Source organism: Neorhizobium sp. PAMB6630 (assembly GCF_058242775.1).
In genome coordinates this window covers 1,693,200-1,749,742 of sequence record NZ_CM177836.1, presented here as the reverse complement: position 1 = coordinate 1,749,742, position 56,543 = coordinate 1,693,200, and the positions used below count along the sequence as shown (strand labels likewise).

Annotated in this window: 54 protein-coding genes (2 of these 54 cut by a window edge); 18 read left to right on the top strand and 36 right to left on the bottom strand. The window is 61.1% G+C overall.

The window, feature by feature from the left end; all coding sequences use genetic code 11:
• The 7 genes from AC4CWF_RS08260 to AC4CWF_RS08230 form a co-directional block, all read right to left on the bottom strand.
• Window positions 1-497 carry the 5' portion of a carbohydrate ABC transporter permease gene (locus AC4CWF_RS08260; protein ID WP_491284788.1) on the bottom strand. It extends 424 nt beyond the left edge of the window, so only the first 497 of its 921 coding nucleotides appear in the window; it begins with the start codon at window positions 495-497; its stop codon lies beyond the left edge, outside the window.
• A gap of 72 nt (window positions 498-569) precedes the next feature.
• Window positions 570-1,811 carry an extracellular solute-binding protein gene (locus tag AC4CWF_RS08255; RefSeq protein WP_491284786.1) on the bottom strand — a complete coding sequence of 414 codons (1,242 nt, stop codon included), beginning with the start codon at window positions 1,809-1,811 and terminating at the stop codon, window positions 570-572.
• Between the two features lie 41 nt (window positions 1,812-1,852).
• Window positions 1,853-2,923 carry an ABC transporter ATP-binding protein gene (locus tag AC4CWF_RS08250; RefSeq protein ID WP_491284785.1) on the bottom strand — a complete coding sequence of 357 codons (1,071 nt, stop codon included), beginning with the start codon at window positions 2,921-2,923 and terminating at the stop codon, window positions 1,853-1,855.
• 47 nt (window positions 2,924-2,970) lie between these two features.
• Window positions 2,971-3,585, bottom strand: coding sequence for an HAD-IA family hydrolase (locus tag AC4CWF_RS08245; RefSeq protein WP_491284784.1), 615 nt, complete (start codon window positions 3,583-3,585; stop codon window positions 2,971-2,973).
• 453 nt (window positions 3,586-4,038) lie between these two features.
• On the bottom strand, window positions 4,039-7,110 hold the full coding sequence (locus tag AC4CWF_RS08240; RefSeq protein WP_491284783.1) for an efflux RND transporter permease subunit: 3,072 nt from the start codon (window positions 7,108-7,110) through the stop codon (window positions 4,039-4,041).
• Window positions 7,107-8,195: an efflux RND transporter periplasmic adaptor subunit gene (locus tag AC4CWF_RS08235; protein WP_491284781.1), complete on the bottom strand. Its 1,089-nt coding sequence runs from the start codon at window positions 8,193-8,195 to the stop codon at window positions 7,107-7,109. The genes AC4CWF_RS08240 and AC4CWF_RS08235 overlap by 4 nt, the downstream gene beginning before the upstream one ends.
• A complete protein-coding gene (locus tag AC4CWF_RS08230; protein WP_491284780.1) occupies window positions 8,192-9,265 on the bottom strand; it encodes an efflux RND transporter periplasmic adaptor subunit in 1,074 nt (357 codons plus the stop codon). The genes AC4CWF_RS08235 and AC4CWF_RS08230 overlap by 4 nt, the downstream gene beginning before the upstream one ends.
• A gap of 68 nt (window positions 9,266-9,333) precedes the next feature.
• On the opposite strand from AC4CWF_RS08230, the gene AC4CWF_RS08225 reads away from it, so the two are divergent.
• Window positions 9,334-9,984, top strand: a complete 651-nt coding sequence (locus AC4CWF_RS08225) for a TetR/AcrR family transcriptional regulator (protein ID WP_491284778.1) — start codon at window positions 9,334-9,336, stop codon at window positions 9,982-9,984.
• Window positions 9,985-10,020: 36 nt separating this feature from the next.
• On the opposite strand, the gene AC4CWF_RS08220 is transcribed toward AC4CWF_RS08225, so the two are convergent.
• Window positions 10,021-11,277 carry an arsenic transporter gene (locus AC4CWF_RS08220; protein WP_491284777.1) on the bottom strand — a complete coding sequence of 419 codons (1,257 nt, stop codon included), beginning with the start codon at window positions 11,275-11,277 and terminating at the stop codon, window positions 10,021-10,023.
• 12 nt (window positions 11,278-11,289) lie between these two features.
• On the bottom strand, window positions 11,290-12,567 hold the full coding sequence (locus tag AC4CWF_RS08215; RefSeq protein ID WP_491284775.1) for an MFS transporter: 1,278 nt from the start codon (window positions 12,565-12,567) through the stop codon (window positions 11,290-11,292).
• A gap of 353 nt (window positions 12,568-12,920) precedes the next feature.
• Here AC4CWF_RS08215 and AC4CWF_RS08210 point away from each other — a divergent pair, with 353 nt between their 5' ends.
• Together AC4CWF_RS08210 and AC4CWF_RS08205 are read left to right on the top strand one after the other, a co-directional pair.
• The gene (locus AC4CWF_RS08210) at window positions 12,921-14,123 is read left to right on the top strand and encodes a mandelate racemase/muconate lactonizing enzyme family protein (protein WP_491284772.1); all 1,203 of its coding nucleotides are present in this window, start codon (window positions 12,921-12,923) and stop codon (window positions 14,121-14,123) included.
• A gap of 37 nt (window positions 14,124-14,160) precedes the next feature.
• Entirely contained in the window at window positions 14,161-15,078 is a 918-nt protein-coding gene (locus AC4CWF_RS08205; RefSeq protein WP_491284770.1) for a DMT family transporter, read from the top strand.
• Window positions 15,079-15,169: 91 nt separating this feature from the next.
• On the opposite strand, the gene AC4CWF_RS08200 is transcribed toward AC4CWF_RS08205, so the two are convergent.
• From AC4CWF_RS08200 to AC4CWF_RS08175, 6 genes are all read right to left on the bottom strand, one after another.
• Entirely contained in the window at window positions 15,170-16,174 is a 1,005-nt protein-coding gene (locus tag AC4CWF_RS08200; RefSeq protein WP_491284767.1) for a TRAP transporter substrate-binding protein, read from the bottom strand.
• Window positions 16,175-16,222: 48 nt separating this feature from the next.
• Window positions 16,223-17,500, bottom strand: a complete 1,278-nt coding sequence (locus AC4CWF_RS08195) for a TRAP transporter large permease (RefSeq protein WP_491284765.1) — start codon at window positions 17,498-17,500, stop codon at window positions 16,223-16,225.
• The gene (locus tag AC4CWF_RS08190; RefSeq protein WP_491284763.1) at window positions 17,500-18,033 is read right to left on the bottom strand and encodes a TRAP transporter small permease; all 534 of its coding nucleotides are present in this window, start codon (window positions 18,031-18,033) and stop codon (window positions 17,500-17,502) included. Before AC4CWF_RS08190 ends, AC4CWF_RS08195 begins: the two co-directional genes overlap by 1 nt.
• A 7-nt stretch (window positions 18,034-18,040) precedes the next feature.
• Window positions 18,041-19,210, bottom strand: a complete 1,170-nt coding sequence (locus AC4CWF_RS08185; protein ID WP_491284761.1) for a fumarylacetoacetate hydrolase family protein — start codon at window positions 19,208-19,210, stop codon at window positions 18,041-18,043.
• Window positions 19,211-19,379: 169 nt separating this feature from the next.
• A complete protein-coding gene (locus AC4CWF_RS08180; protein WP_491285298.1) occupies window positions 19,380-20,084 on the bottom strand; it encodes a FadR/GntR family transcriptional regulator in 705 nt (234 codons plus the stop codon).
• Between the two features lie 73 nt (window positions 20,085-20,157).
• Window positions 20,158-21,624: an FAD-binding oxidoreductase gene (locus tag AC4CWF_RS08175; protein WP_491284759.1), complete on the bottom strand. Its 1,467-nt coding sequence runs from the start codon at window positions 21,622-21,624 to the stop codon at window positions 20,158-20,160.
• A gap of 166 nt (window positions 21,625-21,790) precedes the next feature.
• On the opposite strand from AC4CWF_RS08175, the gene denD reads away from it, so the two are divergent.
• Both denD and AC4CWF_RS08165 read left to right on the top strand, forming a co-directional pair.
• Window positions 21,791-22,774, top strand: a complete 984-nt coding sequence (denD, locus tag AC4CWF_RS08170) for a D-erythronate dehydrogenase (RefSeq protein ID WP_491284757.1) — start codon at window positions 21,791-21,793, stop codon at window positions 22,772-22,774.
• Between the two features lie 44 nt (window positions 22,775-22,818).
• Window positions 22,819-23,661 carry an NAD(P)-dependent oxidoreductase gene (locus AC4CWF_RS08165; RefSeq protein ID WP_491285295.1) on the top strand — a complete coding sequence of 281 codons (843 nt, stop codon included), beginning with the start codon at window positions 22,819-22,821 and terminating at the stop codon, window positions 23,659-23,661.
• Window positions 23,662-23,756: 95 nt separating this feature from the next.
• Here the strand turns inward: AC4CWF_RS08165 and AC4CWF_RS08160 are convergent, their stop codons facing one another.
• From AC4CWF_RS08160 to AC4CWF_RS08130, 7 genes are all read right to left on the bottom strand, one after another.
• Window positions 23,757-24,398, bottom strand: coding sequence for a ThuA domain-containing protein (locus tag AC4CWF_RS08160; protein ID WP_491284755.1), 642 nt, complete (start codon window positions 24,396-24,398; stop codon window positions 23,757-23,759).
• Between the two features lie 22 nt (window positions 24,399-24,420).
• Complete coding sequence (locus tag AC4CWF_RS08155; RefSeq protein WP_491284753.1) at window positions 24,421-25,521, bottom strand: Gfo/Idh/MocA family protein; 1,101 nt, start codon at window positions 25,519-25,521, stop codon at window positions 24,421-24,423.
• Window positions 25,522-25,724: 203 nt separating this feature from the next.
• Window positions 25,725-26,645: an SMP-30/gluconolactonase/LRE family protein gene (locus AC4CWF_RS08150; protein WP_491284752.1), complete on the bottom strand. Its 921-nt coding sequence runs from the start codon at window positions 26,643-26,645 to the stop codon at window positions 25,725-25,727.
• 35 nt (window positions 26,646-26,680) lie between these two features.
• On the bottom strand, window positions 26,681-27,631 hold the full coding sequence (locus AC4CWF_RS08145; protein ID WP_491284750.1) for an ABC transporter permease: 951 nt from the start codon (window positions 27,629-27,631) through the stop codon (window positions 26,681-26,683).
• Window positions 27,628-28,572, bottom strand: a complete 945-nt coding sequence (locus AC4CWF_RS08140) for an ABC transporter permease (protein ID WP_491284748.1) — start codon at window positions 28,570-28,572, stop codon at window positions 27,628-27,630. The genes AC4CWF_RS08145 and AC4CWF_RS08140 overlap by 4 nt, the downstream gene beginning before the upstream one ends.
• A complete protein-coding gene (locus tag AC4CWF_RS08135; RefSeq protein ID WP_491284746.1) occupies window positions 28,569-30,026 on the bottom strand; it encodes a sugar ABC transporter ATP-binding protein in 1,458 nt (485 codons plus the stop codon). The genes AC4CWF_RS08140 and AC4CWF_RS08135 overlap by 4 nt, the downstream gene beginning before the upstream one ends.
• 115 nt (window positions 30,027-30,141) lie before the next feature.
• Entirely contained in the window at window positions 30,142-31,152 is a 1,011-nt protein-coding gene (locus AC4CWF_RS08130) for an ABC transporter substrate-binding protein (protein ID WP_491285293.1), read from the bottom strand.
• A 277-nt stretch (window positions 31,153-31,429) separates the two neighbouring features.
• On the opposite strand from AC4CWF_RS08130, the gene AC4CWF_RS08125 reads away from it, so the two are divergent.
• From AC4CWF_RS08125 to AC4CWF_RS08095, 7 genes are all read left to right on the top strand, one after another.
• Window positions 31,430-32,653 carry a GAF domain-containing sensor histidine kinase gene (locus AC4CWF_RS08125; protein WP_491284744.1) on the top strand — a complete coding sequence of 408 codons (1,224 nt, stop codon included), beginning with the start codon at window positions 31,430-31,432 and terminating at the stop codon, window positions 32,651-32,653.
• Entirely contained in the window at window positions 32,650-33,396 is a 747-nt protein-coding gene (locus tag AC4CWF_RS08120; RefSeq protein ID WP_491284742.1) for a response regulator transcription factor, read from the top strand. Before AC4CWF_RS08125 ends, AC4CWF_RS08120 begins: the two co-directional genes overlap by 4 nt.
• Window positions 33,397-33,478: 82 nt before the next feature.
• Window positions 33,479-33,916 carry a pyridoxamine 5'-phosphate oxidase family protein gene (locus AC4CWF_RS08115; protein ID WP_491285291.1) on the top strand — a complete coding sequence of 146 codons (438 nt, stop codon included), beginning with the start codon at window positions 33,479-33,481 and terminating at the stop codon, window positions 33,914-33,916.
• A 14-nt stretch (window positions 33,917-33,930) separates the two neighbouring features.
• The gene (locus AC4CWF_RS08110) at window positions 33,931-34,443 is read left to right on the top strand and encodes a hydrolase (protein WP_491284740.1); all 513 of its coding nucleotides are present in this window, start codon (window positions 33,931-33,933) and stop codon (window positions 34,441-34,443) included.
• Window positions 34,444-34,607: 164 nt separating this feature from the next.
• Window positions 34,608-35,300, top strand: a complete 693-nt coding sequence (locus tag AC4CWF_RS08105; protein WP_491284738.1) for a fumarylacetoacetate hydrolase family protein — start codon at window positions 34,608-34,610, stop codon at window positions 35,298-35,300.
• A gap of 31 nt (window positions 35,301-35,331) precedes the next feature.
• Entirely contained in the window at window positions 35,332-35,859 is a 528-nt protein-coding gene (locus AC4CWF_RS08100; RefSeq protein ID WP_491284736.1) for a gamma carbonic anhydrase family protein, read from the top strand.
• A gap of 14 nt (window positions 35,860-35,873) precedes the next feature.
• On the top strand, window positions 35,874-37,100 hold the full coding sequence (locus tag AC4CWF_RS08095; RefSeq protein ID WP_491284734.1) for a GGDEF domain-containing protein: 1,227 nt from the start codon (window positions 35,874-35,876) through the stop codon (window positions 37,098-37,100).
• A gap of 17 nt (window positions 37,101-37,117) precedes the next feature.
• Here AC4CWF_RS08095 and AC4CWF_RS08090 read toward each other — a convergent pair whose 3' ends face one another.
• From AC4CWF_RS08090 to AC4CWF_RS08080, 3 genes are read right to left on the bottom strand one after another with little or no spacing between them, the layout of a single operon-like run.
• Entirely contained in the window at window positions 37,118-37,525 is a 408-nt protein-coding gene (locus AC4CWF_RS08090; RefSeq protein WP_491284732.1) for a Fur family transcriptional regulator, read from the bottom strand.
• A complete protein-coding gene (locus tag AC4CWF_RS08085) occupies window positions 37,522-38,412 on the bottom strand; it encodes an iron chelate uptake ABC transporter family permease subunit (protein ID WP_491285289.1) in 891 nt (296 codons plus the stop codon). Before AC4CWF_RS08085 ends, AC4CWF_RS08090 begins: the two co-directional genes overlap by 4 nt.
• Window positions 38,342-39,262, bottom strand: a complete 921-nt coding sequence (locus AC4CWF_RS08080) for an ATP-binding cassette domain-containing protein (protein WP_491284731.1) — start codon at window positions 39,260-39,262, stop codon at window positions 38,342-38,344. The genes AC4CWF_RS08085 and AC4CWF_RS08080 overlap by 71 nt, the downstream gene beginning before the upstream one ends.
• A gap of 98 nt (window positions 39,263-39,360) precedes the next feature.
• Between AC4CWF_RS08080 and AC4CWF_RS08075 the strand changes: the two genes are divergently transcribed.
• The 3 genes from AC4CWF_RS08075 (at window position 39,361) to AC4CWF_RS08065 (ending at window position 43,089) form a co-directional block, all read left to right on the top strand.
• A complete protein-coding gene (locus AC4CWF_RS08075; protein ID WP_491284730.1) occupies window positions 39,361-40,464 on the top strand; it encodes a zinc ABC transporter substrate-binding protein in 1,104 nt (367 codons plus the stop codon).
• 101 nt (window positions 40,465-40,565) lie between these two features.
• Window positions 40,566-41,768, top strand: a complete 1,203-nt coding sequence (locus AC4CWF_RS08070) for a GTP-binding protein (protein ID WP_491285287.1) — start codon at window positions 40,566-40,568, stop codon at window positions 41,766-41,768.
• A gap of 202 nt (window positions 41,769-41,970) precedes the next feature.
• The gene (locus AC4CWF_RS08065) at window positions 41,971-43,089 is read left to right on the top strand and encodes a metallophosphoesterase (protein WP_491284729.1); all 1,119 of its coding nucleotides are present in this window, start codon (window positions 41,971-41,973) and stop codon (window positions 43,087-43,089) included.
• Window positions 43,090-43,178: 89 nt separating this feature from the next.
• Here AC4CWF_RS08065 and AC4CWF_RS08060 read toward each other — a convergent pair whose 3' ends face one another.
• From AC4CWF_RS08060 to gnd, 3 genes are all read right to left on the bottom strand, one after another.
• Window positions 43,179-43,514, bottom strand: coding sequence for an RcnB family protein (locus tag AC4CWF_RS08060; RefSeq protein ID WP_491284727.1), 336 nt, complete (start codon window positions 43,512-43,514; stop codon window positions 43,179-43,181).
• A 207-nt stretch (window positions 43,515-43,721) separates the two neighbouring features.
• Entirely contained in the window at window positions 43,722-44,765 is a 1,044-nt protein-coding gene (gene mgrA / locus AC4CWF_RS08055; protein ID WP_491284726.1) for an L-glyceraldehyde 3-phosphate reductase, read from the bottom strand.
• A 110-nt stretch (window positions 44,766-44,875) separates the two neighbouring features.
• On the bottom strand, window positions 44,876-46,306 hold the full coding sequence (gene gnd, locus AC4CWF_RS08050; protein WP_491284725.1) for an NADP-dependent phosphogluconate dehydrogenase: 1,431 nt from the start codon (window positions 46,304-46,306) through the stop codon (window positions 44,876-44,878).
• A gap of 201 nt (window positions 46,307-46,507) precedes the next feature.
• Between gnd and AC4CWF_RS08045 the strand changes: the two genes are divergently transcribed.
• Window positions 46,508-46,930 carry an SRPBCC family protein gene (locus AC4CWF_RS08045; RefSeq protein ID WP_491284723.1) on the top strand — a complete coding sequence of 141 codons (423 nt, stop codon included), beginning with the start codon at window positions 46,508-46,510 and terminating at the stop codon, window positions 46,928-46,930.
• 3 nt (window positions 46,931-46,933) lie between these two features.
• Here AC4CWF_RS08045 and AC4CWF_RS08040 read toward each other — a convergent pair whose 3' ends face one another.
• The 7 genes from AC4CWF_RS08040 to AC4CWF_RS08010 form a co-directional block, all read right to left on the bottom strand.
• Complete coding sequence (locus tag AC4CWF_RS08040) at window positions 46,934-47,869, bottom strand: lipid A biosynthesis lauroyl acyltransferase (RefSeq protein WP_491284720.1); 936 nt, start codon at window positions 47,867-47,869, stop codon at window positions 46,934-46,936.
• Window positions 47,870-47,873: 4 nt separating this feature from the next.
• Complete coding sequence (locus tag AC4CWF_RS08035; RefSeq protein WP_491284719.1) at window positions 47,874-48,902, bottom strand: zinc-binding dehydrogenase; 1,029 nt, start codon at window positions 48,900-48,902, stop codon at window positions 47,874-47,876.
• An 83-nt stretch (window positions 48,903-48,985) separates the two neighbouring features.
• On the bottom strand, window positions 48,986-50,275 hold the full coding sequence (locus AC4CWF_RS08030; protein ID WP_491284717.1) for a beta-ketoacyl-ACP synthase: 1,290 nt from the start codon (window positions 50,273-50,275) through the stop codon (window positions 48,986-48,988).
• Window positions 50,276-50,285: 10 nt separating this feature from the next.
• Window positions 50,286-51,491 carry a beta-ketoacyl-ACP synthase gene (locus AC4CWF_RS08025; RefSeq protein WP_491284715.1) on the bottom strand — a complete coding sequence of 402 codons (1,206 nt, stop codon included), beginning with the start codon at window positions 51,489-51,491 and terminating at the stop codon, window positions 50,286-50,288.
• Between the two features lie 43 nt (window positions 51,492-51,534).
• Window positions 51,535-52,005, bottom strand: a complete 471-nt coding sequence (locus AC4CWF_RS08020) for a 3-hydroxyacyl-ACP dehydratase FabZ family protein (RefSeq protein ID WP_491284713.1) — start codon at window positions 52,003-52,005, stop codon at window positions 51,535-51,537.
• 22 nt (window positions 52,006-52,027) lie between these two features.
• Entirely contained in the window at window positions 52,028-52,312 is a 285-nt protein-coding gene (locus tag AC4CWF_RS08015; protein ID WP_210104799.1) for an acyl carrier protein, read from the bottom strand.
• A 158-nt stretch (window positions 52,313-52,470) separates the two neighbouring features.
• On the bottom strand, window positions 52,471-53,430 hold the full coding sequence (locus tag AC4CWF_RS08010; protein WP_491284712.1) for a nucleoside hydrolase: 960 nt from the start codon (window positions 53,428-53,430) through the stop codon (window positions 52,471-52,473).
• 208 nt (window positions 53,431-53,638) lie between these two features.
• Here AC4CWF_RS08010 and AC4CWF_RS08005 point away from each other — a divergent pair, with 208 nt between their 5' ends.
• Window positions 53,639-54,424, top strand: coding sequence for a TSUP family transporter (locus tag AC4CWF_RS08005; RefSeq protein WP_491284710.1), 786 nt, complete (start codon window positions 53,639-53,641; stop codon window positions 54,422-54,424).
• 7 nt (window positions 54,425-54,431) lie between these two features.
• Here the strand turns inward: AC4CWF_RS08005 and cobU are convergent, their stop codons facing one another.
• Window positions 54,432-54,956, bottom strand: a complete 525-nt coding sequence (cobU, locus tag AC4CWF_RS08000; protein ID WP_491284709.1) for a bifunctional adenosylcobinamide kinase/adenosylcobinamide-phosphate guanylyltransferase — start codon at window positions 54,954-54,956, stop codon at window positions 54,432-54,434.
• Between the two features lie 985 nt (window positions 54,957-55,941).
• On the opposite strand from cobU, the gene AC4CWF_RS07995 reads away from it, so the two are divergent.
• Window positions 55,942-56,543 carry the 5' portion of an ABC transporter substrate-binding protein gene (locus AC4CWF_RS07995; protein WP_491284708.1) on the top strand. Its footprint extends 397 nt past the window's final position, so only the first 602 of its 999 coding nucleotides appear in the window; its start codon is at window positions 55,942-55,944; its stop codon lies off the right edge, out of view.

Below are 56,543 nucleotides of genomic sequence, written 5' to 3'. Positions count from 1 at the left end.
ATCGCCATCAGGGCGGTCGAATCCTGCCCGAGCCAGGGTTGGGCCAGAAAACCGAGGCCCATTCCGCGCAGCGACACGTTCACCGCGCCGAACAGCGGGTGCAGGAAGAGTTTCCACAACAGGCCAACGATGACGGTGGAGAGAACAACCGGCAGAAAGACGGCCACGCGGTGGAAACGTGCGCCCCACAGTTCCCGCCAGAGACAATAGGCGAGCAGAAAGCCGACACCGTTCTGCAGCACCATCAGCGCAAAGAACACAAAAATGTTGTGGCTGAACGCATTGATGGTGCGCTCGGAAAACGGAAACTCGAAGAGAACGCGGTGAAAGTTTTCAAACCAGATGAACTCGCCGCGCGCCAGCCCCTTCCACTCATAGAAGGCATAGGCGAAAGCCGACAGGATGGGATAGACGAGGAACAGCGACATGAAGGCGATCGGCGGCACGACCAGCGCTGCAATCCATAAATTCCGTCCCGTCAGTTTGCTGGACAGCATCGGTTTTCCTTCAAGAACTTGACCATCGGCAGGCAGGCGGGGCCGGACGTAATCTCGCCCGGCCCCTCCCCGTCACTTCTTCTTGAACGGCGCGTACCAGGCGGAAAGACCATCCGTCATCGACTTGCCGACCTCGGCGGGCGTTGCCTGACCGTTGAGGAGTTTTTGCACGCCGGCCTGGATCAGGTTGGACCCGGTCGGCTCGCCATAGCGGAAATTCACCAGCGTCATGTAGGCAATCGAATGTTTGTTGAGGTCCGCGACCTTGGCGAGCAGCGGGCTGTCGAAGGTGACGCCCGGTACGGCCGAGATGTTGTTGAGGTTGTTGGCAAAGACTTGGCCAAATTCCTTGCTCGCGGCGTAGTTCAGGAACTTTACCGCCGCGTCCGGGTGCGCCGTCTTGGCATTTGCGGCAAAGCCCGAATCGTAGAAAAGGCCGACCAGTTTTTCGTCCTCGGCTTTCAGGCCGGGCGCTGCAAAAACGCCGAGCTTCAGGTCCTTGTTCTGCTTGGCAAAGTTGGCAATCTCGAAAGAGCCACCGGCAAACATGGCCGCCATGCCAGACGTGAAGAGTTGCTGGGCAGAGGCATAATCAAGCCCGATGAAACCTTCGGGGAAATAGGCCGAGATTTCCTTCAGCTTGCCAAGCGCTGCCACGAAACGCGGATCGTTGAAATCGGTCTTTCCAGCCATCAGGTCTTCGTAAAAACCCTTGCCCATGATGGAGGAGGTGAGCGCCGAGACGATCGTTTCGTTCTGCCAGGCGGTTGATGTGCCATTGGCAAACGGCATGAGGCCGGCGGCTTTCAGCTTTTCGCAGGCGGCAACAAACTCGGCCCAGTCCTTGGGCTCGGTGATGCCGTTCTTGTCAAAGATCTCCTTGTTGTAGACGACGAGCATGGTCTGGCTGGCGGCGGGCACGGCGTAGAGAACCTTGTCCGAGCGCATGGTTTCAGACGCAAGCGCTGCCGGCGAGAAACCGGCCACGGCCGGCACCTTCGTCTTGTCGAGCGGCATCAGGTAACCGGCGCCCGCCAGGCTCTCGATGCCGCCATAGGTGCGCGTCATCATCAGGTCCGGTCCCTTGCCACCGGCAAGGGCTGTCGAAAGCACCGTGTTATAGCTTGTCGCCTCGAAGGCTTCGAACTTAATCGAAATGCCAGGATTGGTCTTGGCGAAATCCTTGAAGAATTTCTCGTATTCCGCCTTGTCTTCCTGACGCCAGGTCCAGAAGGTCAAATCCGCGGCAAAGGACGCGGATTGGCCGAGCAGAGTGGCAAGGGTAAGGGTCGCTCCCAGTAGAATGTTTTTCATCGGTTCCTCTTTTCTTTTTTGACGACGGGTCTTCGTGGAGATCAGATGGCAAGCCGCTGTGCGGTGCTGCGGCTGAAATAATGCGCCTTTCCGGCAAGCACCTGAATACGCACAGGCGTATCCGGTGGAAGGTTCGTGTCCGGACCGCAGCGAATGGAAACAGGCGCGCCGCCGGCCATGCTGACATAAACGAAGGCGCTATCGCCGAGATATTCGGTGTAGACGACGGTTGCGGCAAAGCCCTCACCGTCGCTGCCCGGTGTCAGCGTCATGCCATCGGGGCGAACGCCAAGAAGAATGTCTTTCTCCGGGCTCTGCGGCAGAGGGCCCGGCGTCACATGGCCGATGCCCGGTGCCATCAACCGGTCGCTCTCGCGCTCCACCTCCAGCATGGCCATGCGGGGAGACCCGATGAAATTGGCAACGAACGTGTTGGCCGGCGTTTCGTAAAGCTCGCGCGGCGTGCCGAACTGCTCGATGCGCCCGGCATTGATGACGACGATGCGGTCGGCCAGCGTCATCGCCTCCACCTGGTCATGGGTGACATAGATCGTCGTACCGCCGATCTCGCGGTGCAGGCGGGCGATTTCCAGCCGCACGTCGGAGCGCAGCGCGGCATCGAGGTTGGAGAGCGGTTCATCGAGCAGCAGAAGCTGCGGCTTGCGCACCAGCGCCCGGCCGATCGCCACCCGCTGGCGCTGGCCGCCGGACAGTTCGCGCGGCTTGCGCTCCAGAAGCGGCTCCAGCCGCAGCATGCGCGCCGCCTCGGCAATCCGCGCCTCGACCTCCGCCTTGTCGAGCCCCATCAGCCGCGCGCCAAACGCCATGTTCTCATAGACATTCATATGGGGATAAAGCGCGTAGGACTGGAACACCATGGCAATGCCGCGACGCGACGGCGCAATCGGGTTCATCAGGCGGTCGTTCAACCAGAACTCGCCCTCAGTGATCGGATCAAGGCCCGCAATCAGCCGCAAAAGGGTGGATTTCCCGCAACCGGACGGGCCGACAAAAACGATCAGTTCGCGGTCGTTCACCTCCAGATCGATGCCATGCAGGACATCGACGGCCTTGAAGCTTTTTTTGATACCGCGCAGGGACAATCGGGCCAATGGTGTTCAACTCCGCTCTATGTCTGGTTGCCGGTCGATGCGCCGCATCAACAGTCGAGCAGCCCCTTGATGGTTGCAATGGTCTGGGAGGGTGAGACGTGATGAATGCTGTGGCGCCAGCCAAGGGCAAGCGCTGCCTCGACATTTTCTGCCGTATCATCAACGAACACGATCTCCTCCCCCGACACGGTCTCGTCCTGCGCCAGCTTTCGGTAGATGGCCGGGTCCGGCTTTTCCAGGCCCATGTCGTGCGAGAGATAACAGGCATCGAAGAAATCGGCGCCGAGCATGTGGTTGAGGATATGGCGCCAGTGAATGGCTTGGGTGTTGGAAAGGCAGACGACCCGATGGGTCGCCCGAAGCACCGGCACCAGATCAGCCATCGGCTGCAGCACGCCCTTCAGCAGGGAAGTTTCAGCCCGGTACACGTCATGATGCGAGATGCCGTATAATTGTGAGGCACTGGCAACATAAGCCTCGTCATCGATGCGGCCGAGGCGATAATCTCTGTTCAATTCGGCAAGTGCCACAGGTGCCGGTTCATCCGGAGCCCAAAGTCCATCGGATGCCAGGATGGCGCTGCGGGCCACCAGATCCAGATCGATAAAAACGCCGCCCACATCGAAAACCAGAAGTTTTGGTCGTGGTGACGTTGCGGTCAAACCCTCTTCATCCTGCACAATGACTTGCCCTTCTCCGCTTGCACGGCAACAGCATCCCCACACCCATCGTGAGATTGTCAAATTGTGAAGGAATTTACAATTCCTAATTTTTACAAATTATCGAATAATTTATTTATCGCAGGAATGACGATGACGCCGTTCGGAGTGGTTTTCGGCGGGGCCGGTGGCAGATCGTGTCCACCGCGCCTGGGCGCTGCCAGCAGAATGCCTACCGAGATACGCGGATCAGAAAATTCTTCGCTCTTCAGGCTTGTGTGGGGGGGACGCCAGGCGCCTTTGCGGCCAAACCTTCGGGAGCCAGCGTTTCCAGGGTGAGGAAGCTTTGCCCCTCGCGCCACGGCCAATTCAGACTGAAGGTGACGGAGGCCGGTGCCGTGGGCTTGGCTGCACAGGCAGAAGCAGCGGTGGCGCCCTTTCGGGCGCCTCCTGTTTTCAGGCATGCACATCGCGCGGGGTCTCGTCATCGACCTCGCGCTTGATGCCGAACCAGGCGACGTAGAGTGCCGGCAGGAAGAGCAGCGTCAGCACGGTGCCGACCACGATACCGCCCATCATGGCGTAGGCCATCGGTCCCCAGAACACTTCCCGGGAAATCGGGATGAGCGCCAGCGTGGCGGCTGCTGCGGTCAGCAGGATTGGCCGCATGCGATGCTCCGTCGCCTCGATCACGGCGCGCCAGGGCGCAACCCCCTCGCTGCGCAGATGCTCGATCTGCACGACAAGGATGACCGAGTTTCGAATCAGGATGCCGATCAGCGCCAGGATGCCGAGGATGGCGACAAATCCCATGGGGGCATTGCTCAGAAGAAGAGCTGCCACCACGCCGATCAGGGCCAGCGGCGCCACCGCAAACACCAGGAACAGGCGGCTGAAGCTCTGCAGCTGGAACATCAGGATGGTTGCCATGGCAAACAGCATCAGCGGTGCAACGGCTGCAATCGGCCCCTGCGCATCCGCACTGGATTCCACCGAACCACCCAGTTCGACATGATAACCGGGAGGAAGCGTGTCCATGAAGTTCTTCACGTTCGGCTCCAGTTGCGTGACGACCGTTGCCGGCTGGGTGGAGCCGATGACGGCAGCCTTGATGATGATCGTCGGGATACGGTCGCGCCGGCCGATCTTGGGCTGTTCAAGTTCGTAACGGAACTTGGCGACAGCCGAGAGCGGCACGGAGTTGCCGCTGCTGCTGGGCAGCTGCAGGTTCTTCAGCGTCTCGATCGAGCCGCGTTCGGTATCCTGCGCCCGGCCGATCACATTGATCAGGTAGATTGAATCGCGCACGTTGGTGGCGGTCGTGCCTTCGACGATGCCGCTGAGGCGGTTTGCGATATCCTGCGAGGAAATCCCCAGCTGGCGTGCCTTGTCCTGCAGCACGTCGACCTTCACGACCCGCGACGGTTCGTTCCAGTCATAGGTCATGTTGGACAGGAGCGGATGCTGGTTGACGATACTGCCCAGCTGCATGGCCAGCTGACGAACCGTCTGGATATCCGGGCCACTCACACGGTACTGGACCGGCTTGCCGACGGGCGGGCCGATGTCCAGGAGCTTGACGAAGGCATCCGTGCCCGGGAACGTCTTGCCCAGATAGGCCTGCAACTCGCCGCGAAGGCGGTTTCTCGCCTCCAGATCCTTGGCGACGATGACGGTCTGCCCGAACCAGACAGCCGAAGACTGTACGTCGTAGGACAGGATGAAGCGCGGCGCGCCTTCGCCGACATAGGTCGACCAGTGATCGATATCGGGGTTCCCGGCCAGCTTTTCCCGCTCGAACTGCGCCATCTGACGGTTTGTCTCGGTAATGGTGCTGTTGTTGGGCAGGTTCCAGTCAACGATCAGTTCGGGGCGGTCGGAGGCCGGGAAGAACTGCTGCTGCACGAGACCGAGACCGCTCAAAGAACCTGCAAAAGCCAGGATCGTCAGCAGGATGGTGATCCAGCGCCAGCGCATGGCAACCCGCAGAAGCCAGGCGAAACCGCGCGTCACGCGCCCCTTGTTCTCGTGATGCGATTTCATCGTCTTCGGCAGGATCGACACGCCAAGCAGCGGCGTGAAGAGCACGGCGACAATCCACGACACCACCAGCGAGACGGCAATGACGACAAAAAGTGTGAAGGTGAATTCACCCGCCGCACTGTTGTTGAGGCCAATCGGGATAAAACCGGCAACGGTCACCAGCGTGCCCGTCAGCATCGGGAAGGCGGTCGAGGTGTAGACGTGGGTCGCCGCCTTACGCAGCGTATCCCCCGCCTCAAGGCGAGACACCATCATCTCCACGGCAATCATGGCATCATCGACAAGCAGGCCGAGCGCGATGATCAGGGCGCCGAGCGAAATACGCTGCAGCGAGATGCCGGTATATTCCATGAAAACGAAGGTAATGGCCAGCACCAGCGGGATGGAGATGGCAACGACCATGCCCGCCCGCATGCCCAGGCTGATGAAGCTGATGGCGAGCACGATGACGATGGCTTCGAAGAGCGCGCGGGTGAAGCCGGAAACGGCCTCATCCACCACCTTGGGCTGGTCGGAGACACGGGCCACGTCGACACCGATCGGCAGATCGGAGACCACACGCTTCATCTGCGCATCCAGCTTTTCGCCGAATTCCAGAAGATTGGAGCCTGCCTTCATGCCGATGGCAAGGCCGATGGCGGGCTCGCCTTTGAACCGGAACAACGAGGACGGCGGATCGACATAACCGCGCTTGATGGTGGCGATGTCGGTGAGCGGGAAGAACCGGTTGTTGATCCGAAGATTGATGGACTTCAGGCTGTCTTCGGAGGTGAACTGGCCACTGACGCGCAGCGCGATCCGCTCCGGCCCCGCTTCCACAACGCCGGACTGCGTCACCGCATTCTGGGCCTGAAGCGTATCGATGACCGATTGTTGGTCGATGCCGAGCGCTGCAATCTTGCGGGTCGAAAACTCCAGATAGATCGCTTCGTCCTGGGCGCCGACGATGTCGATCTTGCCGACATTGGGAACGGTCAGGAGCTTGGCACGCGCGTCCTCGACGAGGTCACGCAGCTGGCGCTGCGTCAGCCCGTCGGACATGAAGGCGTAGATATTGCCGTAAACGTCGCCGAACGTGTCATTGTAGAAGGGACCGACGACACCGCTTGGGAAATCCCCCTGGATGTCGCTCACCATGTTGCGGATCTTCAGCCAGTTGGCCGTCACGTCCTTCGCCTTGGTGGTGGGAAGAAGCTCGACGAAGATCGTCGTCTGCCCCGCCGTCGTTTCACTGCGGGTATAATCGAGGGCGTCAAGCTCCTCGAGTTTCTTTTCGATCCGGTCGGTAACCTGGCGTGTCACTTCTTCGGCAGAGGCACCCGGCCACTGGGCGTTGATGACCATCGTCTTGATGGTAAAGGCCGGGTCTTCCTCGCGTCCGAGATTGATATAGGAGAAGGTTCCGGCCAGAACGAACACGATCATGAAGTACCAGACGAGCGAGCGGTGTTCGAGCGCCCAGTCGGAGAGGTTGAAGGATTTCACTTGGTCATCTCCTGATCGACGCGAATGGTCTGACCTTCTTGAAGTGTGTGGGCGCCGGCAACGGCGATGCGTTCGCCCGGGCGAATGCCGTCCGTGACGGTCACCATGCCTTCCGGCGGCGGCTCACCGGCCAGCGTCACCGGACGCGAAAAGACTTTCTTTTCCGCTTCGGAAACGACCCAGACTGTGGTCTTTCCCCCATCCACCTTGATGGCAGAGGACGGAATGCGGATCACCGCATCGTCCTTGTCGAGTGCGGTCGCCGTGATCACGGCGCCGAGCCTCAAGGCCTCGGGCGGATCGATCAGGCTAAGCTTGGTGCGACGGGTGCGGGTGGCATCGTCGGCTTCCGGCGCAATTTCACGCACGATGCCCTTGGCATGCAGGGTTGGATCCAGCTGCAGCGAAACATCGAAGGCCGTTCCGGGGCCAACCTTGTCGCCGGCGGCTTCCGGCACATCGATGACGGCATCCTTGACTTCCGGGCGCGCCACGGTGGCAACGCTCTGGCCCGCCGACACCACCTGTCCCACCTCCGCGGAGGTGGCTGTCACCACGCCATCGAATTCGACCAGGAGGCGCGCATAGCCGAGTTGCTCATTGGCCTTGTCAAGGTTGGCCTGGGCCTTGTCGACGGAAGCCTCGGCAGTCTTGCGATCGAGAACGGCGGTCTCGTAGGCCGATTTGGCGCCGGACTGTTTTTCGTACAGGGTCTTTTGGCGTTCTTCCGTCGTCAGCGCATTGGCAAGCTGCGCCTGGCTGTTGACCAGATCAGACTGCGAACTCTTGACGGCCAGCTCCAGCGCCAGCGGATCGATGGCGGCAAGGACATCGCCCTTCTTCACGAGATCACCGACCTGGACGTTGCGGGCCACGATGCGGCCGAGCACGCGGAAACTGAACTCGGTGGTGACACGCGCTTCCACCGTTCCGGGAAGCGAAAGCTGGGCAGCCGGTTCCGAACGGACAATGACCGACAGGATCGGGCGCGGCGGTTCGGCTTCGGCTGTTTCTTCCTTCTGGCAGGCAGTCAGAAACGTGGCGGCCAGAAGGAGCGCCGCGAGGCTGGGGGCGGTGGTCTTCATTGTGCAGTTCCTTCAAATGCCACGATTTCCCCCTGGCTCAGGAAATTGGCGCCCGTTGCCACCACGGTCTCGCCCGGCTTGACGCCGGAGCGGATGGAAAAGCGGCCGCTGTTATAGGTGATGACATCCACCGGCCGGATCGACACGGCTTTCGTTTCGGGATCGATGACCCAGACGGCCGGCTGGCCGGCAAGCGAGGTCATGGAGGACCACGGCAGCTCGATCACGCTCTGCGGCTTGTAATGGGCGATCGCAACGATCGGACTTCCAAGTTTTGCCCACGGCACATCCTCAAGCGCAAGCTTGATGCGCACCGTTGCCGAGCTTGAATCGATCGTCGGCGAGACCTCGCGGACCGTCGCCTTCATCGACGGACCGCCCGAAAGGAGGTGGACCTTGATATCGCCTGCCAGTTCACGGCCAAGGAGGAGCGATTCATCGATATTGACCACGGCGTCGCGCGGGCCATCATGGGCGAGCGTGAAGATCAGCTGGGCGGCCTGCGCCACCTGCCCCACTTCGGCGTTGCGCGCCGTAATGACGCCGTTCGCATCGGCGATCAGATCTGTCTGCGAGAGCGTGTCGCGCGCCGTATCGAGCTGGGCCTGCTCCGATTCCACCGTCGCCTTGGCCCGCAGCAGACTTTCGCGGGCCGAATCGAGATCCGCCCGTGTCGTCACGCCGGTTGTGAACAGGCTCTGCTGGCGATCGAACGCCTGCTGGGCCTGGGTCTGCTGGGCCACGGCCGAGGCGAGCGTTGCAACAGCCACCTGGAGGTCAGCCTGCTGCTCCTGCGCATCAATGCGGGCAAGGACCTGGCCCGCCTTCACCCGGTCACCCACGTCGACAAATCGATCCGTGATGCGGCCGCTGACGCGGAAGGAAAGATCCGACTGGACACGGGCGTCGATCTCGCCGGTGGTCGAAACTTCTTCGGACACTTCGGTCGCCTTGACGACCACAGCACCCACGTGTCGGGCCGCCTTCGGGGGCGTCTCCTCATGCGGCGCACAGGCCGCCAGGAACCCCAGTGAAAACGCCAGGAACGCGTTTGTAATTAACCGTTGCATGGTTGCCCCTTGAACAATTGCCAGACTACGTTAAATTTGAATGACCGGTTAGTCAATGAAATTTACAAATGAAGGGAACTTTGGCCGAAACGATGGTAAACGACAGGAAACTCAACAGGGCAGAGCAGAAGGCTCAGCGACCCATCCAGATTCTCGATGCCGCTTTCGAGGAATTCATCGCGAACGGCTTTGCCACGGCGCGGGTCGAAGATATCGCCGAGCGGATCGGCGTCACGAAAGGAACGATCTACGTTTATTTCCCCACCAAGGAAAACCTCTTCGCGGCCATGATTGCGCATGTGGCGACCCCGCTTGAGGAATTGCTGCACAATGCCGGAGACCTCAAGGGCAGTTGCGCAGACCGCCTGGAAGCTCTCCTTCTTCTCTTCTATGAGAAAATACTTAAAAATAGGCATACGCGAGAACTCATCCGCTTCGTCATTTCAGAGGGACCCCGTTTTCCGCACATCGTACAGAAACATCATGACGAGCTGATCGATCCGCTGTTCATGCGCGTGCAGGCATTACTTGACGAAGGCATAAAAGCTGGCGAATTCCGCAATGGGCCGGCAGCGCTCGCCCCGGTCATCTTCGCCCCGGTCATCGCGCGCATCATGGAGACGCTCATTCGCGGCGATTCACCTCATGTCGAGCTTGATCCCTACATCCGGGCGCATCTCGATCTTGTCATGAACGGGCTCGTGATAAAACGCGCCTGACCGGCCGCCGTCTTGTGCTGAGAGCCGGATCCCGCGTTACTGGAGGGCGAGGACGCCAAGCGACAGGACAAGCGCCGGGATCATCACCACGGCACCAAGCCGCAGGAAGGCGAAGGCCCCCATGTGAAGCCCCTCGCGACGAAGGGCAGACAGCCAGAGGATGGTGGCCAGCGACCCGGTCACCGAAAGGTTGGGCCCGAGATCCACGCCGATCAGCACGGCGGCGGCAATCTTGTCGGAGACATGGGCTGCCTGAACGGCGCTGCCGGCGACAAGCCCTGCCGGTAGATTGTTGACGAGATTGGAGACGAAGGCGACAACCGTGCCGGCAAGGGCTGCCGTCTGGGCCGGATGGCTTTCAGCCCCCATCGAGAGCCAGCGGGCCAGCGTATCGGCAAGGCCGGTGCCGTTCAGCGCCTCAACGACGACGAAGAGGCCGGCCACAAGCGGCAGAACGCTCCACGATACGCCCTTCAGCGTCGCAACCGGGCTCCTGCGGGTCACCGCCATGATGACGATAGTGGTGAGGCAACCGGCGACAAATGTCGGAAGGCCAAGATCAAGATCGAGCGCGGAGGCGCCGAGCAGCAGCAGTGCCGTGACGATGAGGCCGACACCCGCAAGACGCGCGCTGGAGGACAAGGCCATGGGTTCGACATGCGCGCTGACGGTATCCGTGGCAAGGGCTGCACGCTGGGTCCAGAAGAGGGCCACAAACGTCGCGGTGATCGCCACCAGCGACGGCAACGTGAAGGTTGACAGCCAGTGTCCGAGCGGCGGCATCTCGCCTCCCCCGAAAATCACCAGATTGGCGGGGTTTGAAATCGGCAGGACAAAACTTGCGGCATTGGCGATGAAGGCGCAGATCAGCAGATAGGGCATGGGATCGCGCACCCGTGCCGCCCGACACGCAGCATAGACGGCCGGCGTCAGCACCACAGCCGTTGCATCGTTCGACAGAAAGGCGGTGACGATTATGCCGACACCGAAGATCAGCGCAAACAGCCGCCGGGGAGAGCCCTTGGCATGGGCCGTGGCTATCGAGGCCAGCCAATCAAACAGCCCCTCCTGGCGGGCCAGTTCAGACAGAAGCATCATGCCGATGAGAAACAGATAGACGTCGAGCCCCTTGGAGACGCCAAGCCAGGCATCGGACAGACCGATCAGCCCGAGCGCCAGAAGCAACACTGCGCCGAGAACCGCCCAGGTCGCTTCCGGCCAGCCGAAAGGCCTTGTGATCACTCCAAGCGCGGTCAGCCCCGCGATCGCCCACGTCATCGTCAATGCCTGCATCGTCATCTGCTTTTAAGAGTTGGAAGAGCCACCCGGGCGGCTAGCTACTGCGGAATCGTCCCCGGCACCAGTGCCTTTGTCCTGCGGTGGTGCAATGGCGTGACGACCGGCGAGAAAGGCTGCAACCGCAAGTGCAGCCACCCCACCATGAACGAAATAGGCGAGCGAATAACCGCCGAGATCCGTCAGCCAGCCGGCCACGATATTGCTGAGCGACGCGCCGATCCCCTGCACCGTCATCACGGCGGCAAAGCCGACATTGAAACGTCCGGTGCCGGACAGTATCCGTTCGGCGGCAATCGGTGTCGCAATGCCGATCAGGCCGGCACCAATGCCGTCGAGGATCTGCACCGGGTAGATGACGCCGAAATCGGAGAAGGAGCCGGCGATGAGGCCCCGCAGCGGAAGCGACAGGAGGGCGATGACAAAGACAGTGGCCAAGCCGAAGCGGCGAAGCAGAAAGGGCGTCGCCAAGGCCATGGCAATCATCGACAGCTGCGAGACGCCTGTGGTGATCGCGGTTGTGCGGAAGGGCGTGCCGAGCTGGAGGGAAAAGTCCTGTGCGATCAGCCGGCTGATCGGCGCATTGCCGAAGTGGAAGATCATCAGGGTGATCGCAAGCAGGACAAGACCCTTGCTCCCCACCAGCACCGCATAACCCGAGGGCCCGGGCGTGCCATCATCATGCCCAAGCCCGCGCGCCACCTGATGGTCGATCTCGCGGGGATTGATCGCAAGCGTTGCCAGGATGGCCGCAAATGCCGTGACGATCATCAGACCGACAATGCCGCTGAGGCCGAAATACACGGTGGCACCATAGATGCCGGCGAGCGACACGACGTTGCCGGCATGGTTCCAGAATTCATTGCGGGAGACCTGGCGCGAGAAGGCACGCTCTCCAACAAGACCCAGCGTCAGGCCCATGAGTGCCGGACCAACCACCGCCCCAACGATTGCCGTCATCGATAAGCCCCCGAAGACCGCCGCATTGCCGGGGCTTGCAAGCGTCCAGAGCGCCGAAGCCGTGACCAGCACGACGGGAACGATGATGAGCGTGCGTTTGGCGCGCGAGGCATCCACGAGGGCGCCGAGCAGCGGGGTGGCGACCATGCCGAGCACGCCGCCGAGCGTTGCGACAATCCCGAGCGTCATCGGCGACCAGCCATGGGTTGCCAGAAAACCATCGAGAAACGGCCCCAGCCCATCACGCGCATCGGCCAGGAAGAAATTGAGGACGGCAAGGGCAAAAAGGGAACGGCCGGACAGGCGGGAGGTCGCAGACTTTGGCATGCCGGCCTCCTTGTTTCAGACGGATGATCCATCGGTGGCGGGCGAGAACGACGCGCCAGCGATTTTGTTCCAGACGATCTCAAGGTTATCAATCTCAAATGAAAACAAGCCGTTGTTGTGGCATTCCGGCAGGCTTTGAAGCATCCGGGCGCAAGAACTGTCTCGCGCTCCCGGATGTCTGCGGCCCGCCGTTGCTCTGCCTTTTCGGCTGCATCTTGGCGTTGCCATTTGTCTGACAACATGACAGGATTTGCATTCGCGACCGGGGATTCTTTTTCGCGGTTCTGGCGAAGGTGACGGACGGGGAGGACCGGAGTTTGGCCGGCCGTTCAGCACAGGCATGGGAGGATATCTTGAAAATTACGGCGATTGAAACCGTTCGCATCGGCGAGCGCCCCAACCTCTTGTGGGTTCTCGTTCACACGGACGAGGGTTTGACCGGTCTCGGCGAAACCTTTTTCGGGGCCGAGACGGTGGAGGCCTATCTGCATGAATATGTAGCACCTCGGGTCATCGGCCGCGATCCGCTGGAGATCGACAAGCTTGCCGCCGATCTCGTCGGTTATGTCGGCTTTCGCTCCTCGGGCGCTGAAATGCGCGGAAACTCCGCTTTCGACATCGCGCTCTGGGATATTTTCGGCAAGGCGACCGGCCAGCCGATTGCCCAGCTTCTCGGCGGTTTCACCCGCCGCGAGATCCGTACCTACAATACCTGTGCGGGCACCGAATACATCAAGAAGGCGACGGGCCAGGCGACGGCCAATTACGGGCTCTCCGGCGGGCGCGATTACGACGACCTCAACGGCTTCCTGGAGCGCGCCGACGAACTGGCCCATTCGCTTCTGGAAGACGGCATTACCGCCATGAAGATCTGGCCGTTCGATGCGGCCGCGGAAAAGACGCGCGGTTCCTATATCTCCATGCCGGACCTGAAGCAGGCGCTGGTGCCGTTTGAAAAGATCCGCTCCGCCGTTGGCGACCGCATGGATATTATGGTGGAATTCCATTCGATGTGGCAATTGCTGCCGGCCATGCAGATTGCAAAGGCGCTGACGCCCTTCCAGACCTTCTGGCACGAAGACCCGATCAAGATGGACAGTCTTTCGAGCCTGAAGCGTTATGCGGACGTTTCCCCTGCCCCGATTTCCGCCTCGGAAACGTTCGCCACCCGCTGGGGTTTTCGCGATTACCTGGAAACGGGCGTGGCGGGTGTCGTGATGCTCGACATTTCCTGGTGCGGCGGGCTGTCGGAGGCCCGCAAGATCGCCTCCATGGCCGAAGCCTGGCACCTGCCGGTTGCTCCGCATGATTGCACCGGGCCGGTGGTTCTGTGTGCCTCGACGCATCTGTCGCTCAATGCGCCGAATGCGCTCGTGCAGGAAAGTGTGCGCGCCTTCTACAACACCTGGTACAGGGATCTGGTCACAGCACTCCCAACAGTGCAGAACGGCATGATCACGGTGCCGCCAGGCCCGGGCCTCGGCATGGAGTTGAACCCGGACCTCGACCGCGCTTTTACCGTGAGCCGCCGCCTTTCCGATCACTCGCACCTCTGATCACGGCGCGATCGACCCCACCTTCTTCGGAGCATAAATGTTGAAATCTCCTTCCCGCCGCGCCGCTTCGGCTACAGCGTTTGCCGGCCCCGCCATCATGCTTCTGGGCATGCTGCTGTTTGCGCTGAACGACGCCATGGGCAAATGGCTGGTGGCGAGTTACGGGCTCGGGCAGGTCATCCTCATTCGAAGCGTGGCCGCCCTTGTCATCCTGTCGCCGTTCCTCTGGATGGCAGGCAAGAAGCCCGTACTGGAGGCCGAACGGCCGGGCCTGCAGGCGGCTCGTGTCGTCTTTTCGACGCTGGAACTGTTCTGCTTCTATTACGCCGTGATGTATCTGCCGTTGGCTGACGTCATGACCTATTGGCTGGCAGCGCCGATCTATGTCGCCGCCGCCTCTCCGTTCCTGCTCGGCGAACACGTTGGCTGGCGCCGGTGGACGGCCATCGGCGTCGGCTTTATCGGGGTCATCGTCACGCTCGAGCCGTCAAGCGCCATGTTTACGGCACCGGCGCTGATCTCGATCATCGGCACGGCAGCCTTTGCCTTCATGATGCTGTCTGGACGCAGCCTTCGCGGCACGCCGGACAAGACACTGGTGCTGTTCCAGACCGGAGGCGCTGCGCTCGCCGGCCTCGTCTTTGCACCGTTCGACTGGACACCATTGTCCTCCGTCACCGAAATCCTCGCGCTCAGCCTTCTCGGTGTCGTTGCCATGAGCGCGCATATGCTGGTCAACCGGGCGCTGAAAATCTCGGATGCGGCAACGGTTGCGCCGCTGCAATATACGCTTCTGCTCTGGGCAATCGTCTTCGGTTGGTGGTTTTTCGGAGAAGTGCCGCGCACCACCATGGTCATCGGCGCCGCCCTCATCGTTGGCTCTGGCCTGTTCATCTTTTTCCGGGAACAGCAGTTGAAAAAGCGCGATAAAGTTCTGCCTTCTGTTCCGGAATAGCGGCCTGCCGGAACGGCCCTGAAACGCCAAAGACCCGCAACGGAGAGAACCGCTGCGGGTCTTTCATTATGGGGTCAGGCTTCAGCCGTGATTACTTGCGAATGGCAGCAAGCTCGGCAACGATTCCGTCGACGACGTCGGCGCCGATTTCAGCCTTGTGCTTCTCGTAGACCACCATGGACTTTTCGCGGATGCGCTTCTGCTCGTCTTCCGAGAGCGTGTTGACCTTGAGGCCGGCTTCCTTGATCTTTTCCAGCGACTTCTTGTTGAGGTCGGCAATCACGCCACGCTCGACATCGCGCCCGACCACTGCGCACGCGCGAAGGGCGGCCTGCTCGTCAGGCGTATAGGTGTCGAAGATCGCCTTGGAGAAGAGGAAGAGGAACGGCGTATAGGCGTGGTTGGTCTCGGTGACGAATTTCTGCACTTCGAAGAATTTCGAGGTGTCGATCGTCACATAGGGATTTTCCTGCGCGTCGATGGTCTTGGTTTCAAGCGCGGAAAACACTTCGCCAAACGCCATCGGCGTGGCATTGGCGCCGAGGTTCTGGAAGGTGTCGAGGAAGATGTTGTTCTGCATGACGCGAACCTTCATCCCCTGGAAATCTTCCCACTTCTCAACCGGGCGAACGGAGTTCGACAGGTTGCGGAAGCCGTTTTCCCAATAGGCGAGGTTGACGAGACCGACGGCTGCCATCTTCTCGTTCATCATGTCGCCGAACTTGCCGTCGAGTACCTTGTAGGCTTCCTGGGCATTGGCAAACAGGAAGGGCAGATCGAACACGCCAAGCGCCGGCTCGATGCCAACGAGCGGCGAGGACGAGGTGACGACGGCTTCCTGCACGCCGGAGCGCAGCGCCTGCGTGGCCTGAAGGTCACCACCGAGCGCGCCGCCCCAGAAGGCCTGCAGCTTCAGCTTGCCACCGGACTTTTCATCGAGGCACGCCTGCATGGCCTTGATCCCGTTGCCGACGGGGTGATCGGCATTGATGCCGTTCGACACACGAATGGTGCGGCTGTTGAATTCGGCAAATGCCGGGGCTGCCGCCGAGGCGGCAAAGGCGAGTGCAGTGGTTGCGAGTAGTAGCTTTCTCATGGAATATCCTCCCTTGGATCCTATGATGAGACTATTGAACGTATCGCGTCACCTCAGCCACTGGGCCGGCACGGTGACGATCTGCGGAAACACGACGAGCAGCATGAGCACCAGAACCTGCGCGAACAGGAAAGGCAAAATGCCTGTTACGACCTTGCCGAGCGGCACGCGGCCGACGCCGCTCACCACGTTCAGCACGACGCCAACGGGCGGCGTGATCAGGCCGATGCAGCAGTTCATGATGAACATGACGCCGAAATAGACCGGATCGATGCCCGCCTGCTTGATGATCGGCATCAGCACCGGCGTCAGGATCAGGATGGTCGGCGTGAGGTCCAGCGCGGTTCCGACGAGCAGGACCAGCAGCATGATGACGAACATCAGCAGCATCGGCCGGTCGATCAACGGTTCGATATACTGGGTGATCTCACCGGGAATATTGGCCGCCGTGATCAACCAGGACGAGACGAGTGCCGCGCAGACCAGGAACATGATGATCGACGTCGTTTTGGCCGCCTGCAGCACCACATGCGGCAGATCCTTCGGCTTCAGCTCGCGGTAGATCACCATGCCGACGAACATGGCATAGGCAGCGGCAATCACGGCCGCTTCGGTTGGCGTGACGACGCCGGCTTTGATGCCGCCGAGAATGATGACAGGCATGCCAAGCGCCCAGGCGGCACGACCCGTGGAGCGGAGGCGTTCACGGGCGCTGGCCTTGGGAAGCGGCTGGACATCGTCCTTGCGCACCACGATCTGCCAGGCGACGACAAGCGCCAGACCCATCAGGATGCCGGGCACGATGCCCGCCATGAAGAGCTGCGTGATCGAGACATTGGCGGCAACGCCAAACACGATGAAGGCCATTGAGGGCGGAATGACCGGCGCGATGATGCCGCCGGATGCAATGAGGCCCGCCGAACGCGGCACGTTATAACCGGCCTTGGCCATCATCGGGATGAGGATAGCGGCAAGGGCTGCGGTATCGGCAGCGGCCGAGCCCGAGATCGACGCCATGATGACGGCCGCCATGATGGCGACAATGCCAAGACCGCCACGAATGTGCCCAACGCAGGCAATCGCAAACTCGATGATGCGGCGCGACAGACCGCCGGAATTCATCAGCTCGCCGGCGAGCACAAAGAAGGGAATGGCAAGAAGCGTAAATGTATCGGCGCCGGCGATCATGTTCTGGGCGATGATCTGGCTGTTGAACATCCCCATGTACCACATGAGGGTGACGCCGCAGAACATGAGGGAAAAGGCGACGGGAACCCCAATCGCCATAGCGCCGAGAAGCGAAACGATAAAGACGATCAGGGTCATCAGGCGCGCTCCGCCAGCTTTTCAATGCTCTGGTCTTCGCCGGCAAAGGCGGCGATTTCCGCATCGGTGGTGCGTCCGGTCACCGTGCGCACCAGCCGTTCGAGCGCGATCAGCGCACATCCGCCGCCGGTAAAGAAGCCGATGCCATAAACCCAGCCCATCGAAAGCCCCGTGACCGGTGCCTTCATGCTGGCGTTGATCGGCAACTGCTTCCAGGTGCCCCAGAAAAACAGCAGGGACACACCGAGGATGACGAGATTGCTCAACGCCATGCAGACGAGCCGTCCGCGCCGCCCGAGAAGGCCGACCACCGTTTCAACGCCCAGGTGGCCATATTCCCTAAAGCCGACGACCGCACCGATGAAGGTGAGCCAGACGAAGAAGTAACGCGCCATTTCATCCGAAACGGTGAGGCCCGAATTGAAGCCGTAGCGCAGTACGACATTAACGAACACCATCAGAGCCATGCCGCCAAGAAGCAGGATCAGCAGGAATTCGAGACACTTGTAGAAGAGATCGACAATCTTGGTCATGCGCCCCTCAAGCCTTGTCAGCCAAGCCGCGGCGGGCCAGGTTTTTAAAAAGCGCCCGCGTGCCAAACGTCCATTCGGGGCAGGCATCGGTGCGATCGACGATGTTGACGAGGCGGCCGAGCATCGGTGTCGCGATCTCGACGCGGTCTCCCACCTCGTGGGTAAAACCAAGGCCTGCTCCGCGGCGATCCTTGACCGGCGCAAACATCGTGCCGAGGAAAAGCACCGCGCCATCAGGATATTGATGGTTGCGGTTGCGCAATTGCGAGGCGAGGTTTTCCGGCGTGCGGCTGATCGCTTCCATCGGGCTCTCACCCGTCATTTCGAAACCGTCTTCGCCGCGCACCAGCAGGGAAACGCGCACCCTGCGCAGGTCCTCCATGGTGAACCCATCATCGAAGAGCCGGATGAACGGGCCGATGGCGCAGGAGGCGTTGTTGTCCTTCGCTTTGCCGAGCAGAAGCGCCGAGCGCCCCTCGACATCGCGCAGGTTCACATCGTTGCCGAGTGTGGCGCCGATGATCGTGCCATCGGAGCGCACGGCCAGAACCACTTCCGGCTCCGGATTGTTCCACTGCGAAATCGGGTGGATGCCGACGACATCGCCGCAGCCGACCGATGACATCGGCTGGGCCTTGGTGAAGATTTCCGCATCCGGGCCGATACCGACTTCGAGATATTGCGACCAGAGGCCCATGTCCTGCAGCAGCGTCTTGACCTTGGCCGCCTGCTCCGAGCCCGCAACGAGCCCGCGCAGGCTGTCGCCCAGCACCGGCGCAAGCTTTGCGCGGATATCCTGCGCACGCCCGGCATCGCCCTTGGCCTGTTCCTCGATCACCCGCTCCAGCATGCTGTCTGCGAAAGTAACCCCGGCGGCCTTGATCGCCTGAAGGTCGATAGGCGCCAGCAAGTGGCCAGCCGCACCGGTGAGGAAATCGTCAAGGGAGCCGAGATCGGGGAGATCCGTCGCCTGCGCAAGCTTTGACGCAATGCCATCGATTTCCAGGAGGCCGGACATGGTGGCGGACACGCCGCTCACATCCAGCACGCGGCCGTCACGCAGAACAACCGGGCAAGGGCCTTCAGCCGCATTGGACCAGACACGTCCGACCAGCAGTGCCTTTTCGGCATCCTGCGGCAGAATCTCCACGGATTTCAGGTTGCGTTGCAACGCCAAAGCGGACCCCTCCCATAACCTCCGGGCCGGGACACCTCCTGTCACCAAGCCCCATTGTCAGGATGTCTGACAACGACCTATCCGATTAATACGGACAGTTTTCGCGGCTGTCTACCCCGAAGGAAAGTCCATGTCGGTTTTTGCCATAGGCGGCGTTGAAGCGCTTGCCTCAGAACTGTTCGAGGCTGAGATCGATGCGACTTGCAGCGCCCAGCAGGTGGGCGCGCATGGCGTTTCGCGCCCGCTGCGCATCGCGGCTCGCCACGGCGTCGCGCAGCACCACATGCTCGGCAATCGTCACCTCGACGATTTCCTCGAGCACCGCACGCTCGCGCGCCGCATTGATCGCATGGCTGATCCGCTCGGCGATGAAGCCGATAAACATCGCGAAATATTCGTTATGCGTTGCCTCTGCAAGGGCGCGGTGAAAGGCAAGATCGGCCACGACGCCCTGCGCGGTCCATTTTTCCGCCCCGGTCATGGCCGAAAGCGCTTCATCGATCCGCGCCATATCCTCCGGCGTGTGATGGAGTGCTGCAAGCCCCGCCGATTCGATTTCCAGCGGCACACGCAACTGGAACAAGGCGCGAAAGCTTTGCGGCTCCGACAGTTCCCCGTCCTTGATGCGGATCAGCCAGGCGGAGCGTTCGCTGACGAAGGCGCCGACACCCTGGCGGGTTTCCACCAGCCCCTCGTTGCGCAACTGGGCAATGGCTTCGCGAATGACGGAACGGCTGACGCCGAGGCTTTTTGCCAGAACATGCTCGGTCGGCAGCTTTTCGGACGGCTTCAGGCGACCTTCGTTGATCTCGGCCGCCAGCCGTGACGCAATGCGGGTCGGCAGGTGCTCGTTGCGCCTGATCTGCCCGATCATGGTCTGACCGATATCACTCGACATGTCTGCCTGCCCCCTTCGTGCGCGCTTCGTGCGCAAATGCGGTTGTTCATCAATCGGTGCGATAATTCAATTGGCAACCGGGGTTCATGATCAGGTTCGGGTCCACGGCCCGCTTGATCGCGGCCAAAAGACGCGCCTGCGTGTCGGGCAGCCTCGCGAGAAATTCGGATTTCTTCAGCCGGCCAATGCCATGTTCGGCGCTGATCGATCCGTCGAAGCTATAAAGCACGGTGTTGATGGCGGTCTTGGCCATGTAGATCCGTGCCGCAATCTCTTCAGCCGAAAGGCCGGACGGCGGCAGGACGTTGAGATGGACATTGCCGTCGCCGACATGCCCATAGGAGACGCAAAGGCAATCCGGCAGCTTTTCCATCACCGCCGCTTCTGCCTGTTCCACGAAGGCCGGAAGCTTCGACAGGGGCACGGAGACATCGGTGCGCAGATGCGGGCCGCGCCTCGCCTGCCCCTCGTTCATGCCCTCCCGGAACAGCCAGAGGCTACGGGCCTGCGCTTTTGATGTCGCCACCACGCCATCCGCCACCAGCCCGTCTTCCATCACCCCTTCGAGGAACCGCTGCATCAGGTCCTCGATATCGACAAGGCCCGAGCCGGAAACCTCCATCAGAACATAGGCGGGATAATCCCCTCGGATCGGCATCACGAGATCCGGCATCGCTTCGCGCGCCAGCGTGAAGGCGACCGGCGGCATGAATTCGAAGACCGACATGAGATCGCAGCAATCACGCCGCGCGCGCCGGTAAAGCGTAATCGCATCCGAAAGCGCATTGAGGCCGACAAGCGCGGTTGCGACCTGATCCGGTGCCGGCATCAGCTTGACGGAGACAGCCGTGATGATGCCAAGTGTTCCCTCGGCACCGATGAACAATTGCTTGAGGTCGAGCCCGCGATTGTCCTTGCGCAGGGTCGAGAGGCCATTGAAGACCGAACCATCCGGCAGCACGACCTCAAGGCCGAGCACCAGATCGCGGGTCATGCCATAGCGCAGCACGTTGATGCCGCCGGCATTGGTCGAAACGTTTCCGCCGATACGGCAGGAACCCTGCGCGCCCAGCGAAAGCGGAAAATAAAGCCCGGCAGCCTCCACCTTGTCCTTGAAATCGGAGAGGATCGCGCCCGCCTCGACCACGGCGGAAAAATCGTCTGCATCCAGGCGACGGATCGCGGTCATCCGCTCCAGGCTGATGACCACTTGGGCCGCGGGATCATCAGGCGTTGCGCCAAGAACCAGCCCGGTATTGCCACCCTGCGGCACCAGCGACAGGCCAAGTTCGGCAACGGCGCGAACGGCGGCCGATACATCTTGCGTCGTGCGCGGCCGGATGACGGCAACCGCCCCGGTCGTGACGTCACCATGCCAGTCGCGGCAATAGCGCGTGACCTCCGGTCCGGCAAGCACAAGGTCCTGCCCCAACAGTCGCGACAGACGTTCTGCACGCCCGTCAGCAGATTGCAGGTTCACGTCTTCCGGCTGGTTTCTCGGCTGATCTCCCGACATGGCTTTCCCTCTCCCCAAACGACGACCGCTCTCGACGCGCGATGCATTTGCTCGATAAACTGGTTTTCAACGGCAGCATATAAGGTTATCTGACAACCTTACAATTGAATTTTGCCGTGCAGCCGTCGGCAACAGGATCTCGAAAAAAACCAAGGAGGAGAAACGCATGCACATTCTTATCATCGGCGCTGCCGGCATGGTTGGCCGCAAGCTTGCCGCGCGATTGACCCGCGATGGCACCCTCGGCGGCGAGCCCGTCGACGCGATGACGCTGGTCGATGTCGTTGAACCGGAGGCGCCGGGGGGATTTGGCGGCCGGGTGGCGCTGGAAACCGTGGACCTTTCCGTGCCAGGCACCGCAGAGACGCTCATTGCCGGGCGGCCAGATGTCATCTTCCACTTGGCCGCCATCGTCTCCGGCGAAGCCGAGCTTGATTTCGACAAGGGTTACAGCATCAATCTCGACGGAACACGCATGCTGTTTGACGCGATCCGCAAGGCCAATGGAGAGGATGGTTACCGCCCCCGCCTCGTCTTCACCTCCTCCATCGCCGTGGTCGGAGCGCCGCTCCCCTTCCCCATTCCCGACGATTTCCACACAACGCCGCTGACGAGTTACGGCACGCAGAAGGCGATCTGCGAGCTTCTTCTGTCGGATTATTCCCGCAAGGGCTTTTTCGATGGCATCGGCATCCGCCTTCCCACCGTCTGCATCCGTCCGGGCAAGCCGAACAAGGCGGCCTCCGGCTTTTTCTCCAATATCTTGCGCGAGCCTCTGGTGGGTGAGGAAGCGGTGCTTCCGGTTTCAGAGGATGTTCGCCACTGGCACGCCTCGCCGCGCTCAGCCGTCGGCTTCCTGCTCCACGGCGCAACGATTGACCTTGAAAGCGTCGGCGCTCGTCGCAACCTCTCGATGCCGGGCCTCAGCGCCACGGTGGGTGAACAGATCGAGGCCCTGCGCCGGGTGGCCGGCGAAAAGGCCGTGCGCCTCATTCGCCGCGAGCCGGACGAAATGATCATGCGCATCTGCGCCGGCTGGGCTCCGGGCTTTGAGGCAAAGAGAGCCCGCGCGCTGGGCTTTGTCGCGGAAAGCTCGTTCGACGAGATCATCCGCATTCATATCGAGGACGAACTGGGAGGCAGCCTGTGAGCGACGCAGAGACACGTCGGATCGCATTTCTGGGCACCGGACTGATGGGCGCACCGATGGCGCAGCGCCTGCTATCGGCAGGGTTTCCGGTCACCGTCTGGAACCGCGACAGCCGCAAGGCAGAAGCGCTGGTGGCCGACGGCGCCATCTGCGCGGCTGATGCGGCAGAAGCCGTCGCGGATGCGGACATCGTCTTCACCATGCTGTCGGATGGTTCGGCCGTCGGCGCCGTGCTTTTTGACGGCGGCGTTGCCGACGCGCTGAAGGCGGGCGCCATCGTCATCGACAGCTCTTCCATCGCCCCTGATATTGCTCGGGATCATGCGCTTCGGCTGGAAAAACGGGGCATTGCCCATATCGATGCCCCCGTTTCCGGCGGTGTCGTTGGCGCGGAAGCCGGCACGCTTGCGATCATGGCCGGCGGCGATGCAGCCGTCCTCGCAACGCTCGCCGATGTCTTTGCACCGCTCGGGCGTCTCACCCATGTCGGTCCCTCGGGTGCCGGCCAGATCTGCAAGCTGGCCAACCAGCAGATCGTTGCCATCACCATCGGCGCCGTCGCGGAAGCCATGATGCTGGTCGAGGCGGGCGGTGCCTCGCGGGAAAAGTTTCGCGAGGCGATCCGCGGCGGCTTTGCCGAAAGCCGAATCCTCGAACTGCACGGAAAACGCATGGTGGACCGCCAGTTCCAGCCGGGCGGCCCCTCGCGCCTCCAACTGAAAGACCTCAATGCGGTGGCTGCCACCGCCGAAAGTCTGTCCCTGGAGCTTCCGCTGTCCATGGAGGTCCGCCGGGAATTTAAGGCTTTCGTGGAGGATGGTCACGGCGAGACGGACCATAGCGGCCTCATTCTCCACCTGGAGAAGATCAACCACCGGGAGAAATGACGCCCGGCGAGAGGATCAGGCGGGGCCACTGATGGCCCCGCTGCTTACGCTTTCGAAGTCGCCCGCCCGCCTCCGGTGAGCGCGAAAACGTCGGCTCAGCGCGCCGCCCAGCTTGCGCCGCGCCGAAAGATCGTGCGCATCTGCGGCACGTCGAATTCCTTGGCGACGTGGCCGAGCGAGGAATAGAAGACGCGACCCTTGCCATAATGGCGCTTCCACACGACGGGCATCACCACCCCATCGATCCAATAAGCGTGATCGCCGCGAAATGTCGTCGTTGCCAACACCTCGTTGGAAGGGTCGACATGCATGTAATACTGCTCGGACGTGTAAGGGAAATCCTCGATCCCCTCCATCAGCGCATCCTCGGGGCGGGTAATGTTGACGGTGTAATCGATGATGTTGCCGGGATGGGCAACCCATTGCCCGCCGATGATGAACTGGTACTCGACGCATTCGCGAAACGCATCGCCGGCCCCGCCGTGATAGCCCGCAATGCCCACGCCGTTTTCCACCGCAGCCGCCAGGTTCTTTGCCTCCTCCTTCTCGATCTTCGACATGGTCATGATCGGCACGATCAGCGACAGGTCGTGGATCGACGGATCGGCAAAGGCTTCCGTGGTGTTTTCCAGATAGACCTTGAACCCATCCTCCTGGAGAATATCCCGTATGATATGGGCGCATTCCTGCGGCTCGTGGCCGCTCCAGCCACCCCAAACGATCAAAGCTTCACGCATTCTGGTCTCCTCCACTATGGTCTCAGCGGGCAATCCGCCCATCGATCAACGATTGCGAGAGCGGCGCCGGCCGCTCGGGCCTGGTGGTGATGGTCACGATCTCACCGGTCTCTGCCGCCGTGCCGAAGGCCTCCATCACTTCCAGAACATGCAGCGCAAGATCACCGTTTGCCCGGTGCGGACGACCGGTGAGAATGGCATGCGCCATGTCGGCAACGCCGAGAGAGCGGTAATTGCCATCCGCAAAGGGTTGCGTGGTCGGCTGCGGCTCAAAACTTCCGCCCTTCTTCAACAGCTCGATATCGCCACCAAAGTGGTTCGGATCGGGAACGATGAGGGTGCCTTCCGTGCCGTAGATTTCGAGCGGCACATGTCTGTGGCCGGCGACATCAAAGCTCATGCCGATCTGCACCACCGCGCCGCATTCGAACGCCATCACACCAGAGACATGGGTGGGGATATGAACCGGAATTTTTTCGCCATTGCGCGGCTGGCTGGTGATGATGCGCTCCTTGCGCGGCGCAATGGCAAAACCCGCCACCTTCACCACCGGCCCGAGCAGGTTGACGAGATCGGTGATATAGTACGGCCCCATGTCCAGCATGGGCCCGCCGCCGGCCTCGTAATAGAAGTCGGGATTGGGGTGCCAGCGCTCATGCCCCGGGCACATGAAGGTGGCGGTGCCGCCGACGGGAACGCCGAGCACGCCCGTATCCATGATGGCCCGCGCCGTCTGGTGCGCGCCGCCGAGAAAGGTATCGGGGGCGGCGCCGATGCGAAGCCCGCTTGCCTTTGCTGTCTCCGCAAGTGTACGTCCCTCCGTAAAGGTCACGCCGAGCGGCTTTTCGCTATAGGTATGCTTGCCCTGCGCCAGCGCCTGCAGGCCGACTGCCACATGGGCCTTGGGCACCGTGAGGTTGACGATCAGCTTGATGTCCGGGTCCGCCAGCAGTTCATCGATGCCGCGCGCCACCAGATTGAACTCACCGGCCCGCTGTTCGGCAAGGCCGCGATTGAGATCGGCGATCCCCCTGATGTCGAGAACGGGAAACGACGCCATGGCCTTCAGATAGGCCGATGATATATTGCCGCATCCGATGATGCCGATGCCGAGCTTATCCATGTTTCTCCTCCAGAATGGATATGACGGGGCCCTCCGCGCCGCTAAAGGCTTTATGGCCCTGCCCTGCTGGCGGTTGTAAGCCAGAGGCCTTCACCGACATAGCGGCAGCCGATAAAATCTGTTCGTTCAAAGCCCTCAGTGCGCCGACATGCGGCATCCGAGCCGCTAGTCCCGTTACTCAACTGCACAGCCGAGCAAAAGGTTCACGGCCACTGGGCGCCCGTCGTCGTCAGGTAGATGGCATAGAGCGATTGCGTTGCGGTGATATAGAGCCTGTTGCGCCTCGGCCCTCCGAAAGTGAGGTTGGCGACCGTCTGGGGCACGAGGATCTTGCCAAGCAGCGTGCCGTCGGGTGCAAAACAATGCACGCCGTCGCCCGCGCTGGTCCACAGGTTGCCGGAAATATCGAGGCGAAATCCGTCCGGCAGGCCCTTGTCGATCACGGCAAAGACCCGGCTGTTTTCGAGCTTTCCATTCTCCAGCACGTCGAAGACGCGGATATGGCTTGGCCAGTTCTCGTCATGGCTTGAGGCGGAATCGGCGACGTAGAGCTGTTTTTCATCCGGCGAAAACGCAAGGCCGTTCGGCTGGCCGAAATCATCGACGACGATGGCGAGTTCTCCCGTTTCCGGATCGAGGCGAAAGACATTGCGTGTCGCAAGCTCGGGCTCTGCCTTGTAGCCTTCATAGTCCGACAGGATGCCGTAGGTGGGATCGGTAAACCAGATGCTGCCATCGGATTTGACCACCACGTCGTTCGGCGCGTTGAGGCGCTTACCTTCGAAGCGATCCGCCAGCACGGTGAGGCGGCCGTCGATTTCGGTGCGCGTCACCCGGCGTCCGCCATGCTCGCAGGTGATCAGCCTGCCCTGACGGTCACGCGTGTTGCCGTTTGCGAAATTGGAGGGACTGCGCAGCACCGACACGCCGCTTTCAGGCACATAACGCAGCAGCCGCTGGTTCGGGATGTCGCTGAACACGAGGCAATCGAGATCACCAAACCAGACGGGGCCTTCGGCCCAGCGGCAGCCGCTGTACAATTCTTCGAGTGCGGCACTCGAGACAATCAGATTGCGGAAGCGGGGATCGTGGATCTCGTAGATCCCGGTGCGGGCGTGCGACATGGGCTATCCGGTTGGCTGGTGTGAGTGTCTGAAGGTCAGCGCGTCGAGCCGGCCGGCCGGCTGGCTGCCACGATGACGCAGATGATGATGAGGCCGGTCATGATCAGGCGCACGCCGGCGCCGAACCCGTAGGTGTTGAGCATGGAGACGACGAGGAACATGAACAGCGAAGCGCCCCATATGCCGGGCACGTTGGAATTGCCGCCGGCAACTGCCGAGCCGCCGATGACGACAACGGCAATCGACATCAGGAGATATTCGGCACCCATGTTGAGCGCGGCACCGCCCGAAAAGCTTGCCAGCAGATAACCGCAGAGGGAGGCGAGCACCGCGCAGATCACATAGGTCGCAAGGCGACATCCATCGACTGCAATGCCGGCCATGCGGGCGGCAAAAGCGTTCTGGCCGATGGCGGAAATCCAGCGTCCGAACATCGAGCGATCCAGCAGCCACCAGACGGCAAGCGACAGCAAAAGCGCGATGATGGCCGTGTTCGGCACGCCAAGCGTCGAGGATGTGCTGAAGGCGGCCAGCGCTTCCGGCGGTTTTACCCGAAGGCCGCGATTGTACCAGATGGCCGAGGACTGCACGAGAAAGCTCATCGACAGGGTCGCGATGATCGGGGGAATACGCAGGAACTTGATCAGCGCGTAGTTGAGGACGCCGATGACAAGACCGATGGCAATGGAGGCAGCAAGACCGAGAAGGATCATGTTGTCCTGCCCGTCCATCAGCTTCAGCGCCACCGTTCCAGACAGCGTGATCGTGGCGGGAACCGACAGATCGACATTACCAGGCCCCAGCGTGATGACCAGCATCTGGCCAAGGCCGACAATCACCGAGAAGGCGGCAAAGGTCAGCGTTGCCTGCGACAGGCTTGCGGTGCTGGCACCACCGGTAAACAGGATCGTCACGATCCAGGTGGCAAAAGCTGCAACGAAGGACCAGGTCCAGGGCTTGCGGGCAAGGAGGCGGAAGCTGTTCATGATGTCTTCTCCTGCCGGCTGCCGCGGTTGATGACAAGCCGCAGGGCCAGCACGATGATGAGGATGCCGCCCTGCGCACCGATCTGCCAGTCAGGCGAGATGCGCAGGAACGAGAGGAAGGAACCGGCAAGCGTCAACGTCAGGGCGCCGATCACGGCACCGATGGGGGAAACGCGGCCACCGACGAACTCTCCGCCGCCGAGGATGACGCCGGCAATCGACAAAAGCGTGTAGCGCAGCGCGATATTGGCATCCGCCGAGGTGGCAAGCCCGACCAGCGCCATGCCGGCCAGAACGGCAAACACCGCAGCCGTTGCATAGGCTGCCCCTTTGAGCGCCAGCACCGACCAGCCGGCACGCCCGACGGAGCGGCTATTGCCGCCAACGCCGCGCAAGAGAACACCGAAGGTGGAGCGCATAATCAGCAGATGGGCGATGACGGCGATCACCACGCTGGCGACAATGGCCATCGGCACCAGCGTCGGCTTGGACACCATCAGCGCACGCAGCCAGACCGGCGCCTGCCCGCCGGGTGCCGGCAGGATCAGCACCGCAAGGCCACCCCAGACAAAACTCATGCCGAGCGTGACGACGATGGATGGCAGGTCACGCAGGGTGATGATGACGCCAAGCAGCGCATAAATACCGACGGCACCGGCCAGAATCAGGATGGCAACGAGCGGCTGCTGCGGCATGTAGACGGCGGTGACGCAAGCCGCAAAGCTGACGAAGGTGCCCATGGAAAGATCAAGGTCGTTCACGGCCATGATGATCATCTGCGCGATGGTGGCAAGTGCGATCGGAACGGCGAGATTAAACAGCAGGTTGAGGCCGTTATAGCTCATGGCGCGCGGCTGCATGTAGAAGACGGCGGCCAGAAGCACGGCAAGCGACACGGCCGGAATGAGGATCGGCAGAAGGTCGGACAGGGTTTTCCTCATGCGGCTTCTCCCGAAAACGAGGCGGCGAGGATGTTGTCCTCGGTTACGGCGTCGCCCTCCAGCTCGGCAACGATGGCACCGTCCCTGAATACATAGACCCGGTCACAGAGCCGCATTTCGTCCATCTCCGTGGAATACCAGATGAAGGTGCGCCCCGCCTGGGCTTCACGCCTAAGCGTGGCATAAACCTCCTGCTTGGTGCCGATATCGACGCCGCGCATCGGATCATCCATCAGCACGATGGCGGCACTGCCAGCAAGTGCGCGGGCAAACAGAACCTTCTGCTGGTTGCCGCCTGACAGAGACAGGATGGGATTTGTCATATCAGGCGTGCGGATGCCCATGCGGGATTTCCAGTCTTCGCCATGCGTTGCCTCGCGGCCGGTATCGACGGCTGCAAGCTTCGACATCGACGGCAGGTTGCCGATCGAGAGATTGCGCAGGATGCTCCACAAGGGAAACGTGCCGTTCAGCGCGCGGTCGCCGGCCACAAATGCCATGGGCTTTTGCGCTGAAGGAAACCACTTGCTGCTGCTTTCGGCAAAGAGATCGAGCAGCATCGTCGTCTGGCCATGGCCGCCAAGGCCCGCAAGGCCGATAATCTCGCCCTTGCGGGCAAAAAACGGCGTGGACGATCCCTTGGCCGCGGCAACATCAATGACTTTTTCGCCTGATGTGCCAGAGGTTGCGGCATTGCGGGCGGTTTCCTTCACCACGCTGCCCATCGCCTCCACCAAGCTTTTGACGGTGAATTCGCCGGCTGCGCGCGAGGCAACGACACGTCCATCCTTCATGACAACGATGCGGCTGGAGGTGGAGAGGATTTCGCCCAGGATATGCGAGATGAGCAGCACGGACCCGCCTGCCCTCACGAACCGGCGCACATAGGCCATCAGCTGTTCGGCAAGGCCAGCATCCAGCGACGATGTCGGTTCATCGAGAATGACGAGCTTCGGGTCTTCGGTCACGTTGAGGAAGTTGATGGCGATTTCCACCATCTGCCTCTCGGCGATGGAGAGCGAACCGACCGTTGCCAGACAATCGACGCCGTGGCCGGGAAAGATCTCGTCCATGCGGGCACGGATCAGGGAATGTGCGCGCTTGCGCCAGCCAAGGCCTTTCAGCCCGGCATGCATCAGGCGGGTGTTTTCCACCACCGTGAGGTTCGGGCAGAGCGACAGTTCCTGGAAAACGCAGCGAACGCCATGGGCGCGTGCCGTCGAGATGCCACCGCCGGGCTCACCTTCGTAGATGATTTCACCCTTGTGCGGCGAGAGCCCGCCATTGATGACGTTGACGATGGTGGACTTGCCGGCACCGTTGTGGCCAACGAGACCCACCGCCTCGCCGGGGCGGATTTCGAAATCGACGCCATCCAGTGCCTTCACCGCACCGAACTCGACACGAACCTGGCGGATGGACACCACCGGTCCGGTTGCTGACACATCAGTCATTCCACGCTGCCGTCTTTTCTTTTGAGAATAGGACACGAAGCTGCTCCACCCGGCGCAGAACCGCCGGATGAAGCTGCGGGAGGAACGCCCTTGGGCGATCACGTCATCGATGCATTTACTTCGCCGCTGCGATCACGGCCTTGGCGTCTGCGAGCGAATATTCGACATTGGCAACGCCACCCTTCTGGGTCGTCTCGAGGTTCTTTTCGAGATTGGCCTGATCGATGCGCAGGAACGGCACGGTGAGATCCTTCTTGACCTGCTGGCCGTCAAGGATCTGCTGTGCCACCCAGAAGGCAAGCGTCGAAACACCCGGCGCAATCGAGACCGACATGGTCTCATAACCGCTGGCATCCTTCTGCTTCTTCCACCATTGCAGTTCGTCTTCGCGGTTGCCCATGACGATGACAGGCGTCGGGCGCTTGGCAGCCTCGAAAGCCTGTGCCGCGCCGTAACCGTCACCACCCTGCGTTACCACGGCAGCAATTTCGGGAAGGCTCGGCAACAGGCCTGCGACGGCGCGCTGCGCAACATCCTGCGCCCAGTCGCCGTGCACGGAACCGACGATCTTGAACTGCGGGAACTTGGCGACACCTTCGTGGATACCGGCGGAAATCTCGTCATCAACGAAGACGCCGGCCAGACCGCGGATTTCGAGAAGATTGCCGCCCTTCGGCAGCTTGCCGGCCAGATATTCCACCTGGCTGCGGCCCATTTCCTTGAAGTTGACGGCAATGCGCCATGCGCAAGGCTCGGTCACGATGCCATCGAAGGACACGACCGTGATGCCGGCATCACAGGCTTCCTTCACCGCGCCATTGAGGGCCGTGGGCGAAGCGGCATTGATGACGATTGCGTCATAACCCTGCAGGATCATGTTCTGGATCTGGGCGGCCTGTTCGGTCGCCTGGTTTTCTGCCGTGGTGAACGGATCGGCAGCAGCCACGATGCCGGATTTCACGGCGTCTTTCGTCACCTTGTCCCAGCTGGTCAGCATGGCCTGGCGCCAGGAATTGCCGGCGTAGTTGTTGGACAGGGCGATCTTCTTGGCCGAGGTTTCGGCATGGGCCGAAAATGCAACGGTGCTCAGCATCGCGGCAGCGGTTGCCGCAAGAACGAATTTCATGGTCATGTCTCTCTCCCTCGATTCCGGTCTTGCCGGCAGCTTGCGGCGCCGCTCCTCAACGACGTACTCCCGAAAGCTCTTTTCCCTGGAGCAGTTCTCCAGTGCCAGCAATGATGCGCGAATTGCGAAATGCTGTACAGGCGGATTACAGCAATCCACCTGCGGGTTACCGCAGATCAGATGCGGTTTCCCGCAGGACAGAGACCTGCCATAAGGACTTAATGAAGATCAGCGATGCGCCGTCCGGGAGGGGATTTCGTGCATCAAGGAGGAAGACATGCTCGAGGATGCGTCGGCCTCGTCGTTCAGGCAATACCTGACGATTGCACGGCTGCTGGCGGGACAGCTGGATTTCCAGTCGGCCATCCGCGCGGTCGCCAAGGAAATCGCGCTGATCATTCCGCACGATCACATGGACGTCTGCATCATCACGCCCGGCAGCACATTTCATACAGCCTATGAAAGCGGCCTTGAAACAGACTGGAGCAAGCGGCCGACGGCCCTCATAGACCAGAGCCCGATCCGTGCGCTGCTGGTTGGCGAGGTCGACCGGTACATCACGCCGGATGCTTCGCGCGACCCACGTTTTCACTTCGAGGGCTCGTTTTCAGACCCGATCCGCGAACATGGCCTGAAAAGCCGTCTGCATGTGGCCCTGAAGGTGCGGGGCGAAACCATCGGTGCGCTCTCCTTTTCCAGCCTGACCGAGGATGATTACACCACGCGCGATCTTGCCCACGCGCAATCCATCGGCGACCTGCTGGCACCGTATTTCTTCGCGATCCGCGCCGCCGAACAGGCCAAGCAATCGGCCATCGTCGAGGCGGCCGCGCGCGTGCGCGAAGAAGCGCTGCGCCAGGGAGCAGCGCGGCTGACCGAGTTGCTGGAGGCCGAGCGCCAGCGCATCGGCATGGACCTGCACGACCAGACGTTGGGCGACCTGACCCGGTTTGCCAAGCGGCTGGAGCGGCTGAGCCTCATGGAGAGCGTGCCGGGGGAAAAGCTCGAGCCGCTGTTTCGCAGCCTGCAGCAATCCATGCAGGATCTTCGCCAGATCATCGAACAGGCGCGGCCTTCCGTGCTGCAACTCTTCGGTCTTGTGGATGCCATCGAAAATCATCTCGACCGATCGATCCGCGACAGCGGGCTTGCCATGACGTGGGGCCTTTATGACGAGAGCAAGGGCGAAAGCGGTAGGCTGTCCGCCAATGTCGCCATCACCCTCTTTCGCATTGCGCAGGAGGCCATCAACAATGCCGTGCGCCATTCGCAGGCGAGCCGCATCACGGTAGCCTTTTCGCTCGAAGACGACGTGCTGGCGCTCGAGATTTCAGACAATGGCATCGGCATCAGCAAGGCGGGAAGCGCAGGCGGCAGCGGGCTCGACAATATGCGGGTGCGCGCCCGCCTGATCGGCGCCCGGTTTTCCTGCGGCAGCGAGGCCGCAAAAACCTTCGTGCGGGTGAAACTGCCTGTTATGGCCGAGGAGGAAACGTCATGAATGTTCTGATCGTCGAGGACGACCCGCTGCACCGCTCGTACCTTAACGAAGCCGTCCGGCTGGCCCTGCCGGAATGCGATCAGGTGCTGGAGGCCGAGGACGGCAGCATGGGCGAGCGGCTTGCGCGGGAACATCGGCTCGAGCGGATCGTGATGGACCTGCAGATGAGCCCGCGCAACGGCATCGAGGCTGCCCGCACGATCTGGCGGGAGCGGCCGGAAACGCGCATTCTGTTCTGGTCCAACTATGCCGACGAGGCCAATGTGCGCGGCATTTCACGCATCGTGCCGGATGGTGCCGCTTATGGTTATGTGCTGAAATCGGCCTCGGATGAAAGGCTCCGGCTGGCGCTTCGCTCCATCTTCATCGAGGCACAATGCGTGATCGACCGCGAAGTGCGCGGCATGCAGCAAAAAAGCCTCGGACGCCTGCAGGGCTTCACCGAGACGGAATATGAGGTGCTGGTCGATATTGCGCTTGGCCTGACCGACCGCGTGATCGCAAACCGGCGCAACCTGTCGCTGCGCAGCGTGCAGAACCGCCTGCAGCAGATCTATGAGAAACTCGGCGTCTATGAGCGCGCGGATGCAGGTGCAGAAGCCCGTTACAATTTTCGCTCTCGCGCCGTGACCGAAGCCTTTTTGCGCAAGTTGCTCAACCAGACCACGCTGGAGCGCGCAGAACAGGACCTGCAGGACTGGTTGCGCCGCCATGCCCGCCTGCTGGATGATCAAAAGGGGTAACAAGCGCAAGGCCTCTGCTGCGGCGCGCGGAACATCGCCCGCAGAGCCTCGTTAGCTCAGTCAGCATCCAAAGGAGACGATGATGGCCGAGATAATGTTGACGGATATTGCTGCGAAACTGAAGAAAATCGATTTCTGCATGATGTCGACAAAGGGACAGGACCAAGAAATTTCCAGCCGCCCGATGAGCAATAACGGCGACGTGGAGTATGACGGCGACAATTGGTTCTTCTCCTACAGAGACACCCGCAAGGTCTCCGATATCCAGCGCGACCCCGGCATCTCGCTGTCCTTCACCGAAGCGCCAAGCATGCTCGGCAAGCCCGGCATGTTCATCTCCATCGAGGGCAAGGCGTCGTTGATCGAGGACAAGGCTCAGTTTGGCGAGCACTGGACGAGTGAACTCGACCGCTGGTTCCCTGACGGAGTGGATACGCAAGGTCTCACGCTCATCAAGGTTCATGCGGACCGCATCCACTACTGGGATGGCGAGGATAACGGGATGATCAGGGTGGGTTAATCGCGCTGTAATCGATGATCTATTTCACCAGCGACACGCATTTCGGCGATCCACGCGTCCTTCGCATCGACCGGCGTCCGTTTTCCAACATGGCTGATCATGATGAGGCGCTGATCGGGAACTGGAATGCCGTCGTTGGGGAGGACGACGAGATCTGGCATCTGGGGGATGTCATGTCCATTCGCGCCGGGGATTGCGACGCGCTGCTGCAGCGCCTGAACGGGCGCAAGCATCTCATCATCGGCAACAATGATCCGCTGACGACAACTGGGGCCAAGGGCTGGGCGAGCGTTTCCCATTATGCGGAACTCAAGCCTGACGGGGAGCACCACCTTATCCTCTGCCACTACGCCTTCCGGACCTGGAACCAGATGGGCAAGAAATCCATCAATCTTCACGGCCACTCGCATGGCAGGCTGAAGCCCTTGCCTCGCCAGTTCGATGTGGGTGTCGATGCGCAGAACCTGCGGCCCGTCACCCTTGCGGAACTACTCGCCAGCAGGCGGAAGCGAGGAAAGGCCGCGTGAGCGGAGGTTCTGCTTTTTTCCGATCAGGCAACGAAGGTCTCCGGTTGGGCGCGAGAAGCCTTTGCGCCTGCTCGTTCACGTCACAACCGACCATGAAAAGCCAAGACAAATCGCGCGCGCTGTTTTAGGGAAGGAAACGGATTTTTTGAGCAAGGACCATGCGCATGCCAGATACGTCCCTCGTCATTCCCCTGCCCGCGCCGGTTCTTTTGCCGGTCAAGGGATCGCAAGCGGCATTTCCGGTGCGCCGGGTTTATTGCGTCGGGCGCAATTATGCCGATCATGCCATCGAGATGGGCCACGACCCGTCACGTGAACCGCCGTTCTTCTTCCAGAAGAACCCGCAGAACCTCGTTACCGACGGCCAGTTTCCCTATCCGCCGCTGTCATCCAATGTGCATTTCGAGGTGGAACTGGTGATGGCGCTGAAGGCCGGCGGACGCGACATTGCGCTTGAGGATGCGCTCGATTGCGTCTGGGGTTATGGCGTCGGCGTCGATTTCACCCGCCGCGACCTGCAGGATCTCGCAAAGAAGGCCGGTCGCCCCTGGGAAGCGGCAAAGGCTTTTGAAGCCTCTGCTCCCGTCTCGTCGCTTGTTCCGGCAGAAACGATCGGCCATCCGCAGCACGGCGCAATCCAGCTCTCGGTCAACGGCGACGTCAGGCAATCGGGGGACCTCGCGCAGATGATCTGGAAGCTGCCGGAAATCATCTGCGAGCTTTCAAAACTCTTTACGCTTGCCCCCGGCGATATCATCATGACGGGAACACCGGCAGGCGTCGGCCCGGTCGTTCGAGGCGACCGCGTCACCTGCAGCGTCGATGGCGTGGCCGATCTAGCGCTCGACGTGATCTGACCGGCCGGGAATAAAAGAGGGAGGAGAACAGATGCCGCTTTACGCTCTGGGCGAACACACGCCCAAAACGCCGGACGCCGATCGCTTCTGGGTGGCGCCGGGCGCTCATGTGATGGGCAAGGTAGAGATCGGCGAGGATGTCGGCATCTGGTTCGGCGCGATCCTGCGCGGCGACAACGAGTGGATCACGCTGGGTGCCGGCACCAATGTGCAGGAAAACACCGTCATCCACACCGACTGGGGGTTTCCCGCCACCATTGGCAAGGACTGTACCATCGGTCACGGCGCCATTATCCACGGCTGTACGATCGGCGATAACAGCCTGATCGGCATGGGGGCAACCGTGCTCAACGGCGCACGGATCGGTAAAAATTGCCTCGTCGGTGCCAATGCGCTGGTGACCGAGGGCAAGGAGTTTCCCGACAATTCCCTGATCGTCGGATCACCTGCCAAGGCCATCCGCACGCTGGATGAGGCGGCGGTCGAAAAGCTCAAGCTTTCCGCGCAAAATTACGCGGCCAACTGGAAACGCTTCGCAGCCGATCTTCGCCCTCTATGACAATACAGCCGTCCATGCTCGACGACACCGATGACGGACCGCAAGAACGCTCCGAGCTTGGTCCGTTGATCGAAAAGGGCATGGTGCAACCGTGGTGGAAACTGCGCTTCGACGAGCCGCTGGAAACCGTCTACCAGAGGCATATCGCGCGGCAGAAATGGCGCCAGACCAATATTGGCGGCGGGCTCTGCCTGTTGATCTTCAACAGCGGCACTATACTCGATTACATCATCCTGCCGGATAACCTCTGGATTTCGCTGTTCCTGCGCATCTGTGTCGGCACCCTCCCATGTGCGCTGCTGTTCTGGTGTACGCGTTACGTCCGGAGCCACCGGGTGCGTGATGGCATGGTGGCCACCGGCCTGCTGATCATCGCCGCCGTCATCCATGTACTGCTGACGCTTCGCGGCGCGACGCCAGGTCGGCAGGCGTTCAGCATGGGGCTGCTCGTTGTCGTTATGAACATCGTCATCCAGTTGCCTTTGATGTTTGCCCTTGCCTGCAATTTCGGGGTCTTCCTGCTGAATGCCGTCTTTCTGCTGACGGCGACCGTCCCGCTCGGCGGCGACCGTCATCTGGCCTTCCTGTTCGTGACGATTGCGAGCGTCATTACGCTCCTGGCGAATTCCCGACTGGATACGGCCTTGCGCCAGCTCTATCTGGTGCTTCTCAGGGAGCGTCTCAGCAATGTGCAGGTGCGCCGTGAAAACCGGGCTCTCAACGCATTTTCCTACACAGATACGTTGACCGGTATCGCCAACAGGCGTCGCCTCGATGAGGCAATGCACAATGCCTGGCAGACCGCGTACGAGACGGAGACGCCGCTTGCGCTTCTGATCGTCGATATCGATCATTTCAAGCGTTACAATGACCGGTTCGGCCATCCGGCGGGCGACGGCTGCCTGAAGCGGGTCGCGCAGGCCGTGGCGAGCGCCACCCGCACCGGCATGGATCTGGCTGCCCGTATGGGGGGCGAGGAGTTTGCCGTGCTGCTGGTCGATTGCGACAGCGCCGGCGCCGTCATTATTGCCGAACGCATACACCGGACATTGGCGATGGATCTTTCAGGGCCGGAGGTGATTCTTGCGCTGGAACCGGTGACGGTCAGCATCGGCGTTGCCGCCCGCATTCCCGCCAACGGCAGCTCCATCGAGGCCTTTATCCAGGCGGCCGACGATGCGCTTTATCAGGCCAAGAAGAACGGCCGCAACCAGACCTATGGGGATACCGTGGCGGCCTGAACGTTTCGCTTAACGGTTCAGCCGGCGGCACAGGCGGCGCAGAGGCCGCGCAATTCGATCGTGGTCTTTTCCGCCTTGAAACCCTTTTGGCGCGCCCAATCACCCAGCCGCTCATCGATGGCGTGATCGTGGAACTCGCTCACCTGGCCGCAGCTTTCGCAGATGGCAAAGGCCACTGTCCCATGGTTGTGGCAGCAGGATTGTTCCTTGTGGGAGCAGGCAACAAACGAGTTCAGGCTTTCCAGCCGGTGAACCAGACCCATTTCCAACAGCTTGTCGAGGGCCCGGTACACCTGCAGCGGCGCCCGAAAGCCGTTGTCGCGCAGCTTGTCGAGAATGGTATAGGCGCTCATCGGGCCATCGGCGCGGGTCAGAGCATCGAAAACCAGGGTCTGGTTCTTGGTAAGGTTCAGCGCAGTATTCATCGGCGATCTCCCGTCATGGGCGTGGATGAGGCCATGCCTTTGCCAAGCACCGGCAACAGGCTGAGGATGAAAAGGACAAGGGCTGCGACCACGATCGAGGGGCCCGATGGCGTATCGCCATAAAGCGAGCCGAACAGGCCGCCGATCACCGCAATGGCACCCAGCACAGAGGAAATGACCGCCATCGCTTCAGGGCTTGCGGAAAAGCGCCGCGCGGTGGCCGCCGGTATGATCAGAAGCGCGGTGATCAGCATGATGCCGACAATCTTCATGGCAATGGCAATGACCAGCGCCATCAGCAGCATGAACAGCAGGCGCGCCCGCTCCGGCCTCAAACCTTCGGCTTCGGCCAGATCATGGCTGACCGTGGAAGCAATCAGCGGCCGCCACAGGAAAACGAGGCAGGCGAGCACGAAGGCGCCGCCGAGCCAGATCAACAGGATATCCGACGTGGTGACCGCAAGGATATCGCCAAACAGGAAGGCGATGAGATCGATGCGCACCGAACTCATGAAGGCCACCAGCACAAGACCGATGGCGAGCGTCGAATGCGAGAGGATGCCGAGCAGCGAATCCGCCGACAGGCCCTGCCGACGCTGGAGAAGCAGCAGCAGAAGCGAGACACCCACCGCAACCGCAAACACGCTGAGCAGCAGGTTCACCTCGAAAAACAGCGACAGCGCCACGCCGAGCAGCGCCGAATGGGCCATCGTATCGCCGAAATAAGCCATGCGCCGCCACACCACGAGGCAGCCGAGCGGACCGGTTGTCAACGCAAGGCCAACACCGGCCAGAAGCGCACGCACGAAAAAATCGTCAAGCATGGCGATGCGGCTCCCCTTGATGGTGCCCGTGCCCGTGCGCGTGATGTCCGTGATCATGCGCATGCGAGTGGCCGTCATCGTGCGAATGGGCATCGTGCGAATGGGCATCGTGATGATGACCGTCGCCGGGGTGGCAATGATCGGTGATGCTGCCATCACCATGCTGCACGCGGCCATCCGGAAGATGGGTGTGGTCATGGTTGTGGTTATAGACGGCAAGCCCGCGGCCGAGATTGCCGAAGAGGCGCCGGTAATCGTCGCTCTGGCTGACAACGGCAGGCGTTCCCCGGCAGCAGACATGGCCGTTGAGGCACACCACGGTATCGGTGCCGGCCATCACCATATGCAGATCATGCGAGATCATCAAAATACCGCAGCCGGTCTTTTGCCGGATGGTGCCGATCAGTTCGTAAAGCGCCGTCTCGCCGGCGAAATCAACACCCTGCACCGGCTCATCGAGCACCAAAAGATCCGGATCGCGGGCAATGGCGCGCGCCAGCAGCGCACGCTGGAATTCGCCGCCGGAGAGATGCTGCACTTCCGCCTTCAACAGGTGGGGTATTCCGACCGCCTCCAGCGATGCCATGATCTTGTCGGCCTTCAGCTTGCCCGTCAGCTGCATCAGCCGCTCGACATTGAGCGGCATCGTCCAGTCGATCGACAATTTTTGCGGAACGTAGCCAACGGAAAGGCCGGGCGAGCGCGCAACCGCGCCTTCATCGGGTTTCAGCACGCCGATCGCCAGTTTTGCCGTCGTCGATTTGCCCGCCCCATTCGGGCCGATCAGGGTGACGATCTCGCCGCGGGCAATCGTCAGATCGACACCGCGCACGAGCCAACGCCCCTGCCGGTTAATGCCGCCATTGGCAATCGAAACAAGCTGCCCCTCGCGGGCTTCCGGTTGCATCAACATCAAATTTCCTGCGGTGGTGTTGCCCTCTGCTATTACACACGTTATAGCGTAACACAATCGATGTAATAACATAACAGTCCGCATTCAAGGAGTGACCCATGAAGCCCCTATCCGCAGCCCTGATGGCCTCTGCCGCCCTGTTTATCGCCGCAGATGCCATGGCCGCGCCTGATGTGGTGGTGTCGATCAAGCCGATCCATTCGCTCGTCGCCGCCGTGATGGAAGGGGTCGCGGAACCGAAGCTTATCGTGGAAGGCGCCGCCTCGCCGCACACCTATACGATGAAGCCCTCCAACGCCCGCGCCATCCAGAATGCCGACGTGGTGTTCTGGATCGGACCCAATATGGAAGCCTTTCTCGACAAGCCGCTGGATGCCTTGAGTAAATCGGCAACGGTGGTCGCGCTCGGCAATGCGCCGGGCCTTGAAAAGCTGCCCTTCCGCGAAGGCGGCGCCTTCGAAGCGCATGACGATGGCGACGAGCATGAGGGGCATGATCATGGCGCAGAAGGCGCCGAAAAGCATGAGGACCACGCAGCCGAGGGCCACGACCATGCCGGCGAGGAGCATCACGATCACGCCGCCGGCGAGGCGCATGCCGACCATGACACAACTGAGGCGCATGCCGATCACGACGCAAAGGAAGCGCATGCCGACCATGGCCATGAGCATTCTCACGAGGGCTTCGACACCCATCTGTGGCTCGACCCCATGAATGCCAAGGCGATGGCAAAGGAGATCGAGGCAAAGCTGATCGCCGCCGACCCAGCAAACATTGCCGTCTACAACAAGAATACGCTTGCGCTGATGAAGAAGCTCGACGCCCTCGATGCCGAGCTGAAGGCAACCGTCGAGCCGGTGAAAAACAAGCCCTTCGTGGTGTTCCACGACGCCTACCAGTATTTCGAACACCGCTACGACATTCGCGTTGCCGGCTCGATCACCGTCAGCCCGGAAACCGCGCCGGGCGCCGAACGTTTGAGCGAGATCCACCGTAAGCTCGTCGATCTCGGGGCAACCTGCGTGTTTGCCGAACCGCAGTTCACGCCGAAACTGATCAACGTGGTCACCGAAGGCACCAAGGCTCGCGCCGGCGTTCTCGATCCGGAAGGCGCCTCGCTGACGCAAGGCCCCAACCTCTATTTCGAGCTGATGCGCAACCTTGGAAACTCGCTCACCGACTGCCTGTCCCGCGACAGCTGAGCCGGAACCGCCAAGACTGGACAAAGGCGGACATCCGCCTTTTTTCAGCAAATGTGATGTTATGTTATAACAATTGGAGCATTCAGATGGATCATCTTTCGATGGACAAGCGACTGCCGGTGACGGTGCTTTCGGGCTTTCTGGGGGCGGGAAAGACCACGCTGCTCAACCACATCCTCGCCAACCGCGATGGCCTGAGGGTGGCCGTTATCGTCAACGACATGAGCGAGGTCAATATCGATGCGGCGCTGGTGCGCGATGGCGGCGCGGACCTTTCGCGCACGCAGGAACAGCTGGTGGAAATGACCAATGGCTGCATCTGTTGCACCCTGCGCGACGACCTTTTGAAGGAAGTGCGCCAGCTCGCCGAGCAAAACCGCTTCGATTACCTGCTGATTGAATCGACCGGCATTGCCGAGCCGCTACCGGTCGCTGCTACCTTCGAGTTTCGCGATGAGAACGGCTGCAGCCTGTCGGACGTTGCGCGGCTCGACACGATGGTGACGGTGGTGGATGCCGCCAACCTGCTGAAGGACTACGGCTCTGCCGATTTCCTCTCTGACCGCGGCGAAACGGCAGGCGAAGGTGACACCCGCACGCTGGTCGATCTTCTCGTCGAACAGATCGAGTTTGCCGATGTGGTGGTGCTGAACAAGGTGTCAGTCGCCTCTCCCGAAGCACTCTCTGCCGCCCGCGCCATCATTGCCGGCCTCAATCCGGATGCCCGCATCGTGGAGGCGGATTTCGGCCATGTGCCCGCCCGCGCGGTGCTTGGCACCGGTCTCTTCGATTTCGGCAAGGCAGAAACCCATCCCTTGTGGTTTAAGGAATTGCACGGCTTTTCCGATCACGTGCCGGAAACGGAGGAATATGGCATCCGCTCCTTCGTCTACCGCGCCCGCCGGCCCTTCGATCCGGTAAAACTGCACGGCTTCATCAACCGGTCGTGGCCGGGCGTTATTCGCGCCAAGGGGTTTTTCTGGTTGGCCACGCGGCCTTATCATGTCGGAGAGATCTCCCAGGCCGGCGCGCTGATCCGCACGCAAAAACTCGGCCTCTGGTGGGATGCGGTGCCGCGCGAACAGTGGCCTGATGATGCCGGCTTCCGTAACGGGCTTGCCCGTTATCTCGATCCGGTCTGGGGCGACCGAAGGCAGGAAATCGTCTTTATCGGCGCCGATCCGATGGAGGAAAGCTGGATCCGCAACCATCTGGATATCTGCCTTCTGCCCGACAGCGACTTCAAGCCGGACCGCTGGCGCGATCTGCCGGACCCGTTTGCCAGCTGGAACCGCGCCGCCTGAGACGGTGTTTCCCGCGCGTTCTCCGGCACTCACCACTGCCTTGATCGGTTGAGACCGAAACAAACGGTTGGCCATTATTTGACACGAAGGCTTGCCATGACCACATGCCTCCAGCCGCAGCGCTGGAGGCCGGATCGATATGACGTTTGATCCGATTGCTGTTCCTTGCCGTAACGGAAACAGTTGGTCATAGGCTTAATTCATGTTTCATCTTATATTCGGACTGCCCTGGCTGGTCATCGTCGTGCGGTTCATCCAGCCCCTCCCCTGGCATCTGTCCATCAAGATCGCGCTGGCAGCCCTGCTGCTCATCGCGTCGCAATATCACTACTTCAGCAAGCTCTCGTCCGGATCGGTGTTTTCACCGGAATTTCCAAGGCCGTTGGTCATCGCCTTTAATGTGCTGCTCGGCGCGATGCTGCTGCTCGCCGTGTTGCAGATTGCGCTCGATGTCATCTCCCTGCTTTTGGTGCCGTTCAAGGGCCATTTCCCTTCCGCTGACCCAGCGGTTCGTTATGGGATGGGACTTGCAGCCCTTGCGCTCGCGGGTGTCGGCGTCGCGCAAGCCATCCGGGTTCCGCCAGTCAAAAATGTCGAGATCGCGATAACCGGCCTCCCCCCGGAATTCGATGGTTACCGGCTGTTGCAGCTGACCGACCTGCATATCAGCCGCCTGTTTCCGGCGTCCTGGGCGCAGGAACTCGTCACACGCTCGAATGCTCTGAACACCGACCTGATCGTCATCACGGGAGACTTCATCGACGGCAGCCTTGAAAACCGCAGCGCGGATGTGGCACCGCTTGCCGCTCTCAGCGCCCGCGACGGCGTCTATTCGATCCCCGGCAACCACGAATATTTCTTCGAGCCGGAGCGCTGGATGGCACATCTGTCGGGGCTCGGGCTGCACATGCTCGAAAACGCCCATACGGTGATTGCGCGCGGCGACGCCAGGCTGGTGATTGCCGGCCTCAACGATCTCTCGGCCGAACGGCGCGGGCTTGGCGTGCGCGATCTTGCTGCCGCGCTGCAAAATGCTCCCGCAGGAGCGCCGGTCATACTTCTCGATCACCAGCCGATGATGGCGCGAGAAAATGCCAAGGCGGGCGTGGCCCTGCAGCTTTCCGGCCATACCCATGGCGGCATGGTGAAAGGGCTCGACCGTCTGGTGGCCCGCGCCAACAACGGCTTTGTCTCCGGCCTCTATGACGTCGGCGGCATGCAACTCTACGTCAACAACGGTACGGCGCTGTGGCCGGGCTTTGCCCTGCGGCTTGGCATCCCCTCGGAACTGACAGTGATTACGCTGCGACGGAAAGCTTAAGCTTCGCCGCCGATGGATGGATCAGAACGGAAAAAACCCGGCGCATGGCCGGGTTTTTCAATATTGGTGCCGCTCTATATCAGACGCAATCAGCGACTGGTGACGATGCTGGAAATGATGCCACTCGTTGCGCCGATCAGCAGGAACTGGTTGTCCACCCGCACCCACTGGTAACCACGCGGCGGTGCCGACAGGCGGTACTGGCGGTAGTCGCGGATGTTGGCCAGACGGGCGCGTTCGGCGCGTGTCAGCTTGTGGCCCTTGGACCAGCGATGCTTCTGGACGACGACCTTCTTCTTTTCGATGACGACGGTGCGTTCGCTCGGACGATGGCGGTCGTTGCCATGGCCGCGGTAATCCTGCGCCTGGGCAATCGGGGCGGCAAGAATGGTGGCTGCGGTCAGAACGGAAATCAGAATTTTCATCGGGTGTCTCCTCGTTTTCTGTATTAGACAACCGGAAGTTAGCGCCACACCCATGAACGACAGATGAACCGCCACATTACAATTCCGCAATGATTAAAACAACTTGCTGCGAAATTCTGAGATTTATAGTGACGGACGAGTTGTCATTCCCAAACGAAAAAACCCGGCACCAGGGCCGGGTTTTCCCACTAAAACGGCAGACTTCGATCAGCGCGACGGGCCTTCCCGTTCAGCCGACTGAGCCCAGAGGTTGATGTCGGCGTCCTTGGCAAAAACTTCGATTTCCGCCAGTTCTTCGGCCGTGAAATCCGGACGCTCAAGCGCTGCGACGCAGTCCGCCACTTGTTCCGCACGGCTTGCACCGATGAGAGCGGAGGTGACGCGACCGCCGCGCAGAACCCAGGCGATCGCCATCTGCGCCAGCGTCTGGCCACGCTTTTCGGCAATGGCGTTGAGGCCACGCAGGTTGCCGATATTGCGCTCGTTGAGGAAGGCGGGGCGCAGCGACTTGCCCTGGGCCGCACGGCTGTCATCGGGAATACCGCCGAGATATTTTGACGTCAGCATGCCCTGGGCGAGCGGCGAAAAGACGATGGAGCCCATGCCGACCTCATCCAGCGTGTCGAGCAGGCCGTCCTCCTCCACCCAGCGATTGATGATCGAATAGCTCGGCTGGTGGATGATGCAGGGCGTGCCGAGATCCTTGAGGATTGCGGCGGCCTCGCGGGTGCGCTTGGAATTATAGGAGGAGATGCCGACGTAGAGCGCACGGCCCGAACGCACGATATGATCGAGCGCGCCGCAGGTTTCTTCCAGCGGCGTCTCCGGATCGAAACGGTGCGAATAGAAGATGTCGACGTAATCGAGGCCCATGCGCTTCAGGCTCTGGTCGCAGGATGCGATCAGATATTTGCGGCTGCCCCATTCGCCATAAGGGCCCGGCCACATGTTGTAGCCAGCCTTGGAGGAGATGATCATCTCGTCGCGGTAACCGGCAAAATCGGTCTTCAGAATTTCGCCGAAGGCAGTTTCGGCGCTGCCGGGTGGCGGGCCGTAATTGTTGGCAAGATCGAAATGGGTGATGCCAAGATCGAACGCCGTGCGGCAGATGTCGCGCTTGCGCTGATGTTCGGTGTCTTCGCCGAAATTGTGCCAGAAGCCGAGCGAAATCGCCGGGAGTTTGAGTCCCGTGCGGCCGCAGCGGTTGTACTTCATCTTGGAATAACGGTCTTCAGAAGGCTGCCAGGCCATGTTCGGTCTCCTCCGGATTGATGGCAGGTCCGCCCGTGCTCAAGGCTTGGACGGAAAAAGCCGTGCGCGAGGTTTTCGTCGCGCACGGCGGATGTTTTGGCTTCAGAGGCTCAGGCGTTGAGGCCGCTGCCCCAGGGGCCATGCGGCTTGTCGACGCCGTCGACGCGCTCGAAACCATGGGCGCCGAAGAAATCGCGCTGCGCCTGGATAAGGTTTGCCGTGCCGCGGCTGCGACGGTAGCTGTCGAAATAAGACAGAGCCGACGACAGCGCCGGAACCGGAAGGCCCGACATGACAGCGGTCGAGACGACGCGACGCAGCGCGCTGTCGGTTTCCTTCACAAGCGCTGCGAAGGCCGGCGTCACGATGAGGTTGGCGATGTCAGGATCCTTGGTGAAGGCAGAGGTGATCTCATCCAGGAATTCCGAACGGATGATGCAGCCGGCGCGCCAGATCTTTGCGATCGTCGGCATCGGCAGGTTCCAGCCGTATTCCTTGGATGCTGCCGCCATCACCGCAAAGCCCTGAGCATAGGCGCCGATCTTGGCGGCCAGCAGTGCGTTTTCGAGATCGTCGAGGAAGGCCATGCCATCGATGCCGGGCATGGCAACCGTTTGCGGCAGGCCAAGCACCTGTTCCGCAGCTTCGCGCTCGACCTTCTGCGAGGACAGGATACGTCCGGCAACCGCCGCTTCGATCGCAGTTGCGGCAACGCCCAGATTCTGCGCCTCGATGACCGACCACTTGCCGGTGCCCTTCTGGCCGGCGCGATCGAGGATGACGTCGACCATCGGCTTGCCGGAAATCGGGTCGGTGGCAGACAGAACCTTTTCGGTGATCTCGATCAGGTAGGAGTCGAGACGGCCCTTGTTCCAACGGCCAAACACCTGCGAGATTTCCTCGGCCGAAAGCTTCAGGCCGTCGCGCAGGATGCCGTAGATTTCGGCGATCATCTGCATGTCGGCATATTCGATGCCGTTGTGGATGGTTTTTACAAAATGGCCGGCGCCATCATTGCCGAGCCAGGCAACGCAGGGCTCGCCATTGTATTTGGCGGAAATGGAGGTGAGCACGCTTTCGACGCGCTTCCAGCTTTCTTCCGTGCCGCCGACCATGATGGACGGGCCGTGGCGGGCACCTTCTTCACCACCGGATACACCCATGCCGATAAAGGTCAGCGGGCTGTCCTTCAGGCTTTCAAAGCGGCGCATGGTGTCGCGGAAATTGGCATTGCCGGCATCGATCATGATGTCGCCGGAAGACAGATAAGGCTCAAGCAGCGCCATCTGCTGGTCGACGGGATCGCCAGCCTTGATCATGATGATGATCGGGCGCGGCGGGCGGATCGCGGCGACGAACTCTTCCATCGTTTCGCACGGAATGATCTGACTCTGAAGGCTGCCGGCTTCGGCGTAGAATTTGCGGGTTGCCTCAGCGGTGCGGTTGAAAACAGCAATCTTGTTGCCCTTTTCCGCAATGTTCAATGCGAGGTTGGACCCCATGACGCCAAGACCGATAAGGCCGATTTCTGCCTGTTCCACGGATATATCTCCATTGCGATTGGGTGTTTGTTTTGGCACCGCAGGTGACAAACGGCAAGGCCGAGCCGAAGCAAAACGATTAAATTCATTGCGACCTTCGTCCTTCAGCCGCTAAATTGGGCAATGTTCTTGCAGGCATCCCGGCAAGGTTTTCAGCCTGCAAATGTGCAAACGCCGATCACACGACGGAGGATCCACACAATGACGCCAATGGAAGCAAAAGCGGTGCATGTCAGCATCCGCAGGGACTGGCGCGCCGTTTATGCCTTCGCCGCCCGCCCGGAAAATATGGCCCGCTGGGCCTCAGGCCTCGGTGCCGGTCTCACGCGGGACGGTCCGGACTGGCTGGCTGATGGCGGGCCACTGGGACAGGTGCGTGTGACATTTGTCCCGGAAAATGATCTCGGCGTCATCGACCATGTCGTCAACATGCCCTCGGGAATCCGGGTTCACAACGCCTTTCGCATCGTGCCGAACGGCGATGGAGCCGAAGCGATTTTCCTGGTGACCCGCCTGCCCGGCATGTCGCCGGAACAATTTTCGGAAGATGCCCGCCATGTGGCCGCCGATCTGGCGACGCTGAAGCAGATCATGGAAGAGGATAGACTGGAAGACGAGGCCTAAGGCTCAGTCCTTCAGCGTGTGCTTGATGTTCCAGCGGTCGTGATACCAGAGCCATTGCTCGGGATGTTCGCGCACCCAGCTTTCCACCTTGTCGTTCAGCAGCTGGCCGGTGGCCTGCACATCGACCGCGCCCTTTTCATTGCGCGGCACCTCGATCTTCGGCTCGATTTCCAACCGGTAGCGATTGTTCGGCAGTCGGATGCAGCGGGCCGGATAGACCTCGCAATCAAACTGGCGCACGAGCTTGGCCAGGAGCGGATTGGTTTGTACCGGCTGGCCGAAGAAGTTGGTCGAAAGGCCCTTCTGAAATTTCTGGTCAACCAGCACGCCGACGGCCTTTCCGGCCTCCAGCTGGCGGGCCAGCGCAAAGGAGGAACCGGCATGCGAAGGCACCAGCTTTCCCATCCTTGAGGCGCGAAAGGAAAACACCTTTTCGGCAATGTAAGGGTTGTTCGGCGGGCGAAACATCACCGTGACATTGAGGCCAAAGGCATTGCCGGCAACCGGCAGCAGCTCGAAATTGCCGGTATGGGCGGTAAATACCATGAACGGGCGCGGATTGTTGCGCAGGTCGAGAAAGATCGACGTGCCCGAGACTTCGATGCGGCCGGGTGTGTCGCTTTCCGGGTCGAAATCGAACAGCCGGTCGAGAAAGACATATTCGGCCGCAAGCCGACCCATATGGCCCCAGCTGGCGAGCGCAATCTCGTGGCGCTCGCTTTCCGATTTTTCCGGATAGGCATTGGCGAGATTGGTGAGCATCAGCTTGTGACGGCTGGTGCGCGGACCGATGCGGCGCACCAGCCAGTCGGCAAAACGAATGGCCGGATCAGCCGGCAGCAGCTTCAACAGGTTGAGGAAGGAGAAGGCCAGCTGCGCCACCAGCCATTGCTGGAAGTGGCGCGCCTTCAGAACGATCCTCGTCAAAAGCATTTTCAAAGGATCAATCCATCCTCAGGATGATCTTGCCAAAGATCTGGCGGCTTTCCATACGCTCCAGCGCCTTGTGGATATCACCGAAGGTCACTTCCGTATCGATGACCGGATGGACAATACCGCGCGCCATCTTCTGCATGACATTGGCCATGTTTTCCATACGGCAGCCGAAGGAGCCGAGGAGCTTCAGCTGCTGCTGGAACAACATCATCAGGTTGATGTCTGTCGAAACACCCGAGGTGGAGCCGCAGGTGACGAGACGGCCGCCGCGCTTCAGGCAGAACATAGAGGCGGCAAACGTGTCCTTGCCGACATGTTCGAACACCACATCGACGCCCTTTTTCTTCGTCAGCTTGCGCACGACGCCTTCAAACCGGTCCGTGCGGTAATTGATGACGTGATCGGCACCGAGTGCCTTGGCCCGCTCGATCTTGTCATCCGAGCCGACGGTGGTGATGACGGTGCAGCCGATCTTCTTCGCCAGCTGGATGGCGGCCGAGCCGATGCCGGAGCCGCCGGCATGGATCAGAATGGTCTCGCCGGGCTCAAGCTTGGCATTATCGAACAGCATGTGTTCAACTGTGCCGAAGGTCACCGGCGCAAGCGCTGCCGCCACCGCATCGACGCCGGGGGGCGCCGGCACGAGCTGGCGGGCGGGAATGTTGATCTTTTCCTGGGCAAAACCATCGAGATGGAAGCCGTGAACGCCGGCGACGTTTTCGCACACATTGTCGCGACCTTCGCGGCAGGGCTTGCAGAGGCCACAGGTGCGCGCGCCATAGATGGAGACGAGCTGGCCGGGCAGCACGCTCGACACGCCGGGGCCGATGGCTTCCACGACGCCGGAGGCTTCCGCGCCGATGGTGAGCGGCATCTTGCGCTTGGCGAACGCCATGCCGCGCCAGCCCCAGACATCGATGTGGTTCAGCGCCACAGCCTTCACCCGCAAGGTCACCTCGCCCGGTGCCGGAGCGTCCGGCTCGGGAATGTCGGTCGCTTCAAGCCGGCGGTCGTCAATCAGTTGCAAAGCGCGCATGCGTTTTTATCCTTCACCCGGGGGCGTGCAAAATGAGGTCTTCTTCTTGGGCGCCGGAAACGGAGCCGGATCAGAACCGGTGTTTAGGCCGGCTCCACCGTCATGACAAGGCTGGCGTTCTGCCCGCCAAAACCGAACGAGTTGGAGAGCACCGCCGTCACCTGCTGATCGCGCTTCACGTTCGGCACGACATCGAGAACGATGGTCGGGTCCGGATTGGTGTAGTTGATCGTCGGCGGCAGCGTTCCCGTCAGCATCGTCTGGATGGAAAACACCGCTTCGACAGCCCCTGCTGCCGTCAGCGTGTGGCCGATCATTGACTTGTTGGAGGAGGACGGAATGCCATCCTTCAGCCGCTCGCCGAAGACCGACAGCATTGCGCCATATTCCATCTTGTCGTTTTCCGGCGTCGAGGTGCCGTGGGCATTGATGTAACCGATCCGGCTTTCATCGATGCCGGCATCGTCAAGCGCGGCGCGAATGGTGGCAATCGCCGGTCCGCCATCGGGAGACGAGCGGGTGCGGTGGAAATGATCGGCCTTTTCGCCGCAACCCTTCAGGATACCGAGCACCTTGGCGCCACGGGCAACGGCCGCTTCCAGCGATTCCAGCACGAGCGTTGCGGCGCCTTCGGCGATGACAAAACCGTCGCGATCCTTGCTGAAGGGCTTTGACGCCTTTTCCGGTGGATCGTTCTGGGTGGAGAGCGCCGAGAGCAGCGAGAAGCGGATGAGCGCTTCGGCAGACACGGAGCCATCGGTTGCAACCGTCAGCGCACGCTCGGTGCGGCCCTGCCGAATGGCTTCCACACCAAGCTGAATGGCGGTCGCGCCAGAGGCACACGCCGTCGACAACGTTACGGGAAGACCCCGCGTGCCAAAAAGGTCGGAGAGGCGCTCGGAGATCGAGCCGAACTGGGCCGCTTCCAGAAACACCGGATCGGGACGTTCGCGCATGGCGGCAAGGAACCGCTCATAGGCATCGCCTTCCTTTTCGGCCGGCGGCGCGCGGTCGGCAAGCTCGAAACGGGCGCTCCATTCCGGCTCGACCGGCGGGGCAGCCAAAAACAGCGGGCCGGCGAAATCACCCGACAGGCCCGCCTGCGCCAAGGCTTCGCGCGTGGTTTCGCGGGCAAAGGCAAAGGACCGTTCGACGGAATTGGGATGTGGGACCTCGATAAAATCCACGGTGCCGCAGATGCGGGTGGAAAGACCATCGGTCGGGAAGCGGGTGATCTTGTGGATGCCCGACGTGCCAGACGTGAGCGCTGCCCAATTGTCGGCAAGCCCCTGCCCGAGCGACGTGATGACGCCCATGCCGGTGACCGCGACAATCGGCCGGCCAAGATGATCCTTGAAAGCGGTACTGCTCATGATGAAATCCTCAGCCGTTCGTCGACAGGACAGCAAGGCCCTCGCCGCGCAGGTAACCGACGGTGGTGACCACCGCGTGGCTTGCGCCACCGCTCATCGGGCGTTCATGGTCCGTGTCGAAGGCCGGCACGTGTGCATTGGTATCGAGGGCCAGCGCTGCAAGCGCAAGGCCGAGCGGAAACTGCGCTTCCATGGCATGGCCGGTGACCCCGCCATAACCGCGGATCGCAGCACCCGGAAATTCAACCTCCAGCGCTGCCCGCTCGCGGGCTGCCAGATCCACAACGCCGCTCGAGCCGGAAAAAACCACGAGATCGCCGGGTGTCACCTCCGAGGCAAGCGTTGCCATGCGGCCGAGCCGTGTTTCGAGCCCACGGTCATCGCGGCTGCCGCGATCGCCTTCGATGGCATCAACGACCGCATAGATGTGAGCGCCGCGCGATTCGGCGTGGGTGCGCGATTCCATCACGAGGAAAGCGCCGACCGAGCCCATCATCATGCCACCACCGTTTTCGATGGCGCGCGACCAGAGAGGATGCCAGTCCCCCGTCGCATGGGCCCGGATGCCCTCGACCAGAAGAATGATATCGGCGCGTTCGGCCACAAAGGCGCCGCCAACGAGCGAATGCGTCGACTGGCCGGCCTTGATGCGGTGATAGGCGGTCTCGACAGCGGAAATGCCGGCTGCTTCCTCGCCCATAAAAGTGCGCGACGAGCCGGTAACCTTGTGAACGATGGAGATATTGCCGGCCATGAGGTTCGACAGCTGGGCTAGAAACAGCGTCGGGCGCAGTTCCGTCGTCAGTTTCTCGTTGAGCAGCTGTTCGCGGTCGTTGCGCTTCAGCGCCTCGTCAACGATCAGCGAATCGACCTTGATGTCGCGTTCTCCACCGCCAGCCGCCACGATCATGTCCATCGTGCCGCAGGCCTCGACATTGTCCTTCAGGCCCGCATCATCAAGCGCAAGGCCGGCTGCGAAAACGCCGAGGCGCTGCCAGTTTTCCATCTGGCGCTGGTCGCCGCGCTTGGCGATCTGAGCGGACCAGTCGATCTCCGGCATCGGATGCACCGGATAGGGCTTGAAGCGTTCGGTCTCGATGCGCGGGCGCGCCACGTCGGAACCGGTCAGCAGCGCCACATGCGGCGCCTTGCCGACACCCTGACAGGTGACGATCCCGACACCGGTGATGACGACATCCTTGTCTGAACTGCTCATCTTGAAGTCGATCCTTCTTACAGCCGGTCCTGGCAGCCGGTCTCTAACGGGGGCCAAGCGCATCCATGAGGCCGACTTCGACGGCACGCTTGCGCACGATATCAGCCAGCGGCACCTCCGCGAACGGCATGGTGCGCAGCTTCAACTGCGCGTCGCAGACCTTCTTTCCCGCAGACGTGATCTTGGCCTTGGTCACCGCGTAACCGGATCCCTCATGCTCCAGAAACACCTCGATGTCGAGCACCGCATCGGGCTCGACGAAGGTGCGCATCTTGGCGCCATCGACAGACATCAGAAACGGCATGGCGGCAAAATTGCTCGCCGCCAGCACCAGAAATCCGCTCGCCTGCGCCATCGTCTCGATGAGGAGAACACCGGGCACCAGAGGCATGCCGGGAAAATGGCCTTCAAACACGGGGCTTTGCGAAGGCACGACCGAGCGCGCCTTCAGCGTTTTTGCATCAAGATCCACCGCTTCGACGCTGTCGATCATCTGAAAATATTCAAGAAGCATCAGGCTTTGCCGGCAAGGCGTTTCAGCCCTTGGCCGCCTTCAGCTCATCGATCTTGGCGCAGAGGTTCTTCAGGACAAAATATTCCTCGGTGGAAACCTTGCCTTCGTTGACTTCCTGCGTCCACTGCTCAAGCGGGATCTTGATGCCGAATTCCTTGTCGATCGCAAACACGATGTCGAGGAAGTCGAGGCTGTCGATGCCGAGATCGTCGATCGTGTGGCTTTCCGGCGTAATGGTCTCGCGGTCGATTTCGCTGGTTTCTGCGATGATATCGGCGACTTTATCGAAGGTAGCGGTCACGCTCATGTCCTCTGAATTCTGATTGTTAGGGTTCCACATAGGGAAAAGACGCTTCGATGCCAATGGGCTGCGAAGCGCAAGTTCAAATTTTGCACCCGAACTGTTGCCTAAACAGCATCTGGCGCTATGGCGCGGGCTTTGTTGAACGGCTGTGGGCCTACCGCTCAGGCAGCGCGGCCTTCCACCAGCGCAACCCGGATCACCTCGAGCACGCCTTCGGGGCGCACGCCCATCGTCACCTTCTGGCTCGGATAACCGTCCCAGGCGCCCGGCGGGAAACCGCGACCATCCGGCTTCTGGATGGTCTGGCCATCGGCAATACCGCCGCAGACCACACGGATCGCACCACTTCTCGTATCGAAGAGGTCCGGGCGCACCAGATAGACGCAGGCGCAGCTGTCATGCACCACCATGCCATCGCCGACCCGGGTCTTGTAGAAATCAATATAGAGCTGCGAGATATCCGAGAGCAGCTGAACCTCAGGGGCGCCGGAGGCCACCATGTCGGCCAGGAACCCGCTCGTCATCACCGTCTGCAGCGTGACATCGAGACCGACGACGACCACCGGCCAGGAGGCGGTAAAGACGATATCGGCAGCTTCCGGATCGCCATGGATATTGGCCTCAGCCGCCGGCGAGACATTGCCGTTCACATCAAACGCGCCGCCCATGATGACGACCTGTTTGACGAGGCCGGCAATCTCCGGATCTGCCTTCAGCGCCAGCGCCAGATTGGTCATGCGACCCACGGCAATCAGCGTGATTTCGCCGGGATGGGCGCGCACGGTATCGATGATGAACTGAAAGGCCGGGCGGGGATCCTTCACACGAGAGATCACGTCCGGCACCGGTACGTCACCGATGCCGTTATGGCCGTGGATGGCGGTTGGCCAGTAGGCCCCGCCGCGGGCGGGATCAAATGTCTGCCCTGCCCCTTCGGCAACCGGTGCCGGGATATCCCAGGCCTCGCCGAGATAAAGCGCGTTACGCGTAGTGATGTCGATCGGCGCATTGCCGAACACGGTGGTCACGCCGACAAGGTCGATCTCAGGGTGCTTGTGAAGAAAGAGAAGCGCCATCGCATCATCGATGCCCGGATCCGTGTCGAAAATCACCTTATGCATGCCGAAATATCCTGCCGGTTGGGAGGGCGGCACCATAACGCCGAATGGCCGTAGCGCAAGTCCGCCGATGTCCCAAAGCCACACTCTGCATTGCTTCAGACGGCAAAGACTGCCTGCCCGCTTGCGGCAAGGCCGCCGGAGTGCCAGAAGGCGGCATCCGCTCTTTCCCGCTGCCGTCGCCACGGCCGCCTTGCCCAGAGATTTTTCCGTGCACGACCTTGCTCCCCAGATCCTTGCGCTGCTGTTTCTGGCAGCGATCCTTGCCGGCTTCATCGATTCGATTGCCGGTGGCGGTGGCCTCATCACGGTTCCTTGCCTGCTGCTCGCCGGCGTGCCGCCGCTGGAAGCCATTGCCACCAATAAGGTGCAGGGGCCGTTCGGCACGGCATCGGCCACGATTGCCTATGCCCGGCGCGGCCACGTGAAGCTGAAAGAGCAGTTGCCAATGGCATTGATTGCCTTGGTGGCCGGCGGTGGCGGCGCGCTCATCGCCTCGCATGTGCCAGGACGTTATCTGGGGGCTGCCATTCCCTTCCTGCTGGTTGCCATCGCGCTATTTTTTGCGCTGAAGCCGAACCTCTCCGACCGCGACAGCACGCGGCGCATTACCCCCACCGTCTTTGCCGTGACAGCCGTGCCCTTCGTGGCGCTCTATGATGGCATTTTCGGCCCCGGCGCCGGCTCGTTCTACATGCTGGGCTTCGTGCTGCTAGCCGGCTTTGGCATGCTGAAGGCGACGGCGCACACAAAGCTCCTCAACCTCGGCTCGAACCTCGGCTCGCTGGCCGTCTTTGCGGTGAACGGCGCGATCCTCTGGAAGGTGGGACTGATCATGGGCGTTGGCCAGTTGATCGGCGCGCAGATCGGTTCAGGGCTTGCCATGCGCGGCGGCGCAAAGCTGATCAAGCCGCTTCTGGTGATTTCCTGCCTTGCCATGGCCACCAAACTTGTGGCCGACCCCACCCATCCGATCCGGATCTGGCTGGGGTTTTAGAGGCGCATCACTTCATCTTCAGCGGCAGGCCGGCGGCGATAAAAAACACCGCGTCGGCGACGGCTGCCAGCTGCTGGTGCAGGCGCCCGGCATGATCGCGAAAGGCGCGTGCCATACGATTTTCCGGCACGATGCCAAGGCCAACCTCGTTCGACACGAAGATGACCGGACCCGGCAGCGATGCCAGCGAAGCCACCATCCGGCGCATTTCGTCGTCCAGCGCGCGCTCGGCCATCATCAGGTTGGTGATCCAGAGTGTCAGGCAATCGACCAGCACGACCCTGTCGGGCGCGGCGATAGAGGCAAGCGCGGAGGAAAGCTCCAGCGGCACCTCATGCGTCACCCAGCCCTCGCCACGCTGTTGCCGGTGCTGCGCGATGCGCTGGCGCATTTCGTCGTCCCAAGCCTCGCCCGTGGCAATATAGTGTTTTTGCAGGCCGGCCTCATTCGCCAGGCCTTCGGCAAACCGGGACTTTCCCGAGCGGGCACCGCCCAGCACGAAGGTGATCTTGCCGGGATGCTGAATTGCCATGCCATGCGCCATAAACTGTCAGAAATTGAAAGGGACGGACCGGCCGTATCGCTTAAAACATCATGAAAGAGTGGCAAATTCGTAGATAAGGAGGTCGCCACCCCGGCTGATCATGTGCCTTATGCGAAAGCCTCGGCTGGAGGCCAAGCGCGTCCGGCTGCCCATGCACCCGTTGACCCGCCTGACCTTGATCCCGCTCTCCACCGGAGAGCACCGATTGGTCCGTCCAGTCCTGCTGCGCCGTCCCGGACGCAAGCAAGCCCCAGGTGAGAGATTGCGGCAGGACGCGCGGGGTGTCAACCGCCGCATACAGGATGCTTCAGATAACGATGGCAATGATACATTGAGGGAGAAGCGTGCCGCAAAACCAGCCTTAACGGCCATAAAGGCAGCGGCTCTGAACAGAGCCAGTACAGCAAGATACAAACTGGCTCCGGGACGCAAAACCTTTCCGGAGCCATGGGCTGTTCGCCTCGACAGACTGAATAGCCTCTCATTCGTTACCGACCGGTTATTAAGTGAGCGATTGTTCCAATTTTTTTCGCTTGGCCCCGATATTTTTTGAATGTGGGCAAGGGGCGCTAATGGGATACGATCTGTCAAACCTCAGACGTGACTTTTGCAAGCTTTTCGATCCCTCCACGGCTCTACCCGCCGATGAGGCAACATTAGCGGCAGGTCGATGGAAAAGTGGCGCCTTTTGATGCAGTTGCTGCCTTGTTTCGGGCGCGCGCCCGGCTTTCTCCGGATGCACCTTCTCCCACAGACGGTTGATTTTCAAAGCGGAACGCTTAGGCTCGATTTACTGTCATACGCACTACACAAAATCCGCACAAAGCGGAAAGGCAGCCGAGGGGCGCAAACATTGACAGAGACGGTCAGCAAGATCGGTGACCGGCATGGTAAACAAGAAGCACAACCGAGGGTAATTCAGCCACGCATATCCTTTGACATGTAACCATCAAAGACTGGGAGGTCTTAGACGATGAAAACACTTCTCGCTTCCACCGCGCTTGCGGCTGGTCTCTACGCCATGGCCGGTTCCGCCCAGGCGGCCGGATGCGGCGACGTCTCCATCGCCGAAATGAACTGGGCCTCTGCCGGCGTCGCAGCCCAGGTCGACAAGATCATCCTTGAAAAGGGATATGGCTGCACCGTGACGCTGGTGACCGGTGACACCATGCCGACCTTCACTTCCATGAACGAAAAGGGCCAACCGGACGTAGCGCCGGAGCTTTGGGTGAATGCCGTGCGCACGCCGCTCGATGCAGCCGTAACCGAAGGCCGGCTGATCATCGCCGCCGAAATTCTGGCCGATGGCGCGGTGGAAGGCTGGTGGATCCCGAAATTCCTCGCAGACGCCCATCCCGACATCAAGACCGTGCAGGATGCGCTGAAACATCCCGAACTGTTCCCTGCCCCGGAAGATTCCTCCAGAGGCGCTGTGTCCAATTGCCCTTCGGGCTGGAACTGCCAGGTCTCGACGGCCAATCTCTACCGGGCGCTGGGTGCCAAGGATAAGGGGTTCGATCTGGTCGACACCGGTTCGGCGGCAGGCCTTGACGGCTCTATTGCCAACGCCTTTGC

What these genes read in the sequence shown, in the direction of transcription:
- AC4CWF_RS08010 (WP_491284712.1), bottom strand. Translation starts at nt 53,430, where the DNA reads ATGCATAAGGTGATTTTCGACACGGATCCGGGCATCGATGATGCGATG.
- AC4CWF_RS08125 (WP_491284744.1), top strand. Translation starts at nt 31,430, where the DNA reads ATGCTCGAGGATGCGTCGGCCTCGTCGTTCAGGCAATACCTGACGATT.
- AC4CWF_RS08160 (WP_491284755.1), bottom strand. Translation starts at nt 24,398, where the DNA reads ATGCGTGAAGCTTTGATCGTTTGGGGTGGCTGGAGCGGCCACGAGCCG.
- AC4CWF_RS08220 (WP_491284777.1), bottom strand. Translation starts at nt 11,277, where the DNA reads ATGCAGGCATTGACGATGACGTGGGCGATCGCGGGGCTGACCGCGCTT.
- AC4CWF_RS08175 (WP_491284759.1), bottom strand. Translation starts at nt 21,624, where the DNA reads ATGTCGGGAGATCAGCCGAGAAACCAGCCGGAAGACGTGAACCTGCAA.
- AC4CWF_RS08110 (WP_491284740.1), top strand. Translation starts at nt 33,931, where the DNA reads ATGATCTATTTCACCAGCGACACGCATTTCGGCGATCCACGCGTCCTT.
- AC4CWF_RS08180 (WP_491285298.1), bottom strand. Translation starts at nt 20,084, where the DNA reads ATGATCGGGCAGATCAGGCGCAACGAGCACCTGCCGACCCGCATTGCG.
- AC4CWF_RS08215 (WP_491284775.1), bottom strand. Translation starts at nt 12,567, where the DNA reads ATGCCAAAGTCTGCGACCTCCCGCCTGTCCGGCCGTTCCCTTTTTGCC.
- mgrA (WP_491284726.1), bottom strand. Translation starts at nt 44,765, where the DNA reads ATGGCCTGGCAGCCTTCTGAAGACCGTTATTCCAAGATGAAGTACAAC.
- AC4CWF_RS08235 (WP_491284781.1), bottom strand. Translation starts at nt 8,195, where the DNA reads ATGAAGACCACCGCCCCCAGCCTCGCGGCGCTCCTTCTGGCCGCCACG.
- AC4CWF_RS08120 (WP_491284742.1), top strand. Translation starts at nt 32,650, where the DNA reads ATGAATGTTCTGATCGTCGAGGACGACCCGCTGCACCGCTCGTACCTT.
- denD (WP_491284757.1), top strand. Translation starts at nt 21,791, where the DNA reads ATGCACATTCTTATCATCGGCGCTGCCGGCATGGTTGGCCGCAAGCTT.
- AC4CWF_RS08195 (WP_491284765.1), bottom strand. Translation starts at nt 17,500, where the DNA reads ATGACCCTGATCGTCTTTATCGTTTCGCTTCTCGGCGCTATGGCGATT.
- AC4CWF_RS08150 (WP_491284752.1), bottom strand. Translation starts at nt 26,645, where the DNA reads ATGTCGCACGCCCGCACCGGGATCTACGAGATCCACGATCCCCGCTTC.
- AC4CWF_RS08065 (WP_491284729.1), top strand. Translation starts at nt 41,971, where the DNA reads ATGTTTCATCTTATATTCGGACTGCCCTGGCTGGTCATCGTCGTGCGG.
- AC4CWF_RS08200 (WP_491284767.1), bottom strand. Translation starts at nt 16,174, where the DNA reads ATGAGAAAGCTACTACTCGCAACCACTGCACTCGCCTTTGCCGCCTCG.
- AC4CWF_RS08015 (WP_210104799.1), bottom strand. Translation starts at nt 52,312, where the DNA reads ATGAGCGTGACCGCTACCTTCGATAAAGTCGCCGATATCATCGCAGAA.
- AC4CWF_RS08075 (WP_491284730.1), top strand. Translation starts at nt 39,361, where the DNA reads ATGAAGCCCCTATCCGCAGCCCTGATGGCCTCTGCCGCCCTGTTTATC.
- AC4CWF_RS08020 (WP_491284713.1), bottom strand. Translation starts at nt 52,005, where the DNA reads ATGCTTCTTGAATATTTTCAGATGATCGACAGCGTCGAAGCGGTGGAT.
- AC4CWF_RS08205 (WP_491284770.1), top strand. Translation starts at nt 14,161, where the DNA reads ATGTTGAAATCTCCTTCCCGCCGCGCCGCTTCGGCTACAGCGTTTGCC.
- AC4CWF_RS08035 (WP_491284719.1), bottom strand. Translation starts at nt 48,902, where the DNA reads ATGCGCGCTTTGCAACTGATTGACGACCGCCGGCTTGAAGCGACCGAC.
- AC4CWF_RS08145 (WP_491284750.1), bottom strand. Translation starts at nt 27,631, where the DNA reads ATGAACAGCTTCCGCCTCCTTGCCCGCAAGCCCTGGACCTGGTCCTTC.
- AC4CWF_RS08135 (WP_491284746.1), bottom strand. Translation starts at nt 30,026, where the DNA reads ATGACTGATGTGTCAGCAACCGGACCGGTGGTGTCCATCCGCCAGGTT.
- AC4CWF_RS08130 (WP_491285293.1), bottom strand. Translation starts at nt 31,152, where the DNA reads ATGAAATTCGTTCTTGCGGCAACCGCTGCCGCGATGCTGAGCACCGTT.
- cobU (WP_491284709.1), bottom strand. Translation starts at nt 54,956, where the DNA reads ATGGCAATTCAGCATCCCGGCAAGATCACCTTCGTGCTGGGCGGTGCC.
- AC4CWF_RS08105 (WP_491284738.1), top strand. Translation starts at nt 34,608, where the DNA reads ATGCCAGATACGTCCCTCGTCATTCCCCTGCCCGCGCCGGTTCTTTTG.
- AC4CWF_RS08060 (WP_491284727.1), bottom strand. Translation starts at nt 43,514, where the DNA reads ATGAAAATTCTGATTTCCGTTCTGACCGCAGCCACCATTCTTGCCGCC.
- AC4CWF_RS08140 (WP_491284748.1), bottom strand. Translation starts at nt 28,572, where the DNA reads ATGAGGAAAACCCTGTCCGACCTTCTGCCGATCCTCATTCCGGCCGTG.
- AC4CWF_RS08230 (WP_491284780.1), bottom strand. Translation starts at nt 9,265, where the DNA reads ATGCAACGGTTAATTACAAACGCGTTCCTGGCGTTTTCACTGGGGTTC.
- AC4CWF_RS08115 (WP_491285291.1), top strand. Translation starts at nt 33,479, where the DNA reads ATGGCCGAGATAATGTTGACGGATATTGCTGCGAAACTGAAGAAAATC.
- AC4CWF_RS08255 (WP_491284786.1), bottom strand. Translation starts at nt 1,811, where the DNA reads ATGAAAAACATTCTACTGGGAGCGACCCTTACCCTTGCCACTCTGCTC.
- AC4CWF_RS08080 (WP_491284731.1), bottom strand. Translation starts at nt 39,262, where the DNA reads ATGTTGATGCAACCGGAAGCCCGCGAGGGGCAGCTTGTTTCGATTGCC.
- AC4CWF_RS08090 (WP_491284732.1), bottom strand. Translation starts at nt 37,525, where the DNA reads ATGAATACTGCGCTGAACCTTACCAAGAACCAGACCCTGGTTTTCGAT.
- AC4CWF_RS08225 (WP_491284778.1), top strand. Translation starts at nt 9,334, where the DNA reads ATGAAGGGAACTTTGGCCGAAACGATGGTAAACGACAGGAAACTCAAC.
- AC4CWF_RS08025 (WP_491284715.1), bottom strand. Translation starts at nt 51,491, where the DNA reads ATGAGCAGTTCAGACAAGGATGTCGTCATCACCGGTGTCGGGATCGTC.
- AC4CWF_RS08100 (WP_491284736.1), top strand. Translation starts at nt 35,332, where the DNA reads ATGCCGCTTTACGCTCTGGGCGAACACACGCCCAAAACGCCGGACGCC.
- AC4CWF_RS08095 (WP_491284734.1), top strand. Translation starts at nt 35,874, where the DNA reads ATGCTCGACGACACCGATGACGGACCGCAAGAACGCTCCGAGCTTGGT.
- AC4CWF_RS08155 (WP_491284753.1), bottom strand. Translation starts at nt 25,521, where the DNA reads ATGGATAAGCTCGGCATCGGCATCATCGGATGCGGCAATATATCATCG.
- AC4CWF_RS08085 (WP_491285289.1), bottom strand. Translation starts at nt 38,412, where the DNA reads ATGCGCATGATCACGGACATCACGCGCACGGGCACGGGCACCATCAAG.
- AC4CWF_RS08030 (WP_491284717.1), bottom strand. Translation starts at nt 50,275, where the DNA reads ATGAGCAGTACCGCTTTCAAGGATCATCTTGGCCGGCCGATTGTCGCG.
- AC4CWF_RS08165 (WP_491285295.1), top strand. Translation starts at nt 22,819, where the DNA reads ATGGGCGCACCGATGGCGCAGCGCCTGCTATCGGCAGGGTTTCCGGTC.
- AC4CWF_RS08190 (WP_491284763.1), bottom strand. Translation starts at nt 18,033, where the DNA reads ATGACCAAGATTGTCGATCTCTTCTACAAGTGTCTCGAATTCCTGCTG.
- AC4CWF_RS08070 (WP_491285287.1), top strand. Translation starts at nt 40,566, where the DNA reads ATGGACAAGCGACTGCCGGTGACGGTGCTTTCGGGCTTTCTGGGGGCG.
- AC4CWF_RS08045 (WP_491284723.1), top strand. Translation starts at nt 46,508, where the DNA reads ATGACGCCAATGGAAGCAAAAGCGGTGCATGTCAGCATCCGCAGGGAC.